This window comes from Runella sp. R5_40 (assembly GCF_057652295.1).
This window is the reverse complement of the sequence record NZ_JBYFCH010000001.1, coordinates 749,271-806,941: the sequence shown is the minus strand read 5'-3', so window position 1 is coordinate 806,941 and position 57,671 is coordinate 749,271. Positions and strand designations below refer to the sequence as shown.

Genomic DNA, 57,671 nt, shown 5'->3' with positions numbered 1-57,671 from the left:
CGGGAGACATTCTTATATGCGAAAAATCAAAATCACCTCATCCGTGGACGGATACTTACACTTCACTACCTCCTAAGTTCATCATAGAGGTGGACGTGAAAATTGACGCCAAAGCCGAAAACGAAGAAGAAGGGGGCACGGAAGCGGATTATATTCTTCAAAAATCCCAAGAACTGTTGACTTTTGGGGTAGAAGGTATCGTATGGATTTTGACAAAAAGTCGTCAAATTTTGGTGATACGTACCCACAAAAACGTAGAAGTATATGCCTGGAGTGAGAGCGTTCCACTTTTCGAGGATTACACGTTTTGTTTGCAACAAATTTTAGAAGACGAAGAGATTTTGCCAACTGATAAGGGTTAAATTCGGATAAATTTCCATGATTGTCCCCACCACTCAATCACTAATTCTTGTTTGGTCAACTTGAGGATGTGGCCGTAGGGAGGGGTATTGGGAGCAACAATATGAACACAACGTCTCTCTCCAAAGCCGAAATAGATACGTCCATCTTTCAATTTATATTTTTCAGCACGGTTGCACCACCCTTCTTGAAAAGGTATCCAACCATAATAGGATTCTTCTTTGTCAAATTGGATATTTCCATCCAATTTGAAACGGACAATTAGCGAATTATTGACATTAATGGCATTCCAACTACTGTCAGGATAGCGTTGATGTTCGGTCAATCTCCATGAATCTGTGATTGAAAATGGATGCACAAAAGTTTCCTTGAAATTGCAACTTTGCAGCCACAGGCCAACGATGAATAGAATGAGAATGGCAATGTTTTTCATAAAATTATTGATTTTTGAATAAAGACGAGCTTTAGGAGTAAAAGGTTGAAAAAGTTTTTTTAATCTCCCAAAACCTCCCTTTCAACGAAATACATTCCTTTTTCTCCGCGATTTTTGATGTCTTTTTTGCCACGGTCGGAGCAAATAAAATGCGCTTTGACCAGCTCGTAGGTATCTTCCGAAATATTGACTTTGCCAGGAAGGCTCGCTGATTCCATGCGAGACGCAATGTTGACGGTATCGCCCCAAAGGTCGAAAGCAAATTTCTTTTCCCCCACAATTCCTGCCACTACTTCCCCCGTGTGAATCCCGACGCGGGCTTCAAAAAAAGGCAAATTTTCGTGGAGTCGTTGCTGTTTTCGGGCTTCGATAAACTCTTGCAGCTCAAGTGCCGCCCGCACAATGCGCACGTGAGCGTCGGAGTCGGGCACGGGTACGCCACCTGCGGCCATATAGGCATCGCCGATGGTTTTTATTTTTTCAATCTTATTGTTGCCCATAATTCGGTCAAAACGCTTGAAACAATAGTCCAGCTCGGCAACCAGTTCTTGGGGCGGGAGTTTTTCGGCCAAAAAGGTAAAGCCCACAAAATCAGAGAATAATACGCTTACTTCTTCGTAATGTTTTGCTTCGGCGGCACCGCTTTTCTTGAGCTCATCGGCTACTTCTTTGGGCAGGATATTGAGCAGTAAGTATTCCGATTTGTTTTTTTCTTCCTCAATAATTTTAGAATATTTTTTGACATTCAACAGGCTTCGGTAAATGCCAAGAGCTACTACCAAAACCCCTAATACCACCACAATCAGTAAATTTCGTTGGCTTTGTTGAAGTTCGACTTCCGCTTCTTGCCGTCGAAGTTGGTCTTCTTTTTGGGCCAATATTTTCTGTTGGTCGCTGATTTTGAGGGAGTCAATGACTTTGGTAAACGAAACGGAGTCGAGTAGCTGTTTTTGCCGCAAGAGCATCAATTGGATTTTCATTTGCGTCTCGGTCATGAGTTTGAGGCTTTGGTTGCGGACAACAAGCTGCGAATCCAGAAAGTGTTGTTGGACATCCAATGCCTTTTTTTGCGCATCAAGGGCGTCTATTTGAGAGGACAAATTTTGATTTTTCCACTCTAAAAATTGCTTTTCGTTTTCTACCTTTTTCTTCTCTGCCGAAACTTTATCTTTTTCCTTGGAAACGGCTTCTAACTCTTTATTTTTTTTGTTGCCAAAAAGTCGCCACCCCTTTTTTTTTGTCGTAGCCGAGTCGGTTTTGCTTTTTTGTGCTGCTAAAGGATGGGCAAGTGTCAATACCAATACCAATACCAATACCAATATCCAAAGACGTCTTTTCATAAATGTGTGGATTACTTGAAGGACTCAAGTGTCGTTTTTAACTGTTCATCTATTGCTTCAATGGCAGTTTGGTAGCCGATTTCAACAATTTTTTCGTACGATTTCCAATCTATAATGCCAAAATTGGTCACATTGGGGTTGATGTACAGGTCGCAGTAAGGCTTGTATTGATTGGCTTTAAAATCACTAGAAATGGTGGTTGATTGAAAAATTACGGACATCATATTGGGGATTCTAGTGCCTGTATTTTGCCCCATAACCCGCCCTTTGAAAGCTTGCCACGTACCACCTGACTGGTAGTTTTCATTCTTTTGAAGCGTACGCTGCACATTCATATCGACCGAAATTACTTTTCCAACCCCCTGAGCCAGCATGACATCTACAGGCGTATTGTTAAAAATTCCACCGTCCACCAGTAAGCCTTCCTCGTCAATGACAGGGGGTAAAATACCTGGCAGCGAGATGCTGGCCCGTACGTATTTCCGCAATTTCCCCGCTTGGTGAATCATGGCCTCGGCTTTGGTGAGGTTGCTAGAAATACAATAAAAATTGCGCCACAAATCTTCGATTTCGATTTCACCGCAATATTTTTCTAAAATTTGTTCCACTTTCTTGCCTTTAATGAGCGAGAAGTAGGGAATCAGGTTAAAATCAGCCGTCGGATTTTTGCCTTCTACGTAGATTTTACGCATGACTTTGTCAAGCATTTCGGCAGAATATCCCATGGCAATAAAACTGCCAATGATAGAACCCATGCTCGTTCCTCCCACAAAATCGACGGGAATGCCACGTTCTTCCAAGGCGCGATAGACTCCCACGTGCACAAAGCCCCGCGCTCCACCTCCCGATAGCACCAACCCGACAGATTGACCCATGAGGTAACGTCGAATGCGCTCAACGTCTGAGGGGTTATCTTGTTCTACGTGAAAATGCCGCTGAACTCGCCTGCTTCGTAGCCAACTGGAGGTCTTGGTCGGAAAATCAGCTATGGGAGGATGAAGCAACACCAGCGTTTTGTTGACACTAGAAGAACCCGTGTGTAATAAGGCTATTTCGGCAGCGCTCGGCCCCGAGCCGTATTGACTTTCAGAAATAATCAGCACCTTATCTGCCTGACGAACGCAGCGTTTGGCCCATTCGCTGGTGAGGGTATCGGCCTCGTAAAAAACATAATTATACTGTGCTTCTTGTTCATCGAGCCAATTACTGAGCAGTCGGTAATTGGTCACGTCTGCTTTCTCTACATTCGCAATTTCTGGGTCGTTAAAGTGCTGGCTAATCCGCTCAATGGATAAATAAGAACAACTTGCCTTATGGTTGAGTGCTTTGAAAACGGCCTGACAAAATGCCTTTTCGGCAGGAGAATGATGCAAACAAATGAGGGCAACGTTCGTGATTTTGTAATTCGTTTTTTTGGAAAGATTTTGTCGATTTAGCCGCTCAATAATCAAATTGGTGATATTGAGGACGACTTTGGGCGACACCATGATGATTTTTTCAAAGGCGGTTTTACTGATTTTTACCAAAACCGAATCACGGATGGCGACGATACTCGCACTGCGCGGAGACTCCGTAAAAATCCCCATTTCTCCCACCGTTTCTCCTGGCGGAATCTCCCCCAAAGGTATTTCTGACCCATCATCGGTCGGAACATACGCCCGTAGCCGTCCGCTGAGTACGCCATACAAACAATCAGCTTCATCGTTTTTATGGAATAAAATTTCTCCCCCCGCTATTTCTTTCCATTCTAATAAATCAACGACTGATTCAAAGACATCCATTGGGAGTTCTCCAAAAATGCGGGTCAGCGTAATTTGGAGTAATTCGTAGTAAACAGCTTTTTGCATAGTCAAATATATTCCTATCTACAATGATAGTCAAGGAAAGAGTATATATTTCTGGTAGAGTAAATTGCACTATAAAGCATGTGTTGAGAGAAAATCAAATTAGCATAACAAACGCGTAGGTCGTAACTTTGCGCTTTCGCAGAAGATTTCGAAAACTCACCAATGACTCACCTACCACTTTCTGAATTAGCCCAACGTTTTAAGGGCGAACTGTACGACGATACAACCATGCGAACGCTCTACGCTACCGACGCGTCGGCGTATCGTGAGATGCCTCTGGCCGTGGCAATTCCGCAGGACATTGAGGATTTAAAAGTGCTTATCCGTTTTGCAAATACCCATAAAACATCCCTCATTCCGCGTACGGCTGGAACGTCGTTGGCGGGGCAAGTGGTTGGAAATGGCATCGTGGTCGATGTATCGCGGACGTTTACGAAGATTTTGGAAATCAACGCCGAAGAACGCTGGGTGCGCGTACAGCCAGGCGTCGTACGCGATGAGCTAAACATGGCGCTGAAGCCGTATGGTTTGTATTTCGGCCCCGAAACTTCTACCGCCAACCGTGCGATGATTGGCGGCATGGTGGGAAACAACTCTTGCGGGTCAAACTCAGTGGTGTATGGCTCCACGCGTGAACATTTGTTGGAAGTAAAGGCGCTGCTTGCCGATGGGAGCGAGGTTACATTCGGCTCCCTGCCTGCCAATGGGGAAAGTACTTCTTTCCCGACGGAAGGTTTAGAGGGAGCTATTTATGCCAAGACGTTTGAAATCCTTTCTAATCCCGAAAATCAGGAAGAAATACGCAAAAACTTCCCCAAAAAGTCAATTGAACGCCGCAATACGGGCTATGCGTTGGATATGCTATTAGATTCTGCTCCTTTTGGGGGTGAGGGGCCTTTTAATATGTGCAAACTGATTGCAGGTTCGGAAGGAACACTTTGTTTTTTGACCGAAATAAAGTTGAACATTATTCCGCCGCCGCCCAAAGCCCAAGGACTGGTGTGTGTGCATTTCGATACCATCGACGACGCGCTTCATGCCACCCTCACGGCGTTGAAATACAAACCGCAGGCCGTCGAGTTGATTGATAATTACATTTTGGAATGCGCGGCTGAAAACCCCGAACAAAGCAAAAACGCGTTTTTTGTTCAGAAAAAAGCCGATGGCTCGTATCCTATCATTTTGGTGGTGGATGTTTCTCAGGATACCAAAGAGGAAGTAGAACGGGTAGCGGCAGCTTTGATTGAGGATTACAAAAAGGAAGGTAAAGGCTTTCATTATCCGCTCCTTCATGCCGACGATACTAAAAAAATATGGACGCTTCGGAAGGCAGGTTTGGGGCTTTTGGCCAATCTCCCTGGCGATGAAAAGGCCGTGGCTGTGATTGAAGATACGGCCGTGGATGTGCAAGACCAGCCGTATTTTATTCGTGATTTTAACGAGATTTTGCACAAAAACGGCATGTCGGCCGTGCATTACGCGCACGCAGGCTCGGGCGAAATCCACCTTCGTCCTATCATCAACCTAAAAACCAAAGAAGGCCACCGTCAATTCCGAATGATTGCGGAGGAGATTGCTACTTTGGTGAAAAAATACGATGGCTCGCTGTCGGGAGAGCACGGCGACGGGCGTTTGCGCGGCGAATTTATTCCGCAGATGGTGGGAGAAAAAAATTACGCGTTGTTTAAAGAGCTTAAACGAACCTGGGATCCTAATGCGATTTTCAACCCAGGCAAAATTGTGGATACGGCGCCAATGGATACGTTTTTGCGCTACGAAGCCGACCAACAAACGCCTGATGTTAAAACGTATTTTCGCTATCCAAACCAAACCATCCTCCAACACGCTGAGCAGTGTAATGGCTCTGGCGACTGCCGCAAAACGCAGTTGTCGGGTGGAACGATGTGTCCTAGCTTTATGGCCACGCGCAACGAAAAGGATACCACGCGGGCTCGGGCTAACATATTGCGCGAGTTTTTGACGCACAGCCCCCAAACGCCGAATGGGAAATTTAGTGATGACAAAAACAGCTCCACTGGGATGGCAGCTGTCAAAGAAGTATATGATTTGTGCTTGGCCTGTAAAGGCTGCAAAGGAGAATGCCCGTCGAACGTGGACGTTGCCAAACTGAAAATGGAGTTTTTACAGCACTACTACGATGCCAACGGCGTACCCATGCGCTCGTGGCTGGTGGGTAACTTTTCCAAAATGACGGGGATTGCGAGCTACGTGCCTTGGGCGTACAATTTGGTGTTTAAAAACGCTCCCTTGCGCCGCATTGCCAACCAACTCGTAGGTTTTCACCCCGACCGAACCATGCCGTTGTTGCATAACACGACTTTGAAGAGTTGGGCAAGTGACAGAGGGCAAGGGGCAAGGGGCAAAGGACAAGCAAGTGGCAAAGTTTACCTTTTTTGTGATGAATTTACCAATTATAACGACGTTGAGATTGGAAAAAAAGCCATTCAATTGTTGGAAAAATTAGGGTACGAAGTGGTGATTCCTGAACACGGGCCGAGTGGTCGTCCGCAGTTGTCGAAAGGGTTATTGAAGGATGCCAAAAAAATTGCAGAGCAAAATGTGCAGCTACTCAAAGGGCTAATTTCAGACCAGACACCGTTGGTGGGAATTGAGCCGTCGGCGATTTTGACATTCCGCGACGAATATCCTGATTTGGTGAGTGAAGAATTGGTCGAGGATGCCAAACGTTTGGCCAAAAATGCTTTACAGTTTGATGAGTTCATCGCCCGCGAAATCGATGCCAAACGCATTACCAGCAAGCAATTTACCGAAGAACCCAAACGCATAAAACTGCACGGTCATTGTCAGCAGAAAGCCATTGCTTCAATGGTGCCGACGAAAAAAATGCTTTCGTTGCCCAAAAACTACGAAGTACAGTTGATTCCAAGCGGTTGTTGTGGAATGGCAGGAAGTTTTGGGTACGAAAAAGAGCATTACGACTTGTCGATGAAAATCGGGGAAATGGTGTTGTTCCCTACCGTACGTCAGCAACCCGAAGAAGTGATTATTGCGGCGCCAGGGACGAGTTGTCGTCATCAAATCCACGATGGAACGGGCCGTCATGCGCTGCACCCAGTAGAAATTTTGTGGGAAGCATTGCGCTAAAAACAAAAAATGGCAAACCGAGAATCTCACCGCTACAACCACTTACCCTTGCTTCGGTCAAGACCTGGGGGATTCAATGGGAGCTGGTAGTTCCGATTTGCCGATGCAAAATTAGGAAATTGTGAAGAGAGATGCAAAAAGTTAATTGTTAATCGTCAATGGCTAATCGTTAATTGCTTGATAATTATACTTTTAAAATTTGTAAAAATTCGATTTTCTATGGATTATAGGCTAAAAATAATGGACTAACTGATGAAAAAATGGATAGAAGCGGCGCGTTTGCGGACGTTGCCTTTGGCGTTATCGAGTATTCTAATGGGGTGTTTTTTGGCCGCCGCACACCATCAATTTAGCTGGACAATCGCTATTTTGGCGGTTGTAACCACCGTTTGCTTGCAAGTACTTTCCAACTTTGCCAATGACTACGGCGATGCCGTAAACGGAAAAGACACCGAAGCGCGGCAAGGGCCTCAGCGGGCGGTACAGTCGGGAGCGATTTCGGCTAGTTCGATGCGAAACGCCGTGATTTTGTTTTCGGTAGTATCGCTGGTGAGCGGAATTGGGCTGTTGTATGAAGCCCTCAAAGATGCGACATGGCAGTCGTTTTTGGCCTTTTTGGGGTTGGGTATTCTAGCCATCATTGCGGCTATCACCTACACCGCAGGCAAGCGTCCGTATGGTTACGAAGGGCTGGGAGATTTATCCGTGCTTATATTTTTTGGATGGGTAGGAGTGTTGGGCGTGTATTATTTGCATACCAAAACTTTTGATTCAACGTTGTTATTACCCGCCACAAGTTGCGGATTGTTTGCCGTGGGTGTATTGAATATTAATAATATCCGAGACATCGAATCAGATACGTTGACGGGCAAGCGCTCGGTACCAGTGCGCATCGGTCGTAGCAAGGCAATTGTGTATCATTGGGTATTGTTGACGGTCGGGATGTTGGCAAGTATTGCCTATTTACTACTCACCGAATGGACATGGAGCCAGTGGGTGTTTGTACTTAGCTTTCCGCTTTTTGTGCGGAATGGTCTTGCCGTTAGCCGACTGACAAACCCAAGAGAGTTAGACCCGTATTTAAAACAGATGGCGCTCTCCACATTGCTTTTTGTTCTGTTATTTGGAATAGGATTTTGGGTAGGATAATTTACTTTTCGGCATAAATATTTTAGGGGTCATGTTGGCTAGGCGTCTAAAAATCGGTAGTTTTGGCAAGCCAATCCCAATATTCATCAAACTTTTTTTACGTATTGCTATGAAGCAACGCTCAACTTTTATGTTTGTTTTTGCCTGTATTATGGCATTTACTCATGTTTTGAAAGCTCAAAAAACTGCCGCGGAGTATTTTGAAGAAGGTGTTAATAAAAGTAAATCTGGCGATTTTGTGGCCGCTCTTCAAGCCTTTAATTTGGCTATTACGATGAGCCCAGAAAACGCCCCTAGCTACTACAACCGCGCCATGGCGAAGGCGAATCTGAAAGACCACCGTGGGGCAATTTTAGATTTTGACCGTTCTATCGAATTAAATCCTAAGTATTCGGACGCGTACCTTTACCGTGGGGCGAGCAAAGCCAAACAAGACGATTTTCGCTCTGCGATTCAAGACTTTTCACGGGCTATTGAATTGAATCCTGACGATCCACAAGGGTATTATCAACGCGGGGTTAACCGTGCTCGCGTAGAAAACTACCGTGGAGCGCTTCAAGATTTGAACCGTACTATTGAGTTGGAACCAAACAACGCAGGAGCGCTTTTTGCCCGTGGTACGGTTAAAACAAAATTGGAAGATTACCCAAGTGCTTTGGTTGATTTCTCTCGCGTGTTGGATTTGACCCCCAAAAGCCCATCGGCATTGTCAGGCCGTGGTTATGTGAAAATTAAATTAAACGATTTTGCGGGTGCCGTAAACGATTACAGCAAAGCCATCGAATTGAAGCCAGAGGATGCGGAGTCGTTCTACAACCGTGGTTTTTCTCGTAGCAAACTAGAAAAATACGAAGAGGCTATCACTGATTTTGACCAAGCGATTCGTCTTGATCCACAAAACCACCGTGCTTATTATGGACGTGGGTTTAGCAAAAGCAAATTGGGCAACCAACGCGATGCAATCTCAGATTTGAACAAAGCAGTTGATATTAACAACACACCTACCGATACAAAAGTGGTTTATATGGGAAGCATTAGCCGCTCGATTTTGGACCAGCTTCGTGAAGTAGTACAAGAGAAAAACAAAATCAACGAGCTTTCGACTGAGCGTTCGGAGGCGTTTTTTGCGCGGGGAGTTGGTAAAAACAAACAGGGTGATGGCAAAGGTGCGATTATCGACTTAAACAAAGCCATTGAGTTTAACCCTACTTATGCAGAAGCATATTTTACGCGTGGTATGATTAAGTCTGCCATTGGCGACCAAAGAGGTGCTATCCAAGATTGTACAAGTGCCATCAAATTGAGCCCTAAACATGCAGAAGCGTATTATGTTCGTGGTTTGATTAAACACAGCCTTGGCGACGAAAATAGTGGTTGTTTGGACTTGTCGAAAGCGGGTGAATTGGGATATACCCAGGCTTACAAAGTAATCAGCGACTACTGTAACTAAGTGCTTGTACGCAGTTAATTGTGTTGTTAGCTGCCATGTAGAAAAAGCCCCATTGAGTTGACCATTGGTCGCCTCGATGGGGCTTTTTCTTTGACCTGATTCTTTCTACGAAGATTTGGCTCCTCTGGAGCAATACGTTCAATCTGACAATTAACGGCTAACTGTTAACCAATCACTGTACATAGCACTTATTCAAAACGTAAGTGTTTGACCGATTCGCCTGAGCTGGCTAGTTCCACCAAGGAGTCGATGCCAAGCTGAAGGTGACGCTCTACAAAATGCGCGGTTACTTTTTTGTCGCTCTCTTCGGTTTTTACACCTTCGGGCACCAGTGGGTTGTCAGAAACCAACAACAATGCGCCATGTGGAATTTGGTTGACAAACCCAACGGTAAAGACGGTCGCCGTTTCCATGTCAATCGCCATCGCTCTGATTTCGCGAAGGTATTCTTTAAACGTTTCGTCGTGTTCCCAGATTCGGCGGTTGGTGGTATAGACCGTCCCTGTCCAGTAATCCAACTCGTGCTTTTTAATCATAGATGATACGGCCCGTTGCAAACGAAAAGAGGGCAACGCAGGAATTTCAGGTCGCATGTAATCGTTGCTTGTTCCTTCGCCGCGAATGGCCGCAATCGGAAGCACCAAGTCCCCGATTTGCGTTTTTTTCAGTCCGCCACATTTTCCCAAAAATAACACTGCTTTAGGATTGATGGCCGAGAGCAAATCCATCACCGTGGCCGCCATGGCGCTGCCCATCCCAAAGTTAATGATGGTGATATTATCGGCCGTTGCGGTTTGCATGGCACGGTCGCGACCATACACTTCGACCCCGTACTTGTCGGCAAACATTTGTACGTAATTGATGAAGTTGGTCAACAAAATGTATTCTCCGAAGACCTCCAGCGGAGTTCCTGTGTAGCGTGGGAGCCAATTTTCTACGATTTCTTCTTTGCTTTTCATTGGTTTTGTGTTGATTTTTGGGGAGAATAGGTTAAAAAAAAGATTTGTAAGATGCCCTTACAAATCCTCCTCTGTATGGTTGAGCTAAATTTGCCCCCCTTTGATTACAAAGTTACGAAAATTGCGGGAAAACCTCATATCTTCGACGTAATTCGGCGTAAGTACCTGCTTATCACGCCCGAAGAGTGGGTGAGGCAGCACGTTTTGCACTGGTTGATAGGGCATCATCAGTACCCAAAATCTTTGATTCGTACTGAGAGTGGCTTGCAGTATAACCAACTTGCTAAGCGTACCGATATTTTGGTGTACGACCGCTCGGGGGCACCTTTTTTGTTGGTGGAGTGTAAGGCCGTCCACATTCCGCTGACGGATGCCGTCCTCGACCAAGCCATTCGTTACAACGCCGTGCTAAAAGCGCCCTATTTGCTGATTAGCAATGGACTCGAACACCTATTGTTTGAAATAAAAGAAGGAGAAGCGAACGCGCTAGAAATAATCCCTCCTTTTGAATGAGAAATTGAACGGTTCTATTGTTTTACCAACTGCTTTCGGATGATTTCGGTAGGCGTATGAACGCGTAATACGTAGGTGCCCGAAGGCCCTTGAATAGGAATGCTGACGGTAGTTGGAGTGACCGACAAGTACTGAAACTTGCTGGTAATTAGCTTGCCATGGAGGTCAAAAACTTCCGCCAAAATCTCCATTGGGCGCGGAGCTTTAAAGAGAAGTCGGGCGTCGTCAATAAAAGGATTGGGCGCTACTTCGACGGTTACTTCGTGGATGGGAGTAGGGTCAGCGGCGGTGAGCGTACCGGGTATGTTCATGTCCATCCACGCGAGGCGCTGCGTGAGCCATTGTTTGAGTTCAAGGACTTCGCCTGCCCAAGTGCTTGGAATAGGGGTAGGATTGGGCCAAATATATTGACCTAAAACGGGCCACCGCTGAAAATTCCGTTGTTGTGCTTCTTGAAGAACGGTCGCCAGTGAGTCGATATACGACATAAGCGTTTCGGTTTTCCAAGCACCTTTGCGCATTCGTTGGTATTCGTCGTTGAGCTCCGAGACATAGGCGGGGTCTTCGAGCATTCGCTTCCAATGAAAAGGAACTTGCCAACTGTCTCTAGGGCAGACGTTCCCAAATAAATACGCCCAGCCGTACGTAAGTGGCGCTTCACAATAGTCGGCATTCCCAAAGGCCAAATCGTAGTCCCAAGCGGGGCCTGCTTTTATTTTTCCCCCTTTGCTGTCGCGGTCTTTGTGAAAAAACGTACTGATGCGGTAGCCGTCCACGTTGCGGGATACTTCGTTGACCAAAAAAATACGCGCAAAAGAAAGACCATCATAAAACCGACGGTAGCCAACTTGAGAGTCCCTGAACTGACTCCCATTTAACGCCGCTTCGGCACTATCTACTTTGGCAATGAGGTAAGCTTTTTGGTTTGGAGTAATTTCGTCAAAATCGGGGTATTCGTACAAATACTGGATACGACCACTGTAGTTGACTTTAGAAAACCAGCCTATCGACCCACCCGAACCCGTTGGTTTGTCAACCTTAAAAATATACCCCCCCGTAAGCGCATCGCCGCTGTTGTCTTGGTCAGATAACTTGGTAATGTTCAATCGCCCATTGACCCGTTTGATTTTTTCCATAAGAACATACACCCCTTCATAACGTCCATTGACGATGACTTCGACGAACTGCGTACGGCTGGCGTACATCCCCAAATCGCGCGCCATTTTCATGGCGAGGACGTTGTGTAAAAGGCTTTTTTCGTTGTAAGAAGCAAACAAAATCCAGTCTTCTTCCTTGGGCATCCCAAACAGCGCAACTTCTTTGCCGTCGCCTTTTTCGTCCCGAAATTCAAATCCGTACGATTTTTTTGGAAAAAGCTGAGACGATGACCCGCGAAACTCAATTCCTGCGATGCCTTGATAAACGTTGGCCGCATCTGAGGGGGCTGTTCGTTGGGCAGGGCCGTTGTAAATAATTTTCATTTGCGCGTTGATTTTGGGCGAATCCACAATCAACTGCCCTTGGGTATCAATGATGACAAGGGGCAAATTGGAGGTCACAAGGTTTTGGGCCGACACCACCGCACAAAAAAATAAATTCAACACCATCCCAAGCCAAGTTCTCATAGTTACAATCTTTTTGTTTCAGTTACGTTTTTAAAGAGCCACAAAAGCGAGCGTTTTAAACGCTAAGTTCGATTATTAAAAATAACATTGAAAACTACAAAAAAATATCAATAACGCTATGGAAACGGAAGCAACGACGATTGACCGAAAAGAGTTTTTTCGCCTAGTGGGGGTGAGTTTTGGAGCTATCGTACTTCAACAGTGTTTGTCGGGATGCAATACAGGTGCTAGTCCCGACCCCAATCCGACTACTCCCACTGATTTTTCTGTGAACATCAATAATGGTACATTTACGGCTTTGCGCAATGCAGGAGGCTTTGTCCGAACCAATGGAGTAATTATTGCACGTACGCAGCAGGGTGGGTTTATCGCGGTTTCGCAAGCCTGTACGCACGAAGGAACGGCGGTCAACTACATTGTCTCAAACAATACTTTTCTGTGTCCCAACCACGGCTCCGTGTTTTCGAGCGAGGGAGAAGTGCAAACGGGGCCAGCCACTAAGCCGTTGACGCGGTACAAAACCTCGTACGACCCATCGACGGGCGATATTCGTATTTACCCTTAGTCTATGTTTTATACTTTAGTACCCCAACATATTTTTGAAACTCCCGCGCCCGAGGATGCTTATTTTCGACAGGCGTGGGAGTTTTGTCGTTTGTACGCCTCGGGGCAAGAAACTTTTGTGCTGCATACCTCGGGTTCGACGGGCACTCCTAAGCCTATCGCCTTGACGCGCGCCCAAATGCAAGCCAGTGCCCGTGTTACGCAGCGTGCGTTGGATTTGCGGGCGGGGCAGCAAGCGTTGGTGTGCCTCAATGTGGGTTACATTGCAGGAACGATGATGCTCGTGCGTGGAATGGAATTGGGGCTAACGATGCACATCGTCGCGCCTTCCTCGCAGCCGTTTGCTGCGCTGCCCCGTGACTTAGCAATAGATTTTGTAGCAGTAGTGCCGCTCCAATTGCAAGCAATGTTGGATGCAGGACAAGCCTCGGTTCTAAATACCTTGGGCGTTATCATTGTGGGAGGAGCTCCTGTTTCCGAACAATTACTCGAAGGTATTCAGCGGCTTAGCGTGCCCGTGTTTAGTACCTATGGCATGACCGAAACGGTATCGCATGTGGCGCTACGAAGGCTAAATGGAGCCGAGGCAACGGATAGTTATTGGCTGTTGGAAGGAGTTGAAGCCGCTACCGACGAACGCGGCTGCCTTCGTCTGTGCGGGGCAGTAACCAACCACCAATGGATTCAAACCAACGATGTGGTGGAGTTTTTAGAATCCCGAAAGTTCATCATAGTGGGGCGCGCTGATAACATTATTAATTCGGGAGGAGTCAAAATTCAGTTAGAGAAAGTAGAACGTGCCGTTGAAAAAACGGGGCTGATCGCTTCGCGGTTTTTTGCGTGGTCGGAACCCGACGAACGTTTAGGACAACAACTGATTTTAGTAGTAGAAAGTGAAAAAAAGCTTGATAGCGAACTACTTCAAACGAGATTAATACCTGAGCTTTTGACCTACGAACTTCCTAAAAAGGTGTATTTTGTTAAAAAATTTGTAGAAACACCCACGGGCAAAGTAGATAAGCGCCGTACCTTTGAGGAAAATATACGCTAAATGGCAACTTTTCGTAAACTGACTATCCAATTTGAAACTTCGGCGCAACTTCCGCCGCCTTACTCATATCGCTACGTATTGCGCATTCTTCCGACTGAGCAAACCATTAATGTCGATTTAAAATTGACATATACCCACCGCGACGAACTCGATGCCGATGAAATTGAAGCCGAAGGATTTACCGATAATGATGATTATCAGTGGAAAGGAACACTTGAAAAAGTGTGGTCTGACGAGCTTGAAAAAGTCCTCAAGAAAACCCAGATGGGAGGCAGTATGCTTCAAGACGAAGAATTGGACTTTCTGACCCTAGAGTGGGAAACGGACACGACAAAAAAAGGTCAGCCCAAAAACACCGAAGATTGGCTCTATTTTGCCCAAGAATTGCTTCAGGCGATTTATGAAACATCGGAGAAAGAACGCCCGTTTGAAATGCAGGTTATTGACGCGACTTCGCAAGGGACTAGAGAAGCACAGTTGACGGCTTCGTTTCGTACAAGGACGGCACAAGTCAAGCGCGTGGTGGATGGCAAAACATCATTGCGTTTTTATCCGTGGCAAGAACTGCCTTCGTTGATGGAAACGGTATATGCGCCTAACTGGCTCACCGACAATGCCTCAAGCCAAAAACCAAAGCGAAATGGCCTATATTTTAACCTAGGCGATGGCGTATGGTACGAATGGGGAAAACAAGTAGTAGAGCCTGGTAAAGGAGCAAAAACACTCTCGAAACTCAAAGATGTAGTAACGACGTTGTTTGGGTAAAGCAACCCCTCGAAAGTTCTAAAACTTTCGAGGGGTTATTCGGAGTTTCGAGAGGTTATAAAGGCATAAAATCGCATAAACGAATGAAAATCAGGACCAAAATAGCCCTTCAATTTACGGTAATTATTGCCGCCATTTTGGCCACATTTTCGGTGTCGTTTTATTACGTGGCGGAGCAAAATCGTAAAGACGAGTTCTACAAAAACTTGTGCGACCGCGCCCTAACGCGGGCCGACTTGCTGGTGAAAATCGCGGCGAACAACAAGAAAATCCTGAAAATTCTCGACAAAGAAACCTTGTCGAAACTCTACGGCGAGAAGGTGTTGATGTTTAACGACGAAGACAAAATCGTGTATGCCAGCTACGACCCCGACAGCGCCGAAAATTATTATTACAATGCCGATTTATTAAAATCTGTTCGGAAAAAGAAATACGTCGAAACCGCCAATGGGAAACTGTTGGTGGCAGGTTTGATGTACACCCACCCCGAAAAAGGAGAATTGGTACTGATGACTTCGGCCGAGGATGAACTGGGAAATACCCAGCTTCAACGCCTGCGAGACTCGTTGATTTATAGCTTTTTGTTCGGTATTCTTATCACGATTGTGTTGGGCTTTATTTTTGCGGGGCAGTCGCTAAAACCCTTGTCGGATATGAACCGCGAGATTAGCACCATCACGGCTTATAACTTGCGAAAACAGTTGAATGAAGGCAATCGCCAAGACGAATTGGCGCAATTGGCCATCAATTTCAACCAAATGCTTCAGCGTTTGGAGCAATCTTTTGATTTTCAACGGAGTTTTGTGTCCAATGCTTCCCACGAACTTCGTACACCACTTGCGGGCTTAAAATCCGAAATTCAAATAGCGTTGGAAAAAGAACGTACGCCCGAGGAGTATCAAAAAGTCTTGGACTCGCTTCTGAACGATGCGCAACGGCTGATTCAGTTGACTAACAGTTTGTTACAGCTGGCGCAGTCGGAAAAAAAAGAAGAACGTACGATGAGCTTTCAGTCCATTCGTTTGGATGAGCTGGTGTTTCAAACCCAAGAAGAACTTCAAAGCCTCCGCACCGACTACCAGATTCACATTGATTTTGAAGATATTCCCGAAAATGAGCAGGACATTACCGTCCTTGGAAATGCACCTTTACTCAAAACGGTACTTAATAATTTGATGGACAATGCCTGCAAATATTCGCCAGATAAACGCGCCGATGTAAAAATCGGCTTTGACGAACAAAATTGCTACATTCGAGTCACCGACCGAGGAATTGGCATCCCTGAAAACGAAACCCAGCGGATTTTTGAACCACTTTATCGTGCCAAAAACGCTACTACTTTTCGAGGATACGGCATTGGGTTGTCGGTATGCCGTAGGATTGTGGACATGCACCGCGGTACCATAAAAGTAACGAGCCAACTGGATGTAGGAAGCACGTTTGAAGTAGTACTCCCGCATATTTAATCGTTTTTAAGCCTTAACCGCCGCTATTTTATGGAAACATCCGATACTGTCCTTTTCAAAGCCGAGTTTAACAAACTGGTAAAGCCTTACATGATGCTTTATGTGGCCTCTATCATGTTGGCCACTGTTTTCGGGATTGTACTTATCCCGTTTTGGTTTTTAGGAATAGGCCAGTGGTGGGCTCAGCACTATTATGATAAACTAGAGTGTGAACTTACCGAAACGGTTATTCGCTTTAAAAAGGGGATTCTTGTTCAAGTCGAAAAAACCATCCCGTTGGAAAATATTCAAGATGTAACCTTTGTAGAAGGACCACTTTTACGGTATTTTCATCTTTGTATTTTAAAATTTGAAACCGCAGGTCAGAGCGCAGGCCAAGCCCACGATATGCAGCTGATTGGAATCGTGAATGCCCAAGAATTACGGAGCTTAATTTTACGCCAGCGAGAAAAAAGAATCATGGCCAAAAATGCGCCCTCGGCTGCTACTTCATCCAATGACAATGCCGAATTATTACGAGAGATTAGGGATATTTTGACGGAAATCAAGGCAGAATTAAAGAAACCCCAAGTTTCGTAAAGATTAGAAAAAAACGTTGTTTTGCTTTTGGAGGCAGCACCTTATAATCTACAACTACTTATGTTTCGTCGCGATTTTGTAAAAACTGCTGTCTCGGCTTCGGCAGCTACGCTAGTGAGCGGTGTAGCCACGGCTAATACTACGACTCCTAAAGCAAAAAATAATTTTAAATTGGCCTATGCCCCTCACTTTGGCATGTTTCAAAACAGTGCGGGTAAAGACCTTATCGACCAACTTAAGTTCATGGCCGACAATGGCTTCACGGCCTTGGAAGACAACGGTATGATGGGACGCCCAGTGGAAATACAAACCAAAATCGGCGAAACATTGGCGAAGTTGGGAATGACCATGGGCGTGTTTGTGGTGGACAAAGGAGGAAATTCTCAGAATACCCTCGCGGCGGGCAAACAAGCACACATTGATATTTTCTTGGATGGCTGTAAGCGCGCCGTAGAAACCGCCAAACGCTGCAATGCCAAGTGGATGACGGTCGTACCAGGTGATTTTGAACGTAATCTTCCGATTGGAATTCAAACGGGACACGTAATTGATGCGCTTCGCCGAGGGGCAGATATTTTGGCTCCTCACGGTTTGACGATGGTGTTGGAACCCTTGAGCGATAGCCCCAATTTGTTTTTGCAAACCTCTGACCAAACCTACGAAATTTGCCGTGGGGTGAATAGTCCTGCGTGCAAGATTTTATTTGATATTTATCACATGCAGAAAACCGAAGGGCACATCATTCCGCACATCGACTGGTGCTGGTCCGAAATCGGGTATTTCCAAATTGGTGATAACCCAGGACGTAAAGAACCAACGACGGGCGAAATCAACTATAAAAACGTGTTCAAACATATTTACACCAAAATGAAGGCCAACAATCAAAACTTCATTTTTGGAATGGAACACGGAAACTCTAAGCCAGGCAAAGAAGGCGAAGAAGCACTCATTAAAGCCTACCTAGAGTCGGATAGCTTTACGGTATAAAAAAGTACGTCGGGGTAGTATAAAAACTCATCGGGGTACCAAAAAAGTGCGTCGGGGTACTCATACCCCGACGTATTCATTTAAAAACAAAACCCACTATTGGTGTTGAAAGCATTTCTCAAAACGGTGATTGGCCCCACAGGCCGCAAACAATTAAGAGCATTACAAGCCTCGGCGCAAGCCGCAGTATATGGATTAGGCAATGACGTCGAGTGTCCCATTTGTGGAAGTACGTATAGCCAATTTTTGCCTTTCAACCGCCCCAATGCCCTTTGTTATACCTGTAAGTCGCTCGAACGCCACCGTTTGGTGTATTTGTATTTGAAAAATAAGACCGATTTTTTTACGGGGAAAAAACGAATTCTGCACTTTGCCCCCGAAAAATGCCTGCACGACCAAATCCGTAAGTACCCCCAACTTCAGTACGAAACAGCCGATTTGATGACGACCTACATCGACGCCATCGGGGTGCTGCCCGATCACGTTATGTCGGTGACGGATATTCAATTTCCCGATAACACGTTCGACGTCGTGATTTGTAACCACGTCTTTGAACTTGTGCCTGACGATGCCCAAGGAATGCGCGAGATTTATCGGGTGCTCAAACCCGACGGCTACGCCATTATTCAAGGCGCGGTGAATAATTCGATGGAAAAAACGGTAGAAACGCAGCACCTGACGCCCGAAGAACGGAAACGCATCGCGGGCGCTCACCAGCACGTTCGCCGTTATGGCCGCGACTATGCCGACCGCCTTGCCGCCGCAGGTTTTAGGGTAGAAGTAAGTGCTTACGTGCAAGAAATCGACTGGAAACGCTACGGACTTATGGCGGATGAGAACGTGTATGTGTGTTGGAAAAAATAAGTAGTACATCTTGAAGCGAGGTTTTGAGAAACCTCAGTGGTGGTTTTGAGAAACCACCAGCACCACTTGAGAAACCACCAGCACGCCCGTGACGTCGGTTTCTCAAAACCGACGCGACGCTTGTGGAGAAACCCACGCCATACAGGAGGTAGCAGGACGGGAGGCTGAGAGCAATGAGGTATTTTTGGACTCAACCTTTGTTATTTCTTAATCCTGCCTTTCATCGTGACGCTACGAACCCATCTACTTTTGGTCGTTTTTGGTTGGGGAATTTGCCTTTCTACCTTGGCCCAACCTGCTCAATTGGCCAACTACAACGTTGTTTGGAAGACTCCCAGCAAAAACTCATCCGAATCTATGCCTTGTGGTGGGGGAGATGTCGGCTTGAATGTGTGGGTCGAAGACGGCGACGTCCTTTTTTACCTTTCCCAAAGCGGTACGTTCGACGAAAACAACGCCATGCTCAAACTGGGGCGGGTACGCCTTCGGCTTTCTCCTAATCCGTTTACAGGCACTGATTTTAAGCAAGAACTGCGGCTTCAAGACGGCGGTGTGTATATAAGTGGTGGTAAAACGCGCTTGCACTTGTGGGTGGACGTGTTTCGTTCGGTGGTGCACGCGGAGTTGCAAAGTGACAAAGCCGTCAATATCAAAGCTGCGTACGAATCGTGGCGGTACGAAGACCGTTTGGTACAAGGAACGGCCATTCGCGAAAACTCCTACAAAACTCCCCAAAAGTTTGACCTAAAAACGTACAAAGACGAAATCGCTTTTCGCAACAACGAACTGTGGTTTTACCACCGAAACCGCGACGATGTTCCCACTCTTTTTGATTTTACGGTGCAGCTTGAAGGGATGGAATTGGTGAAATCACAACTGTATAACCCCATCAAAAACAATACGTTTGGGGGAGCGATGCGTTCCCGCACTATGCGGCCTGCGGGCATTACCACGGGTAAATACCTTGATACTGATTTTAAGGCGTGGAACCTAGAAACCCCGCGTCCCGTTCGTACCGAACACCTAGAAGTAGTGTTGAACACAGCTCCCACCTCCACCCTCGCTGAATGGGAAAGTACGGTAGTCCGCCGACAGCAAGAAGTTACCCGAACCCAACAAACAGCCTTGGCGCAGACCCATGCTTGGTGGAAACAGTTTTGGGAACGAAGCTACATTTTTATTGAGGGAAAAGACAGCACTATTTCGCGCAATTACCACCTTTTTCGCTACCAACTGGGCTGCAATGCCTTTGGGCAATGGCCTACGAAATTTAACGGTGGGTTATTCACATTTGACCCACAATTTGTGGATAAAAAATACAATCACACGCCCGATTTTCGCTTGTGGGGTGGAGGAACTATGACTGCCCAAAACCAGCGATTGGTGTATTTTCCGATGCTCAAAAGCGGCGATTTTGAGTTGATGAAACCCCAATTTGACTTTTACTTGCGTTCGCAGACCAATGCCGAGCTGCGTTCAAAAGTGTATTGGAACCACAATGGGGCGTGTTTTACGGAGCAAATCGAAAATTTTGGTTTGCCCAATCCCTTTGAGTACGGCTACAAGCGCCCCGAAGGTTACGATGCAGGAATGGAATACAACGCGTGGCTCGAATACCAATGGGATACGGTGTTTGAGTTTTGTTTGATGATGCTCGAAACAGAGCGTTATGAAGGACGGAATATTCAAACGTACGTGCCTTTTATCGAAAGCTGCCTGACGTTTTTTGATGAACATTACCAAGGGCTCGCTAAGCAACGCGGCACCAAGGCATTCGATGAAAAAGGTCAGTATGTGTTTTACCCAAGCTCGGCTTGTGAAACGTACAAAATGACCTACAATTCGACCACGGTGATTTCGGCTTTGAAAGTGATTTTGACGCGTATGCTTGAGCTTCCCGATCATTATTTGCACACTTCCCAACGCCAAAAGTGGACGACTATGCTGGAACGTTTGCCTCCCTTGCCTTTGCAGGAAATCGACGGATATAAAACCCTGGCCCCCGCCGTGGCGTGGATGCGGGTACAAAACTCCGAAGCGCCGCAGTTGTATCCCGTGTTTCCGTGGGGACTGTATGGGGTCGGAAAGCCTGAGTTGGAAGTTGCCCAAAATACCTATCGCTACGACCCGCACGTTCAGAAATATAAAAGTCACGTGGGCTGGCGTCAGCACAACATTTTTGCGGCGCGACTTGGGTTAGTAGAAGAGGCCGCTGAACTTACTCGAAACAAATTTAAAGATGCCGACTTACGTTTCCCAACCTTTTGGGGGCCAGGGTTTGACTGGACGCCCGACCATAATTGGGGTGGTTCGGCTATGATTGGGCTGCAAGAAATGCTGTTGCAAACCGACGGACGAAAAATAGTTTTGCTCCCTGCATGGCCCAAAGACTGGAATGCTACGTTTAAGTTACACGCACCGTACCAAACGACGATTGAAGGGCGTATCAAAAATGGGGTGATGGAAGACCTAAAAGTGACCCCCGCATCGCGCTTGTCGGATGTAATTGTGTCGAAATAAGACCTTCCAAGTTTGGTACTCAGAGTATCTGAAACTTGGAAGGTCTCTTGTAATTGTGTCGAAATAAATAGTAAAAAAAACAGGCTTTGTGCCTTCTGTTACCTATAATCCCTTGCATCGAATGAAACCACTACAACACACGACGAGTAGCCGTCGAGATTTCTTAAAATTAGGCGCAGGAGCCGTTGGAAGCATCCTTGCATCAAGTTCTTTGGCAGAGGCGGCACTTTGGGCGGAAGAAAGCCGCAAACTTTCGCTGCCGTTGGGTATTTGTACGTCCTACGACAAAGCGGCGTTGCTCAAAAGCATTGGTTATTCGTACGTTGAAGAAAACGTGGGTCGTTTCTTGATTCCTGACAAAGGGGGCGACGAACAATACGCCAAAAACGTCGAAGCACTCAAAACGACGGGTGTACCGTTGCGTTCGTACGTGTCGTTTATTCCAGGAAGTATCAAATCAGTAGGGCCTAACGCCAACCACGAAGCTTTGCTGGAAAGAGCTGATTTGGCATTTAAACGTGCCAAAGAATGTGGTACACCTTATGTCGTGTTTGGAAGTAGTGCATCGCGCACCATTCCCGAAGGTTTTGACCGCGCCAAGGCCAAAGAACAACATACGGAAGTGAGCAAAAAAATGGCACTTTTGGCCGAAAAACACGGGATTACGGTGGCTTTAGAACCCCTCAACCGAAGCGAAACCAATTTTATTAACAGCTTGGCTGAAGGAGTTGAAATCATCGAAGCCGTCAATCACCCTCGTTTTCGGTTGTTGTGCGATATTTACCACATGCTCAAAGACAACGAAGGCCCCGAGCAAATTGTCAAATATGGCAAATACATCGTACACTGCCACATTGCCGAAAAACAAAACCGTACGGCTCCTGGCGTCGTAGGCGATGATTTTAGAGAATATTTCAAGGCATTGAAAAAAATCAAATACCGTGGCGGATTGTCGATTGAAGGCCGTTGGACAAATTTTGATAGCGAAGCCAAAAAAGCCTTTGAAGTACTGACGCAGCAACTGTCAGAAGTATAAAATAATGTTAAAGTTACGATTTTTGAGTCTGTTTTTTGTGCTGAGTACGGGTCTAGGCTGGGCGCAAAAGGTACTTCCAGATCCGCTTATTTTGGCGAATGGGAAACGTGTGCAAAATGCCAAACAGTGGCACAAGGAGCGGCGTCCTGAACTACTTCGGATGTTTACCTCAGAAATGTACGGGCAAGCCCCACCGCGTCCCAAAGAAATGCGGTTTGAGGTATTTGACGTGGATAAAAACGCCCTGAACGGCAAAGCTACTCGGAAGCAAATTGCGGTCTATTTTAATGGAAAAACCGATGGCCCACGGATGGATTTATTGATGTACATTCCCAATCACCGCAAGGGGCCTGCTCCTGCCATTTTGGGATTGAATTTTTGGGGGAACCACGCCGTTCACCCCGACCCCGCCATTCGAATCACAACGAGTTGGATGGAATCGGGCAAAGGAAACCCGTACGTAAAGCTATGGTGCGTCACCGACCACCGTGCTACCGAAGCGTGTCGGGGTGTGAATGCCGCTCAGTGGCCGCTTGATACGATCATTGCGCGGGGATACGCCCTCATCACGGCTTATCGCGAGGACATTGCTTCTGACGACCCAAAAACGGGCTTCCAGAAGGGGATTCACCCCATTTATCCCGACTATCAAGGCCGAACTGACAACTTTGGGACAATTGCGGCCTGGGCTTGGGCACTGAGCCGCGCCATGGATTATGTCGTGACCGACAAAGCGATTGATGCCAAGCGGGTGGCGGTGTTTGGCTGGTCGCGTTTGGGAAAAGCGGCGCTTTGGGCAGGAGCTACCGACGAGCGTTTTGCGATGGTCATAAGTAATGAATCGGGTGCGGGAGGAGCCAAGTTATTCCACCGTGGTGTGGGTGAAAATATTCGTCGGCTTTGTACGGTTTTTCCGCACTGGTACGCTGCTAGTTTTAAGAAATACATGGACAGAGATACCCTGCTGCCCTTCGACCAGCACCAAGTGATTTCGCTCGTCGCGCCGCGACCTGTGTATATTGCCAGCGCCGTGGATGACAAAGGAGCCGATCCACAAGGCGAGTTTGCTGCCGCTAGAGCCGCCGAATCGGTGTATTTGTTTTTGGGAAAAACAGGGCTTCCTGCCCAAACCATCCCACTACTGAACCAGTCGGTGCAAGGGCAAATCGGCTATCATATTCGTGAGGGAGGGCACGACGTCACCTTGTATGATTGGAAACAATACCTGAACTTTGCCGATAAACACTTCAACTAGTTGTATAAACCCGATGATACCTTTCAAAAAAATCGCACTTTTTCTCGTTATTGGTTTGTGGAGTACGTCTGTATGGGCCGAAAAAATAGATACGGTAGAAACGTACAGCCCTTCGATGAAAAAAAACATCAAAGCAGTAGTACTTACGCCCGACTCGTACGATGGCTCCAAGGAGTTTCCTGTCGTTTATCTGTTGCATGGTTACAGCGGTAACTATGCCGATTGGATAAAAAAAGCCCCCGTCATGCAGCGTATGGCAGATGTATATCAAACGATTATTGTGTGTCCCGACGGCGCGTTTTCGAGCTGGTACTGGGATAGCCCCGTTGACCCGACAATGCGTTACGAAACGTATGTTTCTAGCGAGTTGGTTTCTTGGATTGATGGCCGTTACAAAACCATCAAAAGCCGCGAAGGACGTGGAATCACGGGCTTGAGCATGGGCGGACACGGTGCGCTTTATTTGGCGTTTAAACACCAAGACGTGTTTGGAACGGCAGGGAGTATGAGCGGAGGCGTGGACATTCGTCCTTTTCCTAACAACTGGGACATGGCCAAGCGTTTGGGCAAATACGCTGAAGCCCCCGAGCTTTGGGAAAAAAATACCGTTATCAATTTGGTACATTTACTCACCCCCAACTCGCTGGCGCTGATTATTGATTGCGGCAGCGATGACTTCTTTTACCGCGTCAACAACAACCTGCACGACAAATTGCTGGAACGCAATATTCCGCACGATTATATCTCTCGTCCAGGGGGGCACAATTGGCCTTATTGGAACAACGCCATTGGCTACCAATTGCTTTTTATGAGAAACTTTTTTGACAAACCAAAAAGCAAGTAGGGCGTCGAACAGGTGGGCAAAAATATCAAACATTTTGTAAGAGATAGCTGGCTGACAGCCTCGTACTACACGGGGCTGAGCCACCTCTACCAAGCCTTAGCGGGGCGAAAACGTGGGATTATTTCGTACCACAACGTTCTTCCTGTGAGTGCCTTGCCCGCGTTTGATACGTACAATGTGGACGTGACCGCAGCTATCTTCGACAAACAACTTCATTTCTTAAAAAAACACTTTCTAGTACAGCCCATTCAGGAATTGGAAAACCCAAACGCCAAGGGTATTTTCATTACCTTCGACGATGGGATGCGCAACAATTCCGAGGTGTTGGCGCCTATTTTAGCAAAGCACGATATTTCGGCGCTGTTTGCGATTTGTCCCGCCATGATTGACCGAGACTTGCCTTACATCTGGCGCGACCATTTGTTTTTACTGTTGCACCAAGCCATTTCGCAGGATGTTTGGCTCCCCCTCAACGACTATCAAACGCCGCTTCTAGTTCCAGAAACGTCCGCAGGGATAAATGCCCTGACACGGCAGCTTAAACAGTACGTTTACCAACATCAATTGGCGGATATTTATGGCCTTGTGCGTGAAATTTGCCAAAAAAATGGGTGGGCGTATGAAGTGCCTTCGCCCGACGGGCTTCGGTACGATTTTATGACTTGGTCGCAGATTCGGGCATTGGTAGCGCAAGGGCACAGGGTCGCATCCCATACGCAAACCCACCGAGTGCTACGTTTTTTGGGACAAGAAGAAAAAAAAATGGAATTGGAAGTGTCTAAACAACGCCTCGAAACCGAACTGAAGCAGGAGGTATCACTCTTTGTTTATCCTTATGGAAGTAGGGCCGAAATCGACCAAGTTACTGTACAGGCTGTGCAAGAGGCAGGGTATCGGATGGCTTTGATGAACGTTCAGCAGCCCAGCCTTTCCCCCGTTATGTTATCTCAACCGCGTTTTGCCTTTCCGCCGATGGCCGATTCGGCACATCTACACGCCATTGTTTCGGGCTATAAATTTTTGTTTCGGTAGTCAAATCTTTCTTTATCTTTGGCTACGGGGGAGGAAATAAGCTATTTTTATTCGATTTCGATGCCTTCTTCTTTGATGAGTTGAGCAAGGTTGAGAACACAATCGTCTAAAACGGGGATGTTGGTATCAAACGGAACCATAGTCCATGTTTCGGTTTTTGAAAAAACAAAAATGATTTTGGTTTGAGTCGAAATCCAAATCACCCTTTCGGTGCCGAACTCAAGCATTTTTTGTGCTTTTTCAATGATATAGCTAAATTTTTCATCGTGGTCGTCGGGGTCAATATCTATTTTGATGTCTATTTCTACTACCACTTTGGGAGCTACCTCAAAATAACGATTGTTTAGCGTCAGCCCTTCTTTTTCAAAAATAGCGATGTCATTAGCGAGGTTCGTGTTTTTACTGATATGAATCCCAATCTCGTTGGTAGCTACAAAATACTTTTTTCGATTAATATGGCTGTTAATAAACCAAACCATAATACTAACCAAAATGCCTTGTAATGAACTACAACCCATAATTTCAGCCGTTTTTTTCTTTTTGTCTAGTACGTCCCTGTAGCCTTTGTACGGCAATACTTTCCCATTCAAGGTTTCATAAACCAAGTACGAAGGGATTTTTTCAAGTTTTCGTTTACGACGCGGTACTTTCTGAGTAGTAGTCATAACATAATCAGTTTTAAACAAATATAAGCCCTAAACATCTACAATGCAAACGACTTCATCTCGTTCAGGACTCGCTAAACTCTTCACCAATCTGACCTTTTGGGTTTTGACGGCCATCACAATTGGCATCTTATTAGGGCATTTTCGACCCGATTTGGCGTTGATGAAAGTATTGGATGAACCCATCAAAGGCAAATTCTTAGGTCAAGAACTTGAAATTGGGGCCACTTTTAGCGAAATGTTGGGCAAAACGTTCATTAGCGTGGTCAAACTCTTCATTAACCCCATTATTTTCCTCACCATCACGTTGGGAATAATTTCGATGGGAGATTTAAAGAAGGTCGGAAAAGTGGGTGCCAAAGCGCTGTTGTACTTTGAGGTCGTAACGACCGTAGCGCTGATTATTGGGATAATCGTGGCCAATGTCATCCGTCCAGGCGATGGTGTGGTGACGGATAGCATCAAAGGAGGCGATATTTCTAAATACACCAAAAGCGCTGGGGCGTTCAGCTGGTGGAAGTTTTTTATGGATAATTCCACGCTCCAAGTTCTTGCCGTGGCGATTGTGCTTGGGGCGGTGCTAAGTAACTATTCGGGACGGCAAAAGGTAATCGATTTTCTCGCGCCTATTTCCAAAGTAATTTTTAAAGCACTGCACCGCGTCATGATGCTTGCGCCGATTGGAGCGTTTGGCGGAATGGCATTTACCATTGGAAAATACGGTATTCAAACGCTGTTACCTCTTGCAAAACTGATGGTGACGGTTTATACCACCATGGGAATCTTTGTCTGCGTGGTGCTGTGGTACATCCTCAGGACGGCCAAGGTGGACTTGTTTAAGTTTTTGCGCTACATCCGCGAAGAGCTTTTGATTGTACTGGGTACTTCGTCGTCGGAGGCGGCTTTGCCTTCTTTGATGGAAAAACTAGAAAAAATGGGCTGCTCCAAGTCGGTGGTGGGGCTGGTCGTTCCTGCGGGGTATTCGTTTAACCTCGACGGAACGACGATTTACCTTTCGATGGCCGTTATTTTCTTGGCGCAAGTGTTTAACGTGCACTTGGATTTGACCCAAATGCTAACCATTATCGGTATTTTGATGGTAACGTCCAAAGGAGCGGCGGGTGTAACGGGCAGCGGCTTCATCGTGTTGGCATCGACACTGACGGCGCTCAAGGCCATTCCCGTAGAAGGGTTGGCGTTGTTGTTGGGCGTTGACCGTTTTATGTCCGAAGCCCGCGCTATTACCAACTTCATCGGAAATGCCGTGGCAACGGTGTGGTTGGCCAACCACGAAAAAGAATTTGACCGTCAGAAAATGCACTACGCGTTTGGAAACGTCGAACAGTTTGAAGACATCAAAACCGATAACCTCGATTAAGCTTCCCGAATCATAATCGTGTGCGGAATCCCGTCTTCGAGGTAATCTTCGCCCGTTGATTTGAAACCAAACGATTCATAAAACGTTAACAAATACTGTTGGGCGCCAATCTTGATGGGTTGGTGCCCAAATAATTTTTCACATTGCTCAATAGAATACGTCATCAACTGCCTTCCTGCTCCTTGTCCGCGCACTTTGTTGGAAGTAGCTACCCGCCCAATCGACGTAAAGCCTTCAAAAGATAGGTTTAAGTCAAACAAACGAGTGTAAGCTACCAACGCCCCGTCGTTGTCGTAACCAAGGCAATGCCAAGCGTAAAAGTCCTTTCCGTCGGCATCGTGAAAAGGGCAATTTTGTTCCACAATAAATACATCAATGCGAAGTGCAAGCAAGTCGTATAATTGTCGTAAACTGAGCTGATCGAAGGGAAGGCACTGAAACGTGATGGCGGCCATAATTTTCGGGAGGTTTGCTATCTTTGACAAAGGACAATGATTTGGCAAAATTGGAACAATTTTTAAATTTTCACACACATAACGTGTCAGAACTTCCCGCTGAGCGAAGTATTTTAAACATTCTCGGGCAAGATATGGCTGCGTACGGCTTTGACCCCAACCGTTGGGTATCGGTCGGCATTCATCCTTGGTATGTTGATGTTGAAACATGGCAAATCCAGTTGGTAGAATTAGAAGGACGGGTAGCTCAAGAGGAAGTAAAAATGATAGGGGAATGTGGCCTTGATCGTTTGATTCCACTTTCGTTAGAAATACAGCTCCAGGTGTTTGAAGCACAAGTTCAAGTAGCCGAGCGGGCACAAAAACCCGTCGTAATTCACTGTGTACGGGCTTTCAATGAATTGTTGCAATGGCATAAAAACCGACGAACGCAAGTGCCTTTGATTATTCATGGATTTAATACCCAACCGCAAATAGCGCGGCAATTGCTCCAAAAAGGATTTTATCTATCGTTGGGAACGGCATTGCTTCGGGAGAACTCTAACGCCACAAAAGTGCTTCAAGAAATGCCCATCGAACGGCTTTTTCTCGAAAACGACGACCGCGATGTTCCCATTGAGGAGGTCTATCAAGCAGCTTCTGTGCATTTGCAGTGTACTACAGGACACCTACAAAACCAAATTTGGACTAACTTTGCAGCACTGTTTTCGCAGAAATAGCCTAGCGGGCTCTTTTATTTATTTAAGATAGTGTTTGAAATGGCAGATTTAGGATGGCTTTCGCGTACGCGCCTCATGGTGGGCGACGAAGGATTAGATAAACTTCAACAAGCCCACGTGTTGGTGGTGGGGCTAGGTGGCGTCGGTTCGTTTGCTGCCGAATTTATTGCGCGTTCAGGGGTAGGAACGATGACCATTGTCGATGGCGACGTTGTTGACCCTTCCAATCGTAACCGACAACTTCCCGCCCTCGCAACCACCCACGGGCAGTCAAAGGCCGAATTGATGGCGGAACGTTTGTTGGCCATTAATCCCGAGTTGAAACTAACGGTGATTAAAGAATTTTTGACCCCTCAAAAAGTACGCGATATTCTTGGTGCAGCCTCGTACGACTACGTGATGGATTGCATCGACAGTATTACCCCAAAATTGACCCTTTTGGTAACGTCGCGAGAGTATAATTATCCGCTGGTAAGTTCGATGGGAGCGGGAGGGAAATACGATCCCACTCAGTTGAAAGTAGCTGATTTGTTTGATACGTACGAGTGTTTTTTAGCCCATTACGTTCGCAAGCGCCTCAAAAAATACGGGATTACGTCAGGCATAACGGCCGTGTTTTCGACCGAAAAAGTACAAAAGGATTCGTTGATGCTGACGGATGGGAATAACTTTAAACGTTCTGCCTACGGTACTATTTCGTATTTGCCCGCTACTTTTGGAAGCGTCTGTGCCTCTGTTGTTATTCGAGAATTGTTGGGACAAAAAGTGCCGTTGCACAAGAACCCTTTGAAAGAGATAAAGAAAAAACAACAGCAAAAAAAGGCGAAAAAAGCGCAAAACAAGTAACTTTGATGAATGACTAGCCCACAACAAGCTATTACTTACTGTCCAAATTGGCAGTAACATGGCCAATAAGCCTTACTTCGCATGAGCTTTACCCTACATCTTGACCACGACGCTAAAACCCCTAAATACAAGCAAATTGTAAAATCGGTGATTAGCTCGATTGAACGTGGTGTTTTAAAACAGGACGACCAACTTCCTTCCATCAACGAACTGAGTGAAGAGTACTATTTAGCGCGCGACACCGTTGAAAAAGCCTATAAAGAACTCAAAGCACTAGGAGTGATTGACTCCGTACGCGGGAAAGGCTTTTATATTTTGAACGAAAAGCCAAAGCAAATGCGGGTGTTGTTGGTGATGAACAAACTCAGCGCCTACAAAAAAGCCGTGTATGAAGCTTTTGTGAGTACCTTGGGCGACCGCGCAGCAGTGACGTTACACATACATCACGGCAACGTACGGGTGTTCGACGACATTATGAAAGAGAGCATCGGGCATTATCACTACTACGTAATCATGCCGCACTTTTATGACGAGGCAGACCGCGTGTCGGTATTGTCGATGCTCAAAAAGATTGACCCCAAAGAACTCATTTTACTCGACCGCGAGTTTTCGGATTTTTCGGGAGAATACGCCAGCGTTTACCAAGATTTTACGGACGATATTTACGGTGCTTTGCAGTCGGGAATAGACCTGCTGAGTAAATACGAGGAAATGGTACTCGTGTTTCCGCAGGATGTAAAGTATCCACCTGAGATTGTACGCGGTTTCCGTAACTTCTGTGCACACTACCACAAGCAAGGACGAATTATCGGCAAGGCGTCCGACGACGAAGTCCTCAAAGGCCGCGCCTACATTGTGTTGGAAGATTCGGATTTGGCCGAATTAGTAAAAAAGACCAGACTACAAAGCCTGGTCTTGGGTGAAGAGGTAGGAATAGTATCTTTTAATGATACGCCCCTTAAAGAGGTTTTGGCCAATGGAATCACCGTTATTTCGACAAACCACAGCCAAATGGGGCGTACAGCGGCAGAGTTGATTCTAAAAGGAAAGGTGATGAATCTCAAAAACCCTTTTGGCCTGATTCGGCGCGGTTCCCTTTAAAAAGCCACTTATTGCTTTATACTAACCCTTTTAACAAATCGGGAAGTAACCCGAAGAAAAGGGTAATGATGGTTGTTACAATCAACACCAAACGGTAGAATTGTGGCACTTTGATGGCATTTCCTTCGCCTTCGCGCATGTAAGCGGCAATCACGGCTTTGAAGTAATAATAAATACCCACAGCCGACATCAAAACGGCCACAATCAAAATCCACGTCAAGCCACGCTCTACGACGCTTGAGAATACAAAGAATTTACCCCAAAACCCAGCCGTAAGCGGGATTCCAGCGAGTGAAAGCATCGACACCGTTAGGACGAAAGCCAAGAGTGGGTTTTTCTTGCCCAACCCGTTGAAAACATTGAAGTTTTCGCTCACTTCGTTTGACCGTACGCCCGTTTCTTTCCCAACAATCATCAACACGCCAAAAGCGCTGATGGTAGCTAATGAATACGCCAACGAGTAGAAGACAATTGCATCTTGAGACTGTGAGCTAAGAGCTGTAAGGCTCAGAAGCAAGTATCCCGCGTGCGAAATACTCGAATAAGCCATCATGCGTTTGAAGCTATTTTGGTAAACTGCCGTAATGTTTCCAGCCAAAAGCGTCAGCACCGTAATACCCGCCAGGGTTGACCACCAGAAGGTATAGGCACCCGAAAACGAGCCCGAAAGCAGGCGGTAAATGGCCGCAAAACCTGCTGTTTTTACAATGGTTGACATAAAGGCTGTAAACACCGTTGGCGCTCCGTCATAGACGTCGGGAGTCCAGAAGTGGAAAGGAGCAGCTGATACTTTGAAAAGCATACCAATCAACAACATCAACAAACCTACGTACATCATAACCGACGGACTAGGGTTTGTTAATACGTATGATTTGAGGGCTGTCAGGTTGAATGAACCCGTAGCGCCGTACAACAACGCCATTCCGAAAAGCATAATTCCTGTCGCAAACGAACCCATCAAGAGGTATTTAAGGGCGGCTTCGTTGGAGCGTAAATTGCGCTTATCACTACCTGTCAGTACGTACATAGAAACCGAAAGGATTTCGACGCCTACAAAGAGCATGAGTAGGTTTTCGTATCCAATCATAATGATGGCTCCTACCAACGAAAACAACATAATGGCGTAGTATTCGGCAGGTTGGGCAGCCTCATCGTCGATAAAGCCGCGCGTAAGCGCCGAAATCAACAAAGCCGAAATCAACACAATGCCCGAAAAAGCCATCGTAAGTTTATTCTCGAAAAGCATTCCTTTGAAATACAACGACGGTGCATCGTTCCAGTTAGCAAAGTTGGCAATCAAGGTAATAACCAGTACCAAGAGTGTGGCAGGTAGTAGTATATTTTTCGATTTTTGAAAACCCAAAAACAATACCAGAAGGCCAAGTATGGAAAGAAGTATGATTGGAAGCATTTTGTTTAATTTTTCAATTTGAAACGGGGCGGTTCGCCGTTGCGACCGCTTAAAAAACTCTCAAATTAATAATGAATCATTTGTAATAGGTTACTTACCGCAGGCTCGGTCAGCTTCAAGAAAGAGTTAGGATAAAGCCCCATCCAGAAAACCATGATGACCAACGGCACCAATACCGCACGCTCACTAAACGACAAATCGGCAAAGTGCTCAGTGAATGCAGACTTTGCGCCAAACATTGATTTTTGGAACAAACGAAGCATGTAAACCGCTCCCAAAATGATGGTAGTACCCGCAATTGCCCCTAACCAAATGTTTGACTCATACACCCCACGAAGCAACAAAAACTCACCTACGAAACCGTTTGTCAATGGAAGTGCAACACTTCCCAACATCAGAATCATGAAGTAAACTGTCAAATGAGGCGTACGTTGGGTAATACCGCCCAATTGCTCGATGTTACGCGTTTTGGTACGAGAGAAAATAATTTCGATGATGAAAAACAAACCTACGACATTGATTCCGTGGGCCAACATCTGAATCAACGCACCTTGTACGCCGCTAAGGGTTTGGGAAAATACCCCCGCCGACATCAAGCCTACGTGCGCAAACGATGAATACGCGATGAGGCGTTTCATGTCGCGCTGCTGAATGGCGATGATAGAACCGTAAACAATTCCGATGACCGACAAAACGATGGCCGTTGTTCCCCACGTTTGTAAACCTAACGGAACGATTGGCAACACAAAACGAATCACCCCATAAACCCCCATTTTAAGCATGATACCCGCCAAAAGCATGGTTGCAGGTGTTGGAGACTCGGTGTAAGTATCAGGCTGCCAAGTGTGGAATGGAAACACAGGCATCTTAATCGCAAAAGCAATAAAGAAAGCCCAGAAAATCCAGCCTTGCTTTTGGGCATCGAGGGCTAATTTATAAAAAGCCGAAATTTCAGACGTATGTCCCTGTGCTGAAGTGGTTTGGTAGTACAAATACACCAACGCCACGAGCATAAACAAGCTTCCGAAAATGGTATAAACAAAAAACTTGAAAGTGACTTTGATACGGTCTTCGCCGCCCCAAACTGCCGCCAAGAAATAGATAGGAATAAGGGCAGCTTCAAAGAATAAATAGAACAAGAATGCGTCGGTTGCGGTAAATACCCCCATCAAAGCAGCTTGCATGAAGAGGATAAGCGCATAAAACGTCGAAGCATTTTTGTAAGGCTGACGGAAGGTCGAGAGAACAATGAGCGGCGTTAAGAAGGCCGTAAGCATCACGAGCAAGATGCTGATGCCGTCAATACCTCCTGCAAACGAAATCCCCGCTGATTGAATCCAAGGGTAACTGAAACTGAACTGTTGAGCCGCCGTAGGTTGAAATTGAGCGTAAATCACCACTGCCAAAACCAGCTCAATCGCCGCCCCAACTAGGGCCAGCTGCTTTGCGCTGTTGTTTTTGGTGAGTAACGTAATCACCCCTGCAATCAACGGAATGAGTATAAGTGAAAGAGTAAGCATATTAAAATGTCGATTTCAGAATGTATCAAAAATTTCACTTCAGTAAGAAATTCCACGCCAATACAAGGACGATACCAATCACCATCGCAAACACGTAGAAGCCTGTTTCACCCGTTTGCAACAAACGAAGACGGCCGCCTAAAAACTGTACCAAACGGCCCGAGCCGTTGACGATGACATCAATCAAGAACTCACCGAAGCTGTAAAGAATATCTGAAAGTTTGCTGATGGGCTTCACAAACACCGAATCGTATAACTCGTCGATGTAGTATTTGTTTTGAAGTACTTTGGGGAAGCCTGTCACGTCTTTGTCGGCCGCAGGAACCACTGCTTTGCTGATAAACAAGCTGTACGCAAACCCAATCGCCAACACTGCCGCACCTACCGACACACCCATCAAAATATATTCGGTTGAATGTTCAAGGTGACCTTCAAAAAGCGCAGGGTTTACTTGTTTAGACCCTTCAAACAACGGTGCCATGAAGTGCCCCAAGGCTTCGCCGCCGCCCAATACGTGCGGAATGTTCATCAAACCACCCACGGCCGACAATACCGCCAACACCATCAATGGAATGGTCATGGTAGCTGGAGACTCGTGCAAGTGGTGTTCTTGCTCATGCGTTCCACGGAAGTTTCCAAAGAACGTTACAAACAATAAACGGAACATATAAAAAGCAGTCATCATTGCGCCCACAATTCCTAGCGCCCACATGATTTTGTTGTGCTCAAATACGTGCGCCAAAATTTCGTCTTTCGAGAAGAAACCTGAAAGTGGGAAAATACCCGCAATGGCAAAAGTCGCAATCGTAAATGTCCAGAAGGTAACGGGCAAATGCTTGCGCAAACCACCCATGTTGCGAATGTCTTGCTCGTCAGACATGGCGTGAATCACACTACCTGCTCCCAAAAACAACAACGCCTTGAAGAAAGCGTGCGTCATAACGTGGAACATGGCCGAGGTATAAGCCCCCACGCCCAACGCCAAAAACATATATCCTAATTGACTCACGGTAGAGTAAGCCAATACTTTTTTAATGTCGTTTTGATACAAACCAATCGACGCTGCTACCAAGGCGGTCAACAAACCAATGCCTCCCACAAAACCGAGGGTAGCAGGTGCCAACGAATAGAGCACGTTGGAGCGAATCACCATGTAGATACCCGCCGTCACCATCGTTGCGGCGTGGATAAGGGCCGATACAGGCGTTGGCCCCGCCATCGCGTCAGGGAGCCACGTGTAAAGTGGAATCTGGGCTGATTTTCCCATCGCACCTACAAACAAGAGCGCCGTGATGGTTACAATCACTGTATCGTTGATGCCAAAACCGCCGTTGGCTGCTTTATTGAATACTTCGAGGTACTCAACTGAGCCGAAGTGTTGGATAATCATAAAAATCCCCAACAAAAAGCCCAAGTCCCCGATGCGGTTCATAATGAAGGCTTTGCGGGCGGCATTGTTGTAGTTGGTTACTTTGTTCCAAAAACCGATGAGTAAATAAGAACAAAGCCCTACGCCTTCCCATCCGATAAACATGATGACGTAATTAGAACCCATCACCAACAGCAACATGAAGAACAAGAAGAGATTAAGGAAGGCAAAAAACTTCCCGAAGCCTTCGTCGTGGTGCATGTAGCCAATCGAATAAATATGAATCAACGAACCTACGCCCGTCACGACCATCAGCATCAATAGCGATAACTGGTCAATTTGGAACGAGAAAGGAATCGTAAGTTGCCCAATTGAAATCCAATCAAAAAGTTTTACCACTTGAGGCTGACCGTCGAAGCTGTTCCATGCCAAGATGGAAATGATAAAAGCTCCCAACGTAGCGGCCGAACCAATGACCCCCACTAGGCTCTTGGGAACGTGCCGAAAACCTATGCCATTGATGGTAAAACCAATCAGTGGCAACAAGGGTATAAGAATAAGTAAGGATGGAGACATATATTTTTGAAACGTTAGTGGTCAATTGTTAACTGTTTAGCAGCGGTAGCTGTTCAACGATTAACAATTAACGGATAACAAACAACAACTTTTAATTACCATTTCAATTTATTCAAGAAACCAATGTCGATGGTTCGGGTATTGCGATAGATCATCACAATAATCGCCAACCCTACTGCCACTTCAGCGGCAGCAACCGCCATGATAAAAAACACAAAAACCTGGCCAACGGGGTCAGATTTGTAGGTTGAAAAGGCGATAAGTAAGAGGTTAACGGCGTTGAGCATCAGTTCGACGCTCATAAAAATGATCAGCGCGTTGCGACGGGTCAATACCCCCAGAATGCCTATCACGAACAGTGTTGTCGCCAACAACACGTAGTTTTGGAGAGGGATAGACTGTATTACGCCAGGAATCGACGGTGTAGCTTGTGGAAACATATAGTAGTTAGGTCGAAAAGATGTCTGTTGGTGAAATAAGTCCCAAAAACGGGGGCAAATTTACTGAATAATCGTAGTTGCCCAAATTAGAAGTCTAAAAACTGTACTTATTAGAAAAAGTACCTCGGTAATTTTTGCGTTACCCTCCTGCTACGCAGGGCATTGGTGGAGAGAAGGAGCAAACAGATTGGGAGGATTTAAAACTACTGCCGATTGTGCGAGTGTCCTCGCTCGTGCCATCGGGGTATCCTATTTTACTTTTGGGAGTAGCGAAATGATTGTGAATATACCAGGGTCATTTCGGTAATCAGTCGAAATAATCAAATCTTCTAAAAATCCTTCTCTAAATTTAGTGTCAACGCGTATTTCCTTCGTTGATAAATAAGATGAAGTAGGGTAAATACTGGTATATTCTCCTTTAAAAGCCATTATCGACTTATCGGATGGATTGACTTGTTTGATAAGAGATACATCGGCCGTTAGGTGATAGTTAAATGGTGGAGTATTGGCCTTTTTGGCTACACCCGTCAATTGAATTTTGATGTCGTAAGTATCCACTCCTGTTTGAGATACGGTGGCGGTGACAGTTTCCTGAAAATTAGTATAGTCAGAAAGCATGTTTTGAAATACGCCTGGCTTAGCGACAGTATAGGTAGAGGAGTAAGTGCCAACCAAGCCTGGAGAAATGGTAACAACTGTTTCTTTCTTTTGACAACCCAAAAGGCAGATTGTTAAGGCAAGAGCGAGGCAAAACTTCATGGGAATGTAGGTTGAGTTTAAGCCTCAAAAGTGAGCAAAAGTATTTGCTTCACCTAACCGTTTAATCAAAACCCTTGCTAGCACAAGCGTCCCCGCTCGTGCTAGCAAAAAATCGTTTATGAATATTTACGGGCAGGGCCGATGATCCATCGCTTCAAGGTTTTTTGCCAAGTACTGCCGAGCCAAGCATCAAATAATTTGTCGCGAAGGCCAAGCGGGGGGATTTGAGGGGCGTGTTGGGGCGCTGCCGATAATACCAAATGAAAGCTGCCGCTAGCCGCGCCGCTGTATTTGGTACCGCCACGAACAAATTGGGTATTGAAAAAATCCACGAAAGCGGCTTGGTGGAACAACCCGAGTCCTTCAAATTTTTTAATCCACCACTCTTTGGGTTGGACAGTTTGATGAAGATTGACGCCGTTGACAATATCGTCCACCGTGGCAACGCTCATAATCCACAAGCCGTGGGGGGCGAGGTGCTTCTTGATGTTGGAGGCCACGACCTCAATTTTTTCTTCGGCAATGTGCTCCATCAACTCCCACGAAGTCACTAATTCAAACTGAACGGGCGTTTGTTTGGTTTGGGTTTGGATTGAAATATCAAAATTTTCGGTGACATCGCAGGTAAACAAATTGTCAGGGATGGTAGCCCACTCTGCGCGTTTAAATTTTTTGGAATAATCACTTCCCTCCAGTCCGACGGCAAAACAACCGTCGTTTAGACAGTCGCGGACGAACCCACCGCCCGCACAACCCATGTCTAAAATTTTCCAAGGCCGAGGAAAAGAGGCAAATACTTGGTAAACTTTCTCATTGAAACGGTAATTGCGGCTATTGTCGTTGGCTGTGCCCCAAGGTATCAAGTGGTCAGGCGAATCAAAAGCGACGGGTTTGAGGGTATCAACAACAATGCGGGACGCGTCCGTAAATTCAAAAGAAGGAGGGGAGAAAAGCATAAAATCAATGTTGAAACAAATGAACGGCCAAAAATACAGTAAATTTTGATAGCGCGAGCGTCTTACGATTGCGCGAGCGTCCCCGCTCGTGCTGACTATTCCTAGGCTTCTAGCCTTGGTAGGGAAAACAGAAGGCTAGAAGCCTACTAATAAATGACACGAGCGGGGACGCTCGCGCCATCGGGGTATTTATTTTCTATACTTGTTTTTGTGTAATTAGTATTGAACTAATATATCCAAAGTAGTGTGGCAATAACAATACTTTTACAGATAACTATAAATTAGCTAAGTAATAAAAAAACTATCATTAAAATAGTATATAATTGCTAGTATGAAACAACTATTTTTATTTTTTGTGGCTTTGCTAATAAGCCAACAGTTGACAGCTCAAAACCGCCCTTTCATCACTCGCTGGAATTTGGCTACGGCGGGTTCGGGAACTACGCAGTTGAGTTTTGGAGTAGCGACCTCAGGCACAGTTAATTATACTTGGGAAACCGTTCCCTCAGGAACGAGCGGGTCGGGTACGTTTACGGGTACTACGGCCACCATCACAGGTTTACCCGTTAATGCTACCATTGAATTACGCATTTTACCGACCAACTTCCAACGATTTATAATGAACAGGGGCTCTGATAGAAGCCGCCTGACCTCGATTGAACAATGGGGCGATGTGGCTTGGAAAAATATGAATAGTGCTTTTTATGGTTGTCAATACATGGTACTCAATGCTAAGGATGTACCAAATACCGCTGCTGTAATGGATATGAGTGCTATGTTTGCTGATTGTCGTTCTTTTAATCAACCTTTACCTAATGGCTTTAACACAGAGGCTGTAACGAATATGAGTGCTATGTTTGCTGATTGTCGTTCTTATAATCAACCTCTACCGATTAGTTTTAATACTTCAAACGTAAAGAACATGAGCGATATGTTTTCTGTTTGTAGCAGATACAATCAACCTTTACCGAGTAGCTTTATTACATCATCGGTTATTGATATGAATAGTATGTTTTATGATTGTAGTTCATATAATCAACCTTTACCGATTAGCTTCAATACTTCTTTAGTAAAGAATATGAGTATGATGTTTTTTGGGTGCTCTTCTTACAACCAACCCCTACCTAATAGTTTTAATACATCGTCAGTAACGGATATGGGTAGTATGTTTGGTGGTTGTAGTGTTTATAATCAACCTCTACCTAATAGTTTTAATACATCGTCAGTAACGGATATGGGTAGTATGTTTGGTGGTTGCAGTTCTTACAACCAACCCTTGCCTAACAGCTTTGAGACAGGATCTGTTACGGAGATGGGTTTTATGTTTTCTGGTTGTAGTTCCTATAACCAAGTCTTGCCCATTAGCTTTAATACGTCAGCTGTAATGTATATGAGTTTTATGTTTTCTGGTTGTAGCTCCTATAACCAAGTCTTGCCCATTAGCTTTAATACGTCAGCTGTAAGGAGTATGCAATCTATGTTTTCTAATTGTCGTTCCTATAACCAAGTCTTGCCCATTAGCTTTAATACGTCATCGGTAACGAGTATGAGTTCTATGTTTTCTGGTTGTAGTTCTTATAATAAACCCTTTCCCATTAGTTTTAATACGTCATCGGTAACGAATATGAGTTTTATGTTTTGGGACTGTACCTCCTATAATCAACCCTTGCCTAGTAGTTTCAACACGGGAAAAGTAATCAATATGCTAAATATGTTTTGGGGTGCCACAGCCTTTAATCAAAATATAGGAGATTGGAATGTTGGGGCTGTAACGAATATGAATATGATGTTTTCAGGGGCCACTGCCTTTAATCAAAGTTTAGCTGCTTGGGGTTCAAAACTTCATCCTAATGTAAACTTGACGAACTTTCTTGATAACTGCGGCATGAGTGTAGCCAACTACGATGCCACGCTAACGGGTTTTAACGCGGGTACTGTAACAGGAAGAAGTTTGGGGGCAGTGGGGCTTAAATACTGTTCATCTGCCACCGATAGAGCCAATTTAATAAAACCCGTAGCCGATGGCGGTAAAGGCTGGACCATAACGGGTGATGCACTTTTATGTTTGTCGGTTCCTGAAATAAACGTCAAAGGGAACAACGTATCCATTGCAGATGGTGACACAACGCCTTCAATAAATGACCACACCGATTTTGGCACTCAATCGGTAGGAATAGGGGCGGTTATCCGAACATTTACCATTGAAAATACGGGCGCAGGAGTGTTGAACTTAACGGGTTCGCCCAACAAAGTGGTTATTTCGGGTACACATGCCGCAGATTTTACGGTGAATGTTCAACCTTCTTCGCCCGTAGCAGCTAGCAGTGGCAGCACTACTTTTCAGATTACCTTCACACCATCAGCAGGAGGATTACGGAGGGCTACTATCAGCATCGCCAATGATGATGCCGATGAAAATCCTTACAATTTCGATATTCAGGGAATCGGGTGCGGTGTGGCATCGCTTTCGATTGCCAACAACATCAGTTCAGGGACGGGTCTTTACGGAGCTACGGCCATTATGGCGACTAATCAAATCGTCTATGCCAATGTAGAGTACAGAGGAGAAAGCTCGGTGACATTACTGCCTGGATTTAAAGCCGAGGAAACGGTCTTTAAAGCACAAATTGGGGGTGGTTGTAACTAATTGCCGATAGCGCGAGCGTCCCCGCTCGTGCTGACTATTCCAAGGCTTCGAGCCTATTTTTGGTAAAATAAGAGGCTACTAAAGTTCGGGTCAAGCGTTGTGGATTTCTCCTGTCGTCGAAATGACAGAAAAAGGGTATTACTTGGAAATACGCTTGCTTATTTTTTCTCTAATAATCTGTAAGTCAGTTACTTTTAGTAAAAGGCAGATGCCGATGAAAACAAGGGTGGCTACGCCTGCAAGGCTGGCCCCAATAAAAAAGCTGACCAGTTTGTTGTAGTGACTAATGGCTTGCCAATAGCCTTTGGCCACCCAACCTACCCCAACGCTGACTAGGAAAGCAAAGGTAATTTTGAACACTTCGCCCCGTTCATAAAAACCAAAATAGGCTTTTTTCTTGGTCCACACCGTAAGAAGGGGAACAAGCGCCATGAATGTACTGTGGGTAAACAAATGAATCAAAACGCCCGTAAAACCGAAGGTCTGGATGATGAAGTAGCTAAACAAAGCCGAAAGTACGTGAACCACACTCCAGAAATAATACTGCAACTCAGGATTGGTGACCGAAACGGCCAATTTGCGGTAAATCATGTATGGCCCTGTGCAAATCATGGCGGCAAAAAACACGCACAAAAGCTGATAAACGCTTTCGACGTCTTGGGCGTTGAATTTTACGCCACCCCAAAGCGTCCAAATCAGATATTGTCCTCCCGCTACGAAAGGAATAAGCACCAAAAAGCCAATGAAATACGAAAAATTGAGGTTTTTGGCGACAAAAGCTTTGATCAACTGTCCGTTGTTTTGGTGAAGCAGGCGATTGATTTCGTTGAAAAAAACGGTGCTAACGGGGATTAAAAAGACGTTGGCCACTTTTCCGTAAATGAGTTCGGCGTACCGAAACAGCGCGTACGTACCCGCTGGCAAAAGTGAAAGAGCGGCGTTGAAAATAAACGTATAGACCTGTACGCCACCCATGTAGGTGGACGTCGCCATCAGCGTACTGGATAGTTCACGAAGGGGAAAGTGAGGGTTGCGGAAAAGCCACGTATGGCGATAATGAATGTGCCGCAAATAGTAGGCGACGGTGCCAAATTGAGCCAAAACACTGATAAAAAGGGCAGCAACCAAGCTCCATATATTGCCGTCTCTTCCCCAAATGCACAAAATTAGCACATGCACGAGCTGCGAAATGGTGCTGGTAAACTCGGTTTTTCCGTAAATATTTTCCGCGTTCAACATACCTTGAAACACGTTGGTGGCAATCTGAATGGGGAGTAAAAAACCCGTAAAACAGAAAATTTGCCACACTTGCTCTTTGGTCGTTAGTTTAAAGCCAGGAACAAGCAGGTTGACGACGTCGGTACCGCTGGCAATGAACAACAGCACCAAAACAAACGCGATGCCTACGATGTAGTTGGCCAACGTTGCTACAATCGACATCGCGGCGGCGGTATTTACTTCGGATTTGATGCGGTGATAACGTGCTACAACTACTTCGACAAGCTGGCCTGCGTTGACAAAACGGGAGACGGTCGTCCCTAAAACGGAGGCTGCGAAAAATGCTTCTACTTCGGCAGAGGTACCAAAAAAATAGACCATGAGTGTTGAGTTGACAACATTCAGGATGACATTGATGGTGTTGAGACTGAGTAAAGTAGCTATGTTACGATAATCTAAATTCATTTAAAGCGTTGTAAAATCGTTTTGGCCAATTGCTTGACGAAAAAGCGAAATTTGTGGGAAAAAGTATATAAATGAGGATAATCTGCCTGGCGGTTTGATAAATATTTTTTTTCGATGACGTTGGTGCGGAGTCGTTCAAGGTGCTGGCGTACGTACCGAGGTGAGTTGGTGGAGGTCAATTCCACTTTTTCCATCCAAAGGTCTTTGTGCAAATCAATGGTTTTGTTCCTAAAAGCCGACATTGGAATGTGGTTACAGCGGATTGTTTGTAAAATTTCGGCATCCGAGTAGCCGCCGTGGGGAAACGTTCGGTATTTGCGCAAAATATGTTCTTTTTCATAACAATACGAATACTCAAAGACCAGCGTACGCTCCCATTCGGGCACGGCTCCGATGTAATCAGAACGAAGAAGCCCCATGCCCATGTCACCCGTGGCTTGAGCGAGGCGTTGTACTGTCACGATGGGCGTAGCCCGAACGGCATTCCAAAGGTTGTCGTAGTCGTACCAAAATCGGCGACGCGGAATTTGAACCAAACCGTCGTTGGCAGCGGTGAGTTTGGTGGTTAAAAACGTAAAATTATCGGGAAAAGAATCAAAATCAATCACTTCATCGGCATCCGAAAGAAGTACCCAAACGTCGGGTTCGTGGCCGTATTTTTCAACGATGTACTTTTGGGCCAACGAACGCTGTCGGCGCTCCGAATCCATCCCTTGAGTATCAATGTCTTTGCGCGTGTAATCAATAGGAGGGTGCTGCAACGAGGCCGAAATGAGGTGAATACGGTCGCGAAACGGGGCAAATCGCTCGTCGGAGTCAAGTACTTGTTGGGCAAAAACGCCCTTGTGCTCTCCTTGAAAGGTATATTCGTTTTCAACAATGACCCACTCCGTTATGGCTTCTCCGCCCAGAATAAATTTAATCAGTAGCGCTTCCTTTTCGTGGGGTTCACTGAATAGAAAAGTATCAATAATTTTTGTCATAAGCCAGATGAAACTAAGGCGAGCCTGTTTACGAAAGCGTAAAAGATAGTTGTAAAAACAACGTGTTTACTGCTTGAAACGTATGCGAAATTGAGAAATCGTGCGGTGAGTTGTGTATAACACAGGTTTTTGTCCAACTTTTAACCAATTAATTTCGTACGCATCAAACGACTGCAGACAGTCATATACTTCGGCTTCAAGCCCTTTTCGGAAATAACTTCGCTGCTTCAGCATGGCCGAAAGATCATTCCGTTTGGAAGCAGTTGGGAATATAATGTGCTGATTATCTTTGGAAAGTACCAAGTAAATTGCTTCGTTGTCTCGGCTAGGAAATTGGAGCTGAGGTTCTTCAATGAGCCAATAATTTCCGCAAGTAACCCCGTCGAGTTTTTTCTCTTCAAAACGTTCGGCTACGGCCTGACTTGCCAAATCGGTGCGGGTCGCGTTGTTGAGTTGGGTCAATAAATCGTACGGAGCTGCCACGGTATATAAGCCAGTTTGTTTGGCTTCAACAACATCCGCGCCGTATCGAGGGTTGGGGGTGGTAGCAAGCAAATCGAGCCGATTGTGAAGTCGATTGTGGTAGTCCACAATGGTGCGCCATTCGGTGGTTTTACGCAAGCCAATGTCACGGTAAAAACTCAGCACCGTTACCAATCCAACCACTCCCCAAACCGACACGCGCCCCCAGCGAGGCAGGTGAAAAGGAAGGTGGCGGAAGGCCATTAAAAGGCTTGCGGCCACGGCCAACGAGCTGTATTGCCGATAACGCCCTCCAATGATGATGCTCATGCCTTTCTCGGCCCGAAACAAGCCAACAGCCAAGGCTGTCAGTGCAACAAAAGCAACCAACGCCAAAAGAACAAGGTCGGTACGTTGGCGGGTTTTGAGGTAGTTTTTGGTCGTAATCAATGTCATGGTGGCAACGCCAGTTCCCACAATCACCGCGATGATTTGCCCTGCCTTTCCGCCTAACAACGCCCCGTAAGAGCCCAAAAACGCGAGCACGTTGAAAGGTAAAAGCGGTAAATTAGTTAACAAAAATAAGCCTTCAGACGGCTGTTGACGCATCAAATAGAAATAACTTCCGCAGGTAAAAATTCCCGCGCCAGCCCAAATAGCCCATTGCAAAAAAGGACGGCGCTCAAAGAAGAGCAGTAGAAAGCCAATGGGCCAAATCATCAGCCCGTTGCCGTTGGCAAAGGTCGCAACAATGGCGAGGGGCAGCGCCCAGTACCAATGCTGCGGACGAGTGATGAGCAAAATGCTGCAAGCAACGGGCACAAACACCCAAATATTAGACCACAAGGCCATTGCCCACAAGGCCGTAACGGAGTATTGAGGATTGAGAAAGACAAAAATTACCAACAAAAAATAGAGCGAAGGATAACGTTCGGTGGGGGTAAACGTGGCGTAAAGCACCGCCAGTGGAACCAACAGCAGGGCATTTCCCCAAAGAAGCAACGCAAAGATGTTGAGATGCCCCGTTAGGCCGTAATTAATCCAGCTTACCATTCGAGTCATCGAAATAATGTGCTCATTGTGAGGAAGTAAGATAGAGCGGAGTTTCTCCCAAGGCGTATTTTCTCGAAAAGCAAGAAGGTACTCTAAAATGGCGTCGTAATCGTCGAGGTAAGGGATGTCCACGGCATAGTGGGCAACGTAATAGAAATACCACGCTACGTAGAGAGTTGCACCGATAAGAAGTCCTGTTAATCCAGCAGTTGTTTTAGGCATTGTTGTTCAAAATGAGCTCCACAAACTCGCGCACGGCACCATCGCCGCCTTTTTTTTCTAGTAAAATAATGTTCGGAATTTGCTTAATGGTCTTGACGGCATTGGCAGGACAAGCCGCAACGCCGACTGCACTCAGAAGTTCAAGGCAATTGATGTCGTCGCCTACGTAGGCCACTTCTTCAAGACCGATGTTAAGTTCTTGGCAAATTTGTTGGGCGGCGGCCAATTTTCCCCCATCACGTTTGCCCTGATAAAGGTAATCGGCTTTGATTTTAGCTGCTCGTCGTGCCACGATTTGGGTATCTTCCGACGTTACAATTCCCGTTTTAATCCCTGCTTTGCGGAGCAGTTCAAACGCCATTCCGTCGTGCGTATGAAACCGTTTGAACTCGTCGCCACTTTCGGTGTAATACATGCTGCCGTCGGTCATAACGCCATCCACATCGGTTAAAAAGAGCTTTATCGCCATTGGGTCGTTCAGTTTAAAATGTTGTCCACCTAAGGCCGTATCGTTTGTTTCGTAGCATAAAACTCCGCTTCCTTATTTTCGGCAATGTGCACTAAAAACAAGGTGTATTCTCCCTCAGGAAGCTGGCAAGTGGCCAATTCCCCCACAAAACCAGGCTGGAAGTACGTTCGTTGCCGCACAAATTGCGCAGGCTTTGTTTTGAGCGAAGTGGTCGGATACAAGAACGTACGTTGGTCACTCTTCAGCGCCCAAAACCACAGGGCGTTTGGCGTAAGCTCAAACTGTGGCGTTGTTGATTTGACGGTATATACTTCCACGCAACGAGTCGTATCGGCCGATTTATCAATATGAATAGTGATGGGTGACAAAGGTAGGTTATCCGAAGAACGAGGCCATTTAAAGTCTTCAAAGCTAGCGAGGTCGGCTTTCAATAGGTTTTTGGCCAACGTTTCTTGAAAAATACTGGCAAACTCCTGAGGAGCTGGCATTTCAAGATAAAGAGCGTTGTTGTGCTGCATGTTGTAGGCGTCGGTAAAAAAACGCTGATTGTCCATGTAGCGATAGCCCCAGTCGCGGTAGTACGAGAAAATACCCACCACAAGGCTCGCAGCCATCGTTCCTGCCAAAAGCCAGTTGGCTTGGCGTTTGGGGTACAAATAGACGACACTGCTCAGATACCCCAGCGCAACTGCCAAAGCGGAGTAATGCCGATAACGTCCTAGATACATGGCATCTAGCCCAACGGGCTCGGTGCGCAAAATGGCAACGCCGCCCGCCGTTGCGAGAATGAACAAAAAGAAGACAAGCATCCGAAAATGGAAAGAAGTGCCGTAGGAAGGCTTTTTCCATTGACCCAAATTTATCACCACAAGTGCGGCCGTAACCACAAACCCAAGCCCTAATGCTACTTTTTTGAGGCTTCCCGAAATAAAATCGCCGTAGTTGCCTACGAAAATCATGCTTCCTAGCAGCCATTTCAACGGATTTTTTTGAACTCCGTAAAAAGTGTCAGGAACTCCGAGCGATTTGGCCCATTGGTAAGCCAAAACCACCAGAACGCTGGCGGCTCCCCACACAACAAGGCGTTTGGGGGCGGTTTTTTGAAATAATAATACCCCAAAACCAATCAATAAGACCAAAAGGCCGTTGCCGTTGGAAAAGGTGGCGGTGAGTCCGAGGAAAAAGGCCAAGCCAAAGCGCCAAAATTCTTTTTTCTCCGAAATCAATAAGTTGAAGGATTCAACCGCCAGCCAAACCACAATGAGGTTGGACCAAAGTGCCATCGGCCAGAGGGCTGTTTCGGAAAATTGAACCTGAAAAAGAATGAAAGGAACGGGCAAGAAAAGCAAGGCTGGAAGCTTGGCTTCTTGGGACAAACGATACAAAATCCATGTAACCCGCACCCAAAAAAGATTGCCCAACAAAATCATCATTTTCAAATCCATCTGCCCCATTACGGCCACTTGGAGGTAAGCAATGAGTTTGGCAGGGAGAATCACGTGTTCCCGAAAGGGCACAAAAAGCAATCGTCCTGCTTCGGGAGCAAACGGGAAAGCCCGATTAATAAAAGCCAAAATGGCAGGAATATCGTCCTCGTTGGGAAAAGGAGTGCTAAAATGATAGGCGTACCAAAAGAAAAATAAAACAGGGAGGCTACCTGCGGCTAAAATGGCGAGTTTTTTGAGCATGAGGGATAACGTTTTTGGAAACTAGGTGTTACTCAAATCGCACACACTCGACCTGATTCATGGTTTCTTCGGCTTTGCGAAAACCAGCAAGGTCGTCGATGTCGATGGCATACTCAAAAGGCAGGACATAAGGCAGAATAGGATAGCCTGACATGGATTTTTTGTCCAAAATAACGTGCGGACGAATGACGTCGAGGTTCCCGATGTGCCAATGTACGGGCGGGAGCTTTTGACGGGGTTCGTTGTAAAACTCAGGAAGGGTAGGGTGACTCAAAAGCGGCTGCATGGTGGCCGTTTCGGGGTCATATACCCACATTTTGTAAGGAGTAATGGGCGACGGCGTGATGGTACGGATGCTATCGGCCTCGGGGGTATTCCAAAGGGTTTGAATGGCTTCGTCGATGTGCCGAACCGACCGAACGGGCGAGGTGGGGCGCAACTGCACCACGAGGTCGGGGCGGTAGCCTTCGTTTTCCCAAAACCAGTTGAGGGCGTGCGTAAATACGTCAAAATCGGTACTCAAGTCTTGGGCAAATTCTGCTGGTCGGAGAAAAGGTACTTCCGCGCCGTACTGCTGGGCAGCGTCGGCAATGGCCTGTGAGTCGGTTGAAATAATGGTTCGCGTAATGGACGGGGTTTCAAGGGCTGCTTTGACACTGTAAGCGACCAACGGATGTCCCGCCAGCGGCAATAAGTTTTTATTGGGAAGCCCTTTGCTACCGCCTCGGGCTTGAATAATAGCTAAAACGTTTGGTTGCGCCATAAAATTAGGAGGCAATAGGAGTTGTGTTTTTGCGATATTTGAGCTTATCGCGTTGTTCGGCTTCGATGTCCAAAATTTCCTTGTTTTTAAACGTAAGGGCTTGTTGGATTTGGGTCAAATCCCGTACCAGTTTTTGAAGACCTGGGACTTCAAGCGAGGCAGCGTGGTCAGTTCCTTTCCACGTACGGTCTTTGGTGAAATGGCGTTCAATCCAACGCGCTCCCAAGGTGTAAGCGGCAACGTCAGCGGCAATGCCTAAGTGGTGGCCCGAAAACCCAATTTCTTTGACTCGGTGGTCGTAATGTTCGTACAAGCGATTGATTTCCAACAAACAAATGTCTTTGAAAGGCACAGGGTAGCCTGATGTACAATTGTACAACACCAATCGACTTTTGGCTTGGTCGGTCACTTCAAAAAACTTGACCAATTCTTCAATTTCATCGAGTGTCGTCATTCCCGAAGAAATATGAATATCGCCCGCGTACTCGTCGCGAAGCAACTGAAGCATTTCGTAGTGGTTGTTGCAAGCCGACGGCACCTTGATAAAATCGGGCTTGAGGGCGGCGATTTCTTGGGCCGAAGTAATATCCCACACCGAAGTAGCGTAGCCAATGCCAAGCGACTCGGCGTACTCTTTGAGGTCGGCGTGTTGTTCCCACGTAAATTCTAAAAATTCGCGGTGCGCGCCGTACGTATTTCCATACGCATTGTAGGGTACGGGGTGAGGGGTATTGTATTGTTCGTCGGTGAGCAATTCGCGGGCATTTCGCTTCTGAAATTTGGCGTAATCAGCACCGCAGTCTTTCGACAACTTGATAAGTTCTTTAGCGATTTCAAAGTCTCCCATGTGGTTACAGCCAATTTCGGAAATGACCAAGGGTTTACGATAATCAAATTTGAAAGCCATAGTACGTGCAATTTGGATTTGTTTTTAGAAGCAAAAAGGTCACAAAGGTAACGGTTGATTTTGAGTTTTGGCTATTGTGTTCCAATCCACCGTGCTAGTTACCTCGTATATTTGCATAAAAATTCGTAGGAACTTTTTTCCTCGAATTCAGTTACAATGATAGGTATTTTAATGAATATGAATCAATCTGTGTCGCAACCTAGTTCGAGTACTTCCAAAAATATTGGTAAAACGGGGGTTTTTATTGTAAACCTCGGTACGCCTGATAGCCCCAACACCCCTGATGTTCGCAAATATTTACGTGAATTTTTGATGGATGGGCGAGTGATAGACATTCCGTTTATCCCTCGTTTTTTGTTGGTTAATGGCATCATTGCGCCTTTTCGTTCGCCAAAATCAGCCAAAACGTACAAAGAAGTATGGCTTCCCGAAGGGTCGCCGTTGAAAGTGTATGGATTGGCGGTAGAAAAAATGCTGCAAGAAGCGTTGGGCGACGATTATGTGGTCAAACTAGGGATGCGTTATCAAAATCCAAGTATTGAATCACGATTGATGGAGTTTCAAAAAATGGGCTTGACCGAAATCATCGTCATTCCGTTTTTCCCTCAATATGCTTCTGCTACCACAGGTTCGGTATATGAAGAAGTAATGCGAGTGTTGTCTAAGTGGCAAGTAATGCCTTCGGTAAAGTTTGTGAACCAGTTTTTGGCACACCCTAAATTCTTGCAAGGATTTGTCCAAAATGCTCAAAAATACCTCCAAGCGCACCAGTACGACCATTTTATCTTCAGTTATCACGGTTTGCCTGAACGTCAAATTCGCAAAGGAGATTGTACCAAAGAAGTCTGCAAATTGGGCAGCTGCTGCGATACCCTGCATGCGATGAACCAACACTGCTACCGCGCGCAGTGTTTTGAAACGACTCGACTGCTAGTAAAAGCCCTCAACATTCCTGAAGGGAAATACACGACCTGTTTTCAGTCACGGTTGGGTAATGACCCGTGGATTAAGCCCTACACAGAAGACGTTATCAAAGAGCTTCCCAAAAAAGGACTCAAAAGCGTTTTAGCTTTTTCTCCTGCTTTTGTAGCCGATTGCCTTGAAACCACCCTCGAAGTAGGTGAAGAATACAAAGAAGTATTTGAAAAAGAAGGTGGTGAACATTGGGATTTGGTCGAAAGTCTCAACGACAGCCCAATTTGGGTAGAAACGTTAGTGGATTTGGTCAAAACGTGTTAGCGGTTGCTCACAACCGCGCTTCTTGGTGAAAGGTGGGAGAATCAACCACACTCTTTCGCAAAAGTAGTTGTTTCAAACATGATGAGTTTGGCAGAGGTGTTGGCTTTTGTCCCTAATGTTCTATTGGGATAATTGCTAAACGCTTTAATTCATGCAACACCAACGACGTCTGTTCCTCACATTTCTTCTCTTTACCGTATTTCATTATTCCCGAGCCCAAGCTCCGCCTCAGTGGCAGGAGGTGCAGCCTGGCATCTGGAAAGCCACGGCGGGCAAGCCTGAGAAAATCAGCTTACTGGGCGCGGCGGGTGCCAAACCCAACCTGACAGCACTGGCGGCCTTGCCCAAAGCACCGTTTCCGCTGGCAAAAACCGACATCAGTGTGCGGGTCATCGACGGCAAAACCTACCTGCGCTTTCCGCTGGAAGAAGGCGAGCAGCTGTTTGGGCTGGGTCTGAATTTCCAGACCGTCAATCAGCGCGGACGAATCATGGAGCTGCACGTTGACCACTACGGTAGTAAAGACAATGGCCGCACTCACGCCCCCGTGCCGTTTTATGTCTCGTCCAAAGGCTACGGCGTGCTGGTGGATGCCGCCCGTTACATCACGGTTTATGCGGGTACCGCCGTGCGAACCGATGCCAAACACCCGCCCATTCTGCGCGACCGCAACACTGATAAAAAATGGGAAGCTCAGCCGTATTCTGACGCTGTCGAAATGCTGGTTCCTGCCGAAGGCGCGACCTTGTACGTTTTTGCGGGCCCAACGCCGATGAACGTGGTGCAGCGCTACAACCTTATGAACGGCGGTGGGTATTTGCCCCCAAAATGGGGTTTGGGCTTTACCCAGCGCGTCCCGACGCTGTATTCGCAGGACGATATTCTGAAAGAAGTACAGAGCTTTGAAGAACACAACTTCCCGCTCGACTTCATCGGCGTTGAGCCGGGTTGGCACAGCATGGCGTATCCGTGTACGTTTGAATGGGAAAAAACGCGTTTCCCAGACCCCAAAGGTTTCTTAAAAAAACTGGCCGACAAAGGCATCAGCGCCAACCTTTGGATGAACCCTTACGTGTCACCCGTCGGGACGTTGTACCCCAAAATCAAACCGTTTACGGGTTCGCATACGGTTTGGAACGGGATTGTGCCTGATTTTACCTTACCGCAAGCCCGTCAACTGTTCAAGGAACATTTTATGAGTCAGCACCTGAACATCGGGGTAGGCGGCTATAAAATCGACGAGGTGGACGGGTACGACAACTGGATTTGGCCCGATGTCGCCACCTTTCCGTCGGGAACGAGTGCCGAGCAAATGCGACAAACCTACGGGCTGATGGTGCAGCAGATGACGGGTAGCTGGTTCAGGGAAATCAACAAGCGGACCTACGGGCTGGTTCGGGCGTCCAACGCGGGCGCGAGCAGTTTTCCGTACGTTATTTACAATGATTATTACAGCCACAAGGATTTTATAACGGCACTGGTCAACAGCAGTTTTATCGGTGTGCTCTGGACGCCTGAGGTTCGCGCGTCCAAAACGGCCGAGGAATGGGTGCGGCGGATGCAGTCGGTTTGTTTTTCGCCCATGGCCATGCTCAATGCGTGGGCCGATGGCACCAAACCGTGGTCGTTTCCCGAAGTGGAGCAGGCCGTGAGCGATGTCGCCAACCTACGGATGCAACTGCTGCCGTACTTGTATTCAACCTTTGCGCAATATCGGTTTGAGGGAAAACCGCCGTTTCGGGCCATGAATTTGGTCGAAGGTTTCGGTTTTAAGTCGGTGACGGTGGCAGGAACGTTTGACGCGACGGCCAATCCGTACGCCATGAGCATCAAAAAAGACATCAAAGACCAATACATGATGGGAGATTATCTGTTGGTAGCGCCGATGTTTGCGGGCGAAAAAAGCCGCGAAGTCTATTTACCGCAGGGTAAATGGTACGATTTCTACACGGGGAAAGAGGTCGGCGAAAATCAGGTGATTGCCGTTACGCCCGCGCTGGACAAAATTCCGTTATTTGTAAAAGACGGCGCTCTCATTCCGATGGTGCCACCGCACCGACAGGCTCCGAAAGCGGGCGAAACGCTTCCCCTGACTGTTCGGCATTACGGCACAGCATCGGGCAGTTTTCAGCTGTATGATGATGATGGAACGACCTTTGACTTTGAAAAAGGAAGTTACTCTTTTACCCGACTGACGGTTAACAAAGCGGCCGATGGTAAACTCAAAGGCGATATGGTCGCTCCTGCCACTAGCAAGCCTTTTGGCTATTCTAAAGAAATTAAATGGGAGTTTATGACTCCTTAAAATCTAACATCCCGAAAGTTTTGAACTTTCGGGATGTTGAAAAACCTCCTCTAATGAAACACATTTCTGTACTAAGCCGCAACATGTTACGGCTTTACGTAATTTTCGCTGTCCTGTCAGCCCACGCTCAAACCCGCTACAACCAACCCGCCACCGTTGACTGGTTGGTAACGCCCGTGACCCAAAAAGCCGAAGTCATTACCGAAGGCAAAAACATCATTTTGTACAACGGGCTGGTCAAACGCGTTTTTCGCATCGAACCCAACGTGGTTTGCATTGATTATAAAAACCTGTCGAACGGCCAACAACTTTTACGGGCCGTTAAGCCCGAAGCCAGAATCGTGGTCAACGGCAAAACGTACAACATTGGCGGGCTAATGGGGCAAAAGGAAAATGCCTATTTGTTGCCCGAATGGGTCGATAAATTGACCGTCGGGAAAGACGATTTTGTGGCAACGGGTCATTCGGTATCGGACATAAAACCGTTTGTGAACTGGAAAGCCAATTCGTGGGCGGCGACCCAAAAAGGCCCTTCGGGCAAGGTGCTGACCTTCCGTTACAAAGCGCAGGCCGAAGCCGTGAAAGGGCTGGAAGTGACGGTAAATTACGAGCTTTACGACGGTATTCCGTTGATTGTCAAATGGGTGTCTGTTGAAAGTAAACAAAATGCCGAACTGAAACTGAACCGTGTGGTCAATGAAGTATTGGCGTTGGTAGAAGAAGAAAGCGCCGTAGTGGGTAAGCCCACCGAAATGAAAAAACAGCATGGGATTTACGTAGAAACTAACTACGCCTTCAACAACGCCATGCGCTACGACATCAGCGACCAGACCACGCACTGGAAAATTGATTCGACTTATACCTCGCAGGTCAACTACAATTTTGAAACACCTTGCTTGCTGGAAGTGTATCCCGAAAAAGCGCCGGGCATCGACCTCCAGCCCAATGAGGTGTTCAAATCGGTGCGGACGCACGAGTTGCTGATGGACAGCTATGACCGTCAGCGGCGGGGGTTGATGATTCGGAAAATGTACCGAACCGTGGCCCCGTGGACGACTCAAAACCCGATTTTTATGCACCTTGTCAGTAAAAATGATCAGGAAGTAAAAAGCTGCATCGACCAATGCGCCGCCACGGGTTACGAAGCGGTTATTCTGAGTTTTGGCAGCCACCTGAACATGGAGGACAGCACCGCTAAAAACATTGCCCGCTGGAAAGAACTCGCCGATTATGCGCATAGTAAAAAAATTCTGCTGGGGGGGTACTCGCTGTTCAGTAGCCGACGTATCAGCGATGAAGACGACGTGGTTGACCCGAAAACGGGCAAACCGGGCGGCGCGTTTTTTGGCCATGCACCTTGTTTCGGCAGTAAATGGGGACTGGCTTACCGCAACAAAATCAAGTACTTTTTTGCAAAAACAGGGTTTGACATCTGGGAAAACGACGGCCCTTATCCGGGCGATGTGTGCGGGTCAACCGTACATCCGGGGCACAAAGGACTGGACGATTCGCAGTGGCGGCAAATGGAAATTCAGAAGGAACTGTATCGCTGGCTGAACGAACGCGGGGTGTATATCAACGCGCCCGACTGGTATTTTCTGGACGGTACGCACAAAATCGCTATCGGGTATCGGGAGGTGAATTTCTCGTTGTCGCGCGAGCAGCAGCGGATTCTGAACCGTCAAAACATTCACGACGGAACGATGGAAAAAACGGCGGCTATGAGCTGGGGCTTTGTCCCGCTGACCCGCTACCAGGGCGGTGGGCCTGAGGCGGTTTTGGAGCCACTCAGCGAACACCTTACGGATTACGAACAACTGATGGTGCAGTACTACGGAGCGGGTGTGCAGGCTTGTTACCGTGGCCCGCGCCTGTACGATACCGAAACTACCCGTCAGCTGGTGTCGAAAACAGTGGCGTGGTACAAGCAGTACCGCGACATTCTGAACGCCGACATGATTCACCTGCGCCGCGCCGACGGCCGCGACTGGGATGGTTTTATTCACGTGGACCCGCAGCAGAAGCAGAAGGGCTTTTTGATGCTATACAACCCGACCAAAGAGCGTATCACGCGGACAATCAACGTCCCGCTGTATTACACTGGCTTGACGTCGGCCGCTACGTTTAAAGAAAAAGGTGCAACGGCAAAAAAATACACCCTCAACCGCAACTACGAAGTAGCGTTGACCGTCACGATTGCCCCTGAAAGTTATACGTGGTTTACGGTTGAGTGAGCCAGTTACGGTTTGACTTCTCCGAAGTCTTTGATGTAAACCTAAAATCTACAAAGGTTATGCTTCTCCGAAGCTTTTTTGCCTTGTAGAGGCGCAAGGTTTGCTACTAAAATCTACAAAGGTTGTGCTTCTTCGAAGCTGCTGTTTTCGCCTCGGAGAGGCACAACCTTTGTAGCTGTTTTTTCGTACCAATATATTTGTATTTGCCTCGGAGAGGCATAACGTTTGTTGGTATTTAACGTCAGCTGCTACATTTGTAGCTGTTTTTTTTGTACTAATATAGTTATACGTGGTTTATTGTTTCATAAATTTACCCGTAGCGACTCTGTCGGCATTTATTCGAACCAAATAAGTGCCCGCAGAGAGCTGTGTCGTATCAAAACTGTGTTCGTGTATCGGAGAATAAGCGAAAGAACGATATTCAGAAAGTACACTTCCTGTCATGTCAATAAGTTGAAAAACGGCTGTTGAAGACACTAAACCCCGCCAAACGACATTGATGCGTTGGTGAGCTATGGAAGGAATGACAAGAAGTTGACTCGTTGGCATACGGTCAATGCCCGTAATGGGGCCATTGGAAGTCTCAGGGAATTCAAAAGGGGGAATGCTAACGGGCGTACCCCCAAAATCACCGACAGGTAGCGTAGTTTCGAACTGAGATTCACTGATACGGAGGCCATTTCTCCATTCTTCGACCTTTACTACAAAGGTATATTGGCCAATTTGAGTAGGAGCATTCCATGTCAAAATACCTGTTCTGGATTGAATACTAAATGTACCCTCGCGGGTTACTTCATTTGGGTAAAGATACGCATCGATGGGTTGAGCCGAACAAGTGCCTGAGCGGGTAGTTTTACTTTTGTCTATCCGATATACAAGGCTATCTCCCTCTGCATCAATAGCTTGAAAGTCACCCGTAAATACTTGCCGAGTAGCGGCAAAATATGTTCCAATGGCTTCATTGAAGGTAGGTGTAGAATGAACTAAGTTGGCCGAAAAAGTCGTTTGAATGTAAAACGGGCTATTTATGGCGTTGAAATTAGAAATATTGTCACCGCGATTTTCGAGGGCTACCGATACCGTAAATGTGTTGGGAGTGGCATAGGTGTGTTGGGCTTGGTACGTATTCAGTGAAACCGCCCCTTGCGATAAAAGCCGTCGAGCTTGGCGAAAAGCCGTTATTGTTTGGCCGTTTTCTCCCGTGCAAATGCTGACGCTGCTTTGCCCTTCCGCGGCAGCAGAACCACTACGTTCATCTATCAATAAGTAAACCGTCATGGAATAAGTTAAGCCCGTGGATGTAGCTCGGGCGACTCGAATGGTCCCACCTTTGACATGAGTGGCATAAGAAGTAGAAACGATACCCCAAAAAAGGAAGAAGATAGACAGTTTTTTCATGGCGTTATGTAGATAGAGTTTCTATTTAAACGCCTGAATATTAGAAGTTAGTGTGTTTTTAGTTGGTAAAGTTTTAGCCAAAGAAAAAAAAGCCGCAATTGTCGCATAGCTTCTAACTAGGCAACAATTGCGACAGAGACTAAGCGAGCTTTTGTCCCAACAACTGATTGACAACTTTCGGGTCGGCGCTGCCTTTTGATTTTTTCATGACTTCGCCTACAAATAAGCCCATTAAGCCTTTTTTGCCTTTTTTGAATTCTTTTACCTTATCAGGCATGGCGGCCAAAACCTCATCCACAATTGCTTCCAACGCGCCTGCATCGCTGTTTTGTAGCCAGTTGTTTTGTTGGGCTACATCGAGCGGAGATAGCGACGGATTTTCGAGCAACACGGGAAGTAGTTTTTGTGAAGCGGTAGTATGACTTACTTGATTGCTCTCTACCAACTTAATCACCTCCGCCAATTGAGCTGGCGAAAGCGGGAACTGCTCGGCAGTAGCGTCGTTGTTTTCGTTAAGAAAAGTCTTTACGGGGCCTAATACCCAGTTGGCCGCCGCTTGGTAATTGCCACAAGCGGCTCCTAGTGCTTCAAAGTAAAACGCCACGTCTTTGGTATCAACGAGGGTAGTGGCATGGCCTGCCGAAAGCCCGTAGTGAGTGGTGAATTTTTCGAACAAAATGCGCGGCAATGGAGGCATTTCGGCTTGGATTTGGTTCATCCATTCGTCCGAAATAAACACGGGAGCCAAATCGGGTTCGGGAAAATAACGATAATCGTTCATCGTTTCCTTTAGTCTCATGCCCGAAGTTTCGCCCGTTTCTGGGTCAAACATCCGCGTTTCTTGCAAAATCGTCTCGCCGTTTTCGACCATTTGTACTTGACGAGGAAACTCGGTCTCCACGGCTTTCATGACGTTTCGGATGGAGTTCATGTTTTTGACTTCCACCTTTGTACCAAATTCAGTTGCCCCTTTCAAACGCACCGAAATGTTCAAATCGCAGCGGAGCGAACCTTCTTCCATGTTGCCGTCGCAAATGTCAATAAAACGAACGAGTTGACGAACGGCCGTCAAAAACGCACCCGCTTCTTCGGCCGAACCGATGCAAGGATCAGTAACCATTTCGATGAGCGGCGTTCCTGCGCGGTTGTAGTCGAGCAAAGTATCCGTAGCGGCACCGTCGTGTACCGATTTTCCCGCGTCTTCTTCCAAGTGAATGTGGTGGATTTTCACCGTTCGTTCGACGGTTTTGCCTGATTTGTCTTTGAACGAAACAGGAATCCCACCGCCTACGCAGATAGGTGCTTTGTCTTGCGACAACTGATAGCCCTTTGGTAGGTCGGGATAGAAGTAGTTTTTGCGGTCAAAAATCGTGTGGCGAGTGATTTCGCACCCGCACGCAATCCCCATTCGAACAGCGTATTCAACGGCTTTTTTGTTCAATTTGGGAAGTGTGCCTGGGTGGGCCAACGTAATGACACTAATATTGGTATTGGGCTCGCTTCCAAATTGGTTAGCGTCGGCCGCAAAAATCTTGGTTTGGGTCTGTAACTGACAGTGTACTTCTAGGCCAATCACAATTTCGTATTTGGCAAGTACTTCGGGCGATAGTGTAAGCGTTTCGGTCATTTATCTTCAGAATAGCCTCCCGTCACTTTTC

48 protein-coding genes (2 of these 48 cut by a window edge) are annotated in these 57,671 nt (G+C 46.4%); 25 read left to right on the top strand and 23 right to left on the bottom strand.

Annotated elements, in window-relative coordinates; genetic code table 11:
* Window positions 1-362: the 3' portion of a hypothetical protein gene (locus AC23N5_RS03425; protein WP_487754482.1), read on the top strand. 253 nt of this gene lie to the left of the window's left edge; only the last 362 of its 615 coding nucleotides appear in the window; the start codon falls outside the window, past its left edge; its stop codon occupies window positions 360-362.
* Here the strand turns inward: AC23N5_RS03425 and AC23N5_RS03420 are convergent.
* From AC23N5_RS03420 to AC23N5_RS03410, 3 genes are read right to left on the bottom strand one after another with little or no spacing between them, the layout of a single operon-like run.
* A complete protein-coding gene (locus AC23N5_RS03420) occupies window positions 359-793 on the bottom strand; it encodes a hypothetical protein (RefSeq protein ID WP_487754481.1) in 435 nt (144 codons plus the stop codon). The genes AC23N5_RS03425 and AC23N5_RS03420 overlap by 4 nt on opposite strands.
* A 59-nt stretch (window positions 794-852) precedes the next feature.
* Window positions 853-2,133, bottom strand: a complete 1,281-nt coding sequence (locus tag AC23N5_RS03415; RefSeq protein ID WP_487754480.1) for an adenylate/guanylate cyclase domain-containing protein — start codon at window positions 2,131-2,133, stop codon at window positions 853-855.
* Window positions 2,134-2,144: 11 nt separating this feature from the next.
* On the bottom strand, window positions 2,145-3,980 hold the full coding sequence (locus AC23N5_RS03410) for a patatin-like phospholipase family protein (RefSeq protein ID WP_487754479.1): 1,836 nt from the start codon (window positions 3,978-3,980) through the stop codon (window positions 2,145-2,147).
* Window positions 3,981-4,142: 162 nt separating this feature from the next.
* On the opposite strand from AC23N5_RS03410, the gene AC23N5_RS03405 reads away from it, so the two are divergent.
* The 3 genes from AC23N5_RS03405 (at window position 4,143) to AC23N5_RS03395 (ending at window position 9,705) form a co-directional block, all read left to right on the top strand.
* Window positions 4,143-7,106, top strand: coding sequence for an FAD-binding and (Fe-S)-binding domain-containing protein (locus tag AC23N5_RS03405; RefSeq protein WP_487754478.1), 2,964 nt, complete (start codon window positions 4,143-4,145; stop codon window positions 7,104-7,106).
* Window positions 7,107-7,358: 252 nt separating this feature from the next.
* Window positions 7,359-8,255 carry a 1,4-dihydroxy-2-naphthoate polyprenyltransferase gene (locus AC23N5_RS03400; RefSeq protein WP_487754477.1) on the top strand — a complete coding sequence of 299 codons (897 nt, stop codon included), beginning with the start codon at window positions 7,359-7,361 and terminating at the stop codon, window positions 8,253-8,255.
* A gap of 109 nt (window positions 8,256-8,364) precedes the next feature.
* The gene (locus tag AC23N5_RS03395; protein ID WP_183977648.1) at window positions 8,365-9,705 is read left to right on the top strand and encodes a tetratricopeptide repeat protein; all 1,341 of its coding nucleotides are present in this window, start codon (window positions 8,365-8,367) and stop codon (window positions 9,703-9,705) included.
* Window positions 9,706-9,893: 188 nt separating this feature from the next.
* On the opposite strand, the gene AC23N5_RS03390 is transcribed toward AC23N5_RS03395, so the two are convergent.
* A complete protein-coding gene (locus AC23N5_RS03390) occupies window positions 9,894-10,664 on the bottom strand; it encodes an AMP nucleosidase (RefSeq protein ID WP_487754476.1) in 771 nt (256 codons plus the stop codon).
* A 51-nt stretch (window positions 10,665-10,715) separates the two neighbouring features.
* Here AC23N5_RS03390 and AC23N5_RS03385 point away from each other — a divergent pair, with 51 nt between their 5' ends.
* A complete protein-coding gene (locus AC23N5_RS03385; protein WP_310588004.1) occupies window positions 10,716-11,177 on the top strand; it encodes a type I restriction enzyme HsdR N-terminal domain-containing protein in 462 nt (153 codons plus the stop codon).
* 14 nt (window positions 11,178-11,191) lie between these two features.
* On the opposite strand, the gene AC23N5_RS03380 is transcribed toward AC23N5_RS03385, so the two are convergent.
* A complete protein-coding gene (locus tag AC23N5_RS03380) occupies window positions 11,192-12,802 on the bottom strand; it encodes a CotH kinase family protein (protein WP_487754475.1) in 1,611 nt (536 codons plus the stop codon).
* A 118-nt stretch (window positions 12,803-12,920) separates the two neighbouring features.
* Between AC23N5_RS03380 and AC23N5_RS03375 the strand changes: the two genes are divergently transcribed.
* The 12 genes from AC23N5_RS03375 to AC23N5_RS03320 all read left to right on the top strand — a co-directional run bounded on the left by AC23N5_RS03375 (window position 12,921) and on the right by AC23N5_RS03320 (window position 25,765).
* Window positions 12,921-13,367 (top strand): QcrA and Rieske domain-containing protein, encoded by a 447-nt coding sequence (locus AC23N5_RS03375; RefSeq protein WP_122932760.1) that lies wholly within the window; start codon window positions 12,921-12,923, stop codon window positions 13,365-13,367.
* Window positions 13,368-13,370: 3 nt separating this feature from the next.
* Entirely contained in the window at window positions 13,371-14,417 is a 1,047-nt protein-coding gene (locus AC23N5_RS03370; protein WP_487754474.1) for an AMP-binding protein, read from the top strand.
* The gene (locus AC23N5_RS03365; protein ID WP_183977627.1) at window positions 14,418-15,182 is read left to right on the top strand and encodes a hypothetical protein; all 765 of its coding nucleotides are present in this window, start codon (window positions 14,418-14,420) and stop codon (window positions 15,180-15,182) included.
* Window positions 15,183-15,265: 83 nt separating this feature from the next.
* On the top strand, window positions 15,266-16,648 hold the full coding sequence (locus tag AC23N5_RS03360) for a sensor histidine kinase (protein ID WP_183977625.1): 1,383 nt from the start codon (window positions 15,266-15,268) through the stop codon (window positions 16,646-16,648).
* A gap of 30 nt (window positions 16,649-16,678) precedes the next feature.
* Window positions 16,679-17,227 carry a PH domain-containing protein gene (locus tag AC23N5_RS03355; RefSeq protein WP_487754473.1) on the top strand — a complete coding sequence of 183 codons (549 nt, stop codon included), beginning with the start codon at window positions 16,679-16,681 and terminating at the stop codon, window positions 17,225-17,227.
* A 60-nt stretch (window positions 17,228-17,287) separates the two neighbouring features.
* Window positions 17,288-18,214, top strand: a complete 927-nt coding sequence (locus AC23N5_RS03350) for a hydroxypyruvate isomerase family protein (protein WP_183977620.1) — start codon at window positions 17,288-17,290, stop codon at window positions 18,212-18,214.
* 105 nt (window positions 18,215-18,319) lie between these two features.
* Window positions 18,320-19,078, top strand: a complete 759-nt coding sequence (locus AC23N5_RS03345; RefSeq protein ID WP_487754472.1) for a class I SAM-dependent methyltransferase — start codon at window positions 18,320-18,322, stop codon at window positions 19,076-19,078.
* 225 nt (window positions 19,079-19,303) lie between these two features.
* Complete coding sequence (locus AC23N5_RS03340; protein ID WP_487754471.1) at window positions 19,304-21,598, top strand: DUF5703 domain-containing protein; 2,295 nt, start codon at window positions 19,304-19,306, stop codon at window positions 21,596-21,598.
* Window positions 21,599-21,719: 121 nt separating this feature from the next.
* Window positions 21,720-22,634, top strand: coding sequence for a sugar phosphate isomerase/epimerase family protein (locus AC23N5_RS03335; RefSeq protein ID WP_183977614.1), 915 nt, complete (start codon window positions 21,720-21,722; stop codon window positions 22,632-22,634).
* Between the two features lie 4 nt (window positions 22,635-22,638).
* Window positions 22,639-23,889, top strand: a complete 1,251-nt coding sequence (locus tag AC23N5_RS03330) for an alpha/beta hydrolase family protein (protein WP_487754470.1) — start codon at window positions 22,639-22,641, stop codon at window positions 23,887-23,889.
* 13 nt (window positions 23,890-23,902) lie between these two features.
* Entirely contained in the window at window positions 23,903-24,733 is an 831-nt protein-coding gene (locus tag AC23N5_RS03325; protein WP_487754469.1) for an alpha/beta hydrolase, read from the top strand.
* Window positions 24,734-24,745: 12 nt separating this feature from the next.
* Window positions 24,746-25,765 carry a polysaccharide deacetylase family protein gene (locus tag AC23N5_RS03320; RefSeq protein ID WP_487754468.1) on the top strand — a complete coding sequence of 340 codons (1,020 nt, stop codon included), beginning with the start codon at window positions 24,746-24,748 and terminating at the stop codon, window positions 25,763-25,765.
* 47 nt (window positions 25,766-25,812) lie between these two features.
* Here AC23N5_RS03320 and AC23N5_RS03315 read toward each other — a convergent pair whose 3' ends face one another.
* Window positions 25,813-26,430, bottom strand: coding sequence for a Uma2 family endonuclease (locus AC23N5_RS03315; protein WP_487754467.1), 618 nt, complete (start codon window positions 26,428-26,430; stop codon window positions 25,813-25,815).
* Window positions 26,431-26,473: 43 nt separating this feature from the next.
* On the opposite strand from AC23N5_RS03315, the gene AC23N5_RS03310 reads away from it, so the two are divergent.
* Entirely contained in the window at window positions 26,474-27,808 is a 1,335-nt protein-coding gene (locus AC23N5_RS03310) for a cation:dicarboxylate symporter family transporter (RefSeq protein WP_183977606.1), read from the top strand.
* Here AC23N5_RS03310 and AC23N5_RS03305 read toward each other — a convergent pair.
* The gene (locus AC23N5_RS03305; RefSeq protein WP_183977604.1) at window positions 27,805-28,263 is read right to left on the bottom strand and encodes a GNAT family N-acetyltransferase; all 459 of its coding nucleotides are present in this window, start codon (window positions 28,261-28,263) and stop codon (window positions 27,805-27,807) included. The genes AC23N5_RS03310 and AC23N5_RS03305 overlap by 4 nt on opposite strands.
* A gap of 83 nt (window positions 28,264-28,346) precedes the next feature.
* Here AC23N5_RS03305 and AC23N5_RS03300 point away from each other — a divergent pair, with 83 nt between their 5' ends.
* From AC23N5_RS03300 to AC23N5_RS03290, 3 genes are all read left to right on the top strand, one after another.
* Window positions 28,347-28,982: a TatD family hydrolase gene (locus AC23N5_RS03300; protein WP_487754466.1), complete on the top strand. Its 636-nt coding sequence runs from the start codon at window positions 28,347-28,349 to the stop codon at window positions 28,980-28,982.
* 39 nt (window positions 28,983-29,021) lie between these two features.
* On the top strand, window positions 29,022-29,828 hold the full coding sequence (locus AC23N5_RS03295) for a tRNA threonylcarbamoyladenosine dehydratase (protein ID WP_028523686.1): 807 nt from the start codon (window positions 29,022-29,024) through the stop codon (window positions 29,826-29,828).
* An 81-nt stretch (window positions 29,829-29,909) separates the two neighbouring features.
* Entirely contained in the window at window positions 29,910-30,929 is a 1,020-nt protein-coding gene (locus tag AC23N5_RS03290) for a GntR family transcriptional regulator (RefSeq protein ID WP_183977600.1), read from the top strand.
* Between the two features lie 16 nt (window positions 30,930-30,945).
* Here the strand turns inward: AC23N5_RS03290 and AC23N5_RS03285 are convergent, their stop codons facing one another.
* The 6 genes from AC23N5_RS03285 to AC23N5_RS03260 all read right to left on the bottom strand — a co-directional run bounded on the left by AC23N5_RS03285 (window position 30,946) and on the right by AC23N5_RS03260 (window position 37,960).
* A complete protein-coding gene (locus tag AC23N5_RS03285; protein ID WP_183977598.1) occupies window positions 30,946-32,340 on the bottom strand; it encodes an NADH-quinone oxidoreductase subunit N in 1,395 nt (464 codons plus the stop codon).
* A gap of 65 nt (window positions 32,341-32,405) precedes the next feature.
* On the bottom strand, window positions 32,406-33,860 hold the full coding sequence (locus AC23N5_RS03280; protein WP_487754465.1) for a complex I subunit 4 family protein: 1,455 nt from the start codon (window positions 33,858-33,860) through the stop codon (window positions 32,406-32,408).
* Window positions 33,861-33,894: 34 nt separating this feature from the next.
* Window positions 33,895-35,805: an NADH-quinone oxidoreductase subunit L gene (nuoL, locus tag AC23N5_RS03275; protein WP_487754464.1), complete on the bottom strand. Its 1,911-nt coding sequence runs from the start codon at window positions 35,803-35,805 to the stop codon at window positions 33,895-33,897.
* Window positions 35,806-35,900: 95 nt separating this feature from the next.
* Window positions 35,901-36,245 (bottom strand): NADH-quinone oxidoreductase subunit NuoK, encoded by a 345-nt coding sequence (nuoK, locus tag AC23N5_RS03270; RefSeq protein WP_028523691.1) that lies wholly within the window; start codon window positions 36,243-36,245, stop codon window positions 35,901-35,903.
* A gap of 249 nt (window positions 36,246-36,494) precedes the next feature.
* A complete protein-coding gene (locus AC23N5_RS03265; protein ID WP_487754463.1) occupies window positions 36,495-37,004 on the bottom strand; it encodes a hypothetical protein in 510 nt (169 codons plus the stop codon).
* Window positions 37,005-37,120: 116 nt separating this feature from the next.
* Window positions 37,121-37,960 carry a class I SAM-dependent methyltransferase gene (locus AC23N5_RS03260; RefSeq protein ID WP_183977580.1) on the bottom strand — a complete coding sequence of 280 codons (840 nt, stop codon included), beginning with the start codon at window positions 37,958-37,960 and terminating at the stop codon, window positions 37,121-37,123.
* A 331-nt stretch (window positions 37,961-38,291) separates the two neighbouring features.
* Here AC23N5_RS03260 and AC23N5_RS03255 point away from each other — a divergent pair, with 331 nt between their 5' ends.
* Window positions 38,292-40,607, top strand: coding sequence for a BspA family leucine-rich repeat surface protein (locus AC23N5_RS03255; RefSeq protein ID WP_487754462.1), 2,316 nt, complete (start codon window positions 38,292-38,294; stop codon window positions 40,605-40,607).
* 138 nt (window positions 40,608-40,745) lie between these two features.
* On the opposite strand, the gene murJ is transcribed toward AC23N5_RS03255, so the two are convergent.
* From murJ to AC23N5_RS03220, 7 genes are all read right to left on the bottom strand, one after another.
* Window positions 40,746-42,290: a murein biosynthesis integral membrane protein MurJ gene (gene murJ / locus AC23N5_RS03250; protein ID WP_487754461.1), complete on the bottom strand. Its 1,545-nt coding sequence runs from the start codon at window positions 42,288-42,290 to the stop codon at window positions 40,746-40,748.
* Window positions 42,287-43,273: a hypothetical protein gene (locus AC23N5_RS03245; RefSeq protein ID WP_487754460.1), complete on the bottom strand. Its 987-nt coding sequence runs from the start codon at window positions 43,271-43,273 to the stop codon at window positions 42,287-42,289. Before AC23N5_RS03245 ends, murJ begins: the two co-directional genes overlap by 4 nt.
* A gap of 66 nt (window positions 43,274-43,339) precedes the next feature.
* Window positions 43,340-45,010 carry a hypothetical protein gene (locus AC23N5_RS03240; protein WP_487754459.1) on the bottom strand — a complete coding sequence of 557 codons (1,671 nt, stop codon included), beginning with the start codon at window positions 45,008-45,010 and terminating at the stop codon, window positions 43,340-43,342.
* The gene (locus AC23N5_RS03235) at window positions 45,003-45,479 is read right to left on the bottom strand and encodes a KdsC family phosphatase (protein ID WP_487754458.1); all 477 of its coding nucleotides are present in this window, start codon (window positions 45,477-45,479) and stop codon (window positions 45,003-45,005) included. The genes AC23N5_RS03240 and AC23N5_RS03235 overlap by 8 nt, the downstream gene beginning before the upstream one ends.
* A gap of 29 nt (window positions 45,480-45,508) precedes the next feature.
* A complete protein-coding gene (locus AC23N5_RS03230; RefSeq protein WP_487754457.1) occupies window positions 45,509-47,167 on the bottom strand; it encodes a hypothetical protein in 1,659 nt (552 codons plus the stop codon).
* A 28-nt stretch (window positions 47,168-47,195) separates the two neighbouring features.
* Entirely contained in the window at window positions 47,196-47,945 is a 750-nt protein-coding gene (locus AC23N5_RS03225; RefSeq protein ID WP_487754456.1) for an acylneuraminate cytidylyltransferase family protein, read from the bottom strand.
* Complete coding sequence (locus tag AC23N5_RS03220) at window positions 47,935-48,837, bottom strand: N-acetylneuraminate synthase family protein (RefSeq protein ID WP_487754455.1); 903 nt, start codon at window positions 48,835-48,837, stop codon at window positions 47,935-47,937. The genes AC23N5_RS03225 and AC23N5_RS03220 overlap by 11 nt, the downstream gene beginning before the upstream one ends.
* A 177-nt stretch (window positions 48,838-49,014) precedes the next feature.
* Between AC23N5_RS03220 and hemH the strand changes: the two genes are divergently transcribed.
* From hemH to AC23N5_RS03205, 3 genes are all read left to right on the top strand, one after another.
* Complete coding sequence (hemH, locus tag AC23N5_RS03215) at window positions 49,015-50,076, top strand: ferrochelatase (RefSeq protein ID WP_183977758.1); 1,062 nt, start codon at window positions 49,015-49,017, stop codon at window positions 50,074-50,076.
* Window positions 50,077-50,227: 151 nt separating this feature from the next.
* Window positions 50,228-52,381 (top strand): TIM-barrel domain-containing protein, encoded by a 2,154-nt coding sequence (locus AC23N5_RS03210; protein WP_487754454.1) that lies wholly within the window; start codon window positions 50,228-50,230, stop codon window positions 52,379-52,381.
* An 83-nt stretch (window positions 52,382-52,464) separates the two neighbouring features.
* Window positions 52,465-54,615: an alpha-galactosidase gene (locus AC23N5_RS03205; RefSeq protein ID WP_487754672.1), complete on the top strand. Its 2,151-nt coding sequence runs from the start codon at window positions 52,465-52,467 to the stop codon at window positions 54,613-54,615.
* A 294-nt stretch (window positions 54,616-54,909) separates the two neighbouring features.
* Here AC23N5_RS03205 and AC23N5_RS03200 read toward each other — a convergent pair whose 3' ends face one another.
* From AC23N5_RS03200 to AC23N5_RS03190, 3 genes are all read right to left on the bottom strand, one after another.
* Entirely contained in the window at window positions 54,910-56,013 is a 1,104-nt protein-coding gene (locus AC23N5_RS03200; protein ID WP_487754453.1) for a T9SS type A sorting domain-containing protein, read from the bottom strand.
* Window positions 56,014-56,152: 139 nt separating this feature from the next.
* Window positions 56,153-57,640, bottom strand: coding sequence for an Asp-tRNA(Asn)/Glu-tRNA(Gln) amidotransferase subunit GatB (gene gatB / locus AC23N5_RS03195; RefSeq protein WP_487754452.1), 1,488 nt, complete (start codon window positions 57,638-57,640; stop codon window positions 56,153-56,155).
* Window positions 57,637-57,671: the 3' portion of a DUF6169 family protein gene (locus AC23N5_RS03190; protein WP_487754671.1), read on the bottom strand. 187 nt of this gene lie beyond the right edge of the window; the window shows 35 of its 222 coding nt (coding positions 188-222); its start codon lies beyond the right edge, outside the window; its stop codon occupies window positions 57,637-57,639. The genes gatB and AC23N5_RS03190 overlap by 4 nt, the downstream gene beginning before the upstream one ends.

Coding starts and splice junctions, on each gene's coding strand:
- AC23N5_RS03420 (WP_487754481.1), bottom strand. CDS start 793: ATGAAAAACATTGCCATTCTCATTCTATTCATCGTTGGCCTGTGGCTG.
- AC23N5_RS03415 (WP_487754480.1), bottom strand. CDS start 2,133: ATGAAAAGACGTCTTTGGATATTGGTATTGGTATTGGTATTGGTATTG.
- AC23N5_RS03410 (WP_487754479.1), bottom strand. CDS start 3,980: ATGCAAAAAGCTGTTTACTACGAATTACTCCAAATTACGCTGACCCGC.
- AC23N5_RS03405 (WP_487754478.1), top strand. CDS start 4,143: ATGACTCACCTACCACTTTCTGAATTAGCCCAACGTTTTAAGGGCGAA.
- AC23N5_RS03400 (WP_487754477.1), top strand. CDS start 7,359: ATGAAAAAATGGATAGAAGCGGCGCGTTTGCGGACGTTGCCTTTGGCG.
- AC23N5_RS03395 (WP_183977648.1), top strand. CDS start 8,365: ATGAAGCAACGCTCAACTTTTATGTTTGTTTTTGCCTGTATTATGGCA.
- AC23N5_RS03390 (WP_487754476.1), bottom strand. CDS start 10,664: ATGAAAAGCAAAGAAGAAATCGTAGAAAATTGGCTCCCACGCTACACA.
- AC23N5_RS03385 (WP_310588004.1), top strand. CDS start 10,716: ATGCCCTTACAAATCCTCCTCTGTATGGTTGAGCTAAATTTGCCCCCC.
- AC23N5_RS03380 (WP_487754475.1), bottom strand. CDS start 12,802: ATGAGAACTTGGCTTGGGATGGTGTTGAATTTATTTTTTTGTGCGGTG.
- AC23N5_RS03375 (WP_122932760.1), top strand. CDS start 12,921: ATGGAAACGGAAGCAACGACGATTGACCGAAAAGAGTTTTTTCGCCTA.
- AC23N5_RS03370 (WP_487754474.1), top strand. CDS start 13,371: ATGTTTTATACTTTAGTACCCCAACATATTTTTGAAACTCCCGCGCCC.
- AC23N5_RS03365 (WP_183977627.1), top strand. CDS start 14,418: ATGGCAACTTTTCGTAAACTGACTATCCAATTTGAAACTTCGGCGCAA.
- AC23N5_RS03360 (WP_183977625.1), top strand. CDS start 15,266: ATGAAAATCAGGACCAAAATAGCCCTTCAATTTACGGTAATTATTGCC.
- AC23N5_RS03355 (WP_487754473.1), top strand. CDS start 16,679: ATGGAAACATCCGATACTGTCCTTTTCAAAGCCGAGTTTAACAAACTG.
- AC23N5_RS03350 (WP_183977620.1), top strand. CDS start 17,288: ATGTTTCGTCGCGATTTTGTAAAAACTGCTGTCTCGGCTTCGGCAGCT.
- AC23N5_RS03335 (WP_183977614.1), top strand. CDS start 21,720: ATGAAACCACTACAACACACGACGAGTAGCCGTCGAGATTTCTTAAAA.
- AC23N5_RS03330 (WP_487754470.1), top strand. CDS start 22,639: ATGTTAAAGTTACGATTTTTGAGTCTGTTTTTTGTGCTGAGTACGGGT.
- AC23N5_RS03325 (WP_487754469.1), top strand. CDS start 23,903: ATGATACCTTTCAAAAAAATCGCACTTTTTCTCGTTATTGGTTTGTGG.
- AC23N5_RS03315 (WP_487754467.1), bottom strand. CDS start 26,430: ATGACTACTACTCAGAAAGTACCGCGTCGTAAACGAAAACTTGAAAAA.
- AC23N5_RS03310 (WP_183977606.1), top strand. CDS start 26,474: ATGCAAACGACTTCATCTCGTTCAGGACTCGCTAAACTCTTCACCAAT.
- AC23N5_RS03305 (WP_183977604.1), bottom strand. CDS start 28,263: ATGGCCGCCATCACGTTTCAGTGCCTTCCCTTCGATCAGCTCAGTTTA.
- AC23N5_RS03295 (WP_028523686.1), top strand. CDS start 29,022: ATGGCAGATTTAGGATGGCTTTCGCGTACGCGCCTCATGGTGGGCGAC.
- AC23N5_RS03290 (WP_183977600.1), top strand. CDS start 29,910: ATGAGCTTTACCCTACATCTTGACCACGACGCTAAAACCCCTAAATAC.
- AC23N5_RS03285 (WP_183977598.1), bottom strand. CDS start 32,340: ATGCTTCCAATCATACTTCTTTCCATACTTGGCCTTCTGGTATTGTTT.
- AC23N5_RS03280 (WP_487754465.1), bottom strand. CDS start 33,860: ATGCTTACTCTTTCACTTATACTCATTCCGTTGATTGCAGGGGTGATT.
- nuoL (WP_487754464.1), bottom strand. CDS start 35,805: ATGTCTCCATCCTTACTTATTCTTATACCCTTGTTGCCACTGATTGGT.
- nuoK (WP_028523691.1), bottom strand. CDS start 36,245: ATGTTTCCACAAGCTACACCGTCGATTCCTGGCGTAATACAGTCTATC.
- AC23N5_RS03265 (WP_487754463.1), bottom strand. CDS start 37,004: ATGAAGTTTTGCCTCGCTCTTGCCTTAACAATCTGCCTTTTGGGTTGT.
- AC23N5_RS03260 (WP_183977580.1), bottom strand. CDS start 37,960: ATGCTTTTCTCCCCTCCTTCTTTTGAATTTACGGACGCGTCCCGCATT.
- AC23N5_RS03255 (WP_487754462.1), top strand. CDS start 38,292: ATGAAACAACTATTTTTATTTTTTGTGGCTTTGCTAATAAGCCAACAG.
- murJ (WP_487754461.1), bottom strand. CDS start 42,290: ATGAATTTAGATTATCGTAACATAGCTACTTTACTCAGTCTCAACACC.
- AC23N5_RS03245 (WP_487754460.1), bottom strand. CDS start 43,273: ATGACAAAAATTATTGATACTTTTCTATTCAGTGAACCCCACGAAAAG.
- AC23N5_RS03240 (WP_487754459.1), bottom strand. CDS start 45,010: ATGCCTAAAACAACTGCTGGATTAACAGGACTTCTTATCGGTGCAACT.
- AC23N5_RS03235 (WP_487754458.1), bottom strand. CDS start 45,479: ATGGCGATAAAGCTCTTTTTAACCGATGTGGATGGCGTTATGACCGAC.
- AC23N5_RS03230 (WP_487754457.1), bottom strand. CDS start 47,167: ATGCTCAAAAAACTCGCCATTTTAGCCGCAGGTAGCCTCCCTGTTTTA.
- AC23N5_RS03220 (WP_487754455.1), bottom strand. CDS start 48,837: ATGGCTTTCAAATTTGATTATCGTAAACCCTTGGTCATTTCCGAAATT.
- hemH (WP_183977758.1), top strand. CDS start 49,015: ATGAATCAATCTGTGTCGCAACCTAGTTCGAGTACTTCCAAAAATATT.
- AC23N5_RS03210 (WP_487754454.1), top strand. CDS start 50,228: ATGCAACACCAACGACGTCTGTTCCTCACATTTCTTCTCTTTACCGTA.
- AC23N5_RS03205 (WP_487754672.1), top strand. CDS start 52,465: ATGTTACGGCTTTACGTAATTTTCGCTGTCCTGTCAGCCCACGCTCAA.
- AC23N5_RS03200 (WP_487754453.1), bottom strand. CDS start 56,013: ATGAAAAAACTGTCTATCTTCTTCCTTTTTTGGGGTATCGTTTCTACT.
- gatB (WP_487754452.1), bottom strand. CDS start 57,640: ATGACCGAAACGCTTACACTATCGCCCGAAGTACTTGCCAAATACGAA.